Source organism: Solitalea koreensis (genome assembly GCF_900182575.1).
GTDB lineage: Bacteria > Bacteroidota > Bacteroidia > Sphingobacteriales > Sphingobacteriaceae > Solitalea > Solitalea koreensis.
In genome coordinates this window covers 1-57671 of sequence record NZ_FXSZ01000008.1, presented here as the reverse complement: position 1 = coordinate 57671, position 57671 = coordinate 1, and the positions used below count along the sequence as shown (strand labels likewise).

50 protein-coding genes and 4 tRNA genes (1 of these 54 running past the window's edge) are annotated in these 57671 nt (G+C 38.0%); 27 read left to right on the top strand and 27 right to left on the bottom strand.

The genetic code is table 11. The features are described 5' to 3' along the window. The 3 genes from FN756_RS14500 to FN756_RS11975 all read right to left on the bottom strand — a co-directional run. The coding region annotated (locus FN756_RS14500) for an Ig-like domain-containing protein (RefSeq protein ID WP_185955272.1) crosses the window boundary (this coding region is incomplete at its 3' end): on the bottom strand, positions 1-1949 show 1949 of its 8709 nt. Its footprint begins 6760 nt before the window's first position. Between the two features lie 481 nt (positions 1950-2430). After that, a complete protein-coding gene (locus FN756_RS11980; protein WP_185955271.1) occupies positions 2431-4713 on the bottom strand; it encodes a gliding motility-associated C-terminal domain-containing protein in 2283 nt (760 codons plus the stop codon). A gap of 333 nt (positions 4714-5046) precedes the next feature. Continuing rightward, positions 5047-5970: a PorP/SprF family type IX secretion system membrane protein gene (locus tag FN756_RS11975; protein ID WP_142604349.1), complete on the bottom strand. Its 924-nt coding sequence runs from the start codon at positions 5968-5970 to the stop codon at positions 5047-5049. A 760-nt stretch (positions 5971-6730) separates the two neighbouring features. Between FN756_RS11975 and FN756_RS11970 the strand changes: the two genes are divergently transcribed. Continuing rightward, a complete protein-coding gene (locus FN756_RS11970) occupies positions 6731-10072 on the top strand; it encodes a TM0106 family RecB-like putative nuclease (protein ID WP_142604348.1) in 3342 nt (1113 codons plus the stop codon). A 374-nt stretch (positions 10073-10446) separates the two neighbouring features. Here FN756_RS11970 and FN756_RS11965 read toward each other — a convergent pair whose 3' ends face one another. After that, complete coding sequence (locus FN756_RS11965; RefSeq protein WP_142604347.1) at positions 10447-12855, bottom strand: CDC50/LEM3 family protein; 2409 nt, start codon at positions 12853-12855, stop codon at positions 10447-10449. A 93-nt stretch (positions 12856-12948) separates the two neighbouring features. On the opposite strand from FN756_RS11965, the gene FN756_RS14790 reads away from it, so the two are divergent. Beyond that, complete coding sequence (locus tag FN756_RS14790; RefSeq protein ID WP_142604406.1) at positions 12949-13314, top strand: AAA domain-containing protein; 366 nt, start codon at positions 12949-12951, stop codon at positions 13312-13314. Positions 13315-14500: 1186 nt separating this feature from the next. Here the strand turns inward: FN756_RS14790 and FN756_RS11950 are convergent. From FN756_RS11950 to FN756_RS11935, 4 genes are all read right to left on the bottom strand, one after another. Continuing rightward, a complete protein-coding gene (locus FN756_RS11950) occupies positions 14501-14980 on the bottom strand; it encodes a hypothetical protein (RefSeq protein WP_142604345.1) in 480 nt (159 codons plus the stop codon). Between the two features lie 200 nt (positions 14981-15180). Beyond that, entirely contained in the window at positions 15181-15612 is a 432-nt protein-coding gene (locus FN756_RS11945) for a hypothetical protein (RefSeq protein WP_142604344.1), read from the bottom strand. A gap of 113 nt (positions 15613-15725) precedes the next feature. Continuing rightward, positions 15726-15929 carry a hypothetical protein gene (locus tag FN756_RS11940; protein WP_142604343.1) on the bottom strand — a complete coding sequence of 68 codons (204 nt, stop codon included), beginning with the start codon at positions 15927-15929 and terminating at the stop codon, positions 15726-15728. A 289-nt stretch (positions 15930-16218) separates the two neighbouring features. Next, positions 16219-16292, bottom strand: a tRNA-Ile gene (locus FN756_RS11935). A gap of 78 nt (positions 16293-16370) precedes the next feature. Here FN756_RS11935 and FN756_RS11930 point away from each other — a divergent pair. Beyond that, positions 16371-16994: an HAD family hydrolase gene (locus FN756_RS11930; RefSeq protein ID WP_142604342.1), complete on the top strand. Its 624-nt coding sequence runs from the start codon at positions 16371-16373 to the stop codon at positions 16992-16994. Positions 16995-17156: 162 nt separating this feature from the next. Here the strand turns inward: FN756_RS11930 and FN756_RS11925 are convergent, their stop codons facing one another. The 4 genes from FN756_RS11925 to FN756_RS11910 form a co-directional block, all read right to left on the bottom strand. After that, positions 17157-19070, bottom strand: coding sequence for an AMP-dependent synthetase/ligase (locus FN756_RS11925; RefSeq protein WP_142604341.1), 1914 nt, complete (start codon positions 19068-19070; stop codon positions 17157-17159). A 111-nt stretch (positions 19071-19181) separates the two neighbouring features. Beyond that, positions 19182-19508 (bottom strand): HesB/IscA family protein, encoded by a 327-nt coding sequence (locus FN756_RS11920; RefSeq protein ID WP_142604340.1) that lies wholly within the window; start codon positions 19506-19508, stop codon positions 19182-19184. A gap of 89 nt (positions 19509-19597) precedes the next feature. Further along, positions 19598-20011, bottom strand: coding sequence for a Fe-S cluster assembly scaffold IscU (gene iscU / locus FN756_RS11915; protein ID WP_142604339.1), 414 nt, complete (start codon positions 20009-20011; stop codon positions 19598-19600). An 87-nt stretch (positions 20012-20098) separates the two neighbouring features. Next, entirely contained in the window at positions 20099-21313 is a 1215-nt protein-coding gene (locus FN756_RS11910) for an IscS subfamily cysteine desulfurase (protein ID WP_449441402.1), read from the bottom strand. A gap of 281 nt (positions 21314-21594) precedes the next feature. Between FN756_RS11910 and mce the strand changes: the two genes are divergently transcribed. From mce to FN756_RS11855, 11 genes are all read left to right on the top strand, one after another. Continuing rightward, a complete protein-coding gene (mce, locus tag FN756_RS11905) occupies positions 21595-21999 on the top strand; it encodes a methylmalonyl-CoA epimerase (protein ID WP_185955270.1) in 405 nt (134 codons plus the stop codon). A 163-nt stretch (positions 22000-22162) separates the two neighbouring features. Next, positions 22163-22624 carry a GNAT family N-acetyltransferase gene (locus tag FN756_RS11900; protein WP_246085471.1) on the top strand — a complete coding sequence of 154 codons (462 nt, stop codon included), beginning with the start codon at positions 22163-22165 and terminating at the stop codon, positions 22622-22624. Positions 22625-22697: 73 nt separating this feature from the next. Further along, on the top strand, positions 22698-22946 hold the full coding sequence (locus FN756_RS11895) for a type B 50S ribosomal protein L31 (RefSeq protein WP_142604338.1): 249 nt from the start codon (positions 22698-22700) through the stop codon (positions 22944-22946). A gap of 66 nt (positions 22947-23012) precedes the next feature. Next, the gene (locus tag FN756_RS11890; RefSeq protein WP_142604337.1) at positions 23013-24194 is read left to right on the top strand and encodes a putative sugar nucleotidyl transferase; all 1182 of its coding nucleotides are present in this window, start codon (positions 23013-23015) and stop codon (positions 24192-24194) included. A gap of 4 nt (positions 24195-24198) precedes the next feature. After that, positions 24199-24975 carry a triose-phosphate isomerase gene (gene tpiA / locus FN756_RS11885; RefSeq protein ID WP_142604336.1) on the top strand — a complete coding sequence of 259 codons (777 nt, stop codon included), beginning with the start codon at positions 24199-24201 and terminating at the stop codon, positions 24973-24975. Between the two features lie 57 nt (positions 24976-25032). Continuing rightward, positions 25033-25869, top strand: a complete 837-nt coding sequence (prmA, locus tag FN756_RS11880) for a 50S ribosomal protein L11 methyltransferase (protein WP_142604335.1) — start codon at positions 25033-25035, stop codon at positions 25867-25869. A 30-nt stretch (positions 25870-25899) separates the two neighbouring features. Continuing rightward, the gene (locus tag FN756_RS11875; RefSeq protein ID WP_142604334.1) at positions 25900-27306 is read left to right on the top strand and encodes a UDP-N-acetylmuramate--L-alanine ligase; all 1407 of its coding nucleotides are present in this window, start codon (positions 25900-25902) and stop codon (positions 27304-27306) included. Positions 27307-27510: 204 nt separating this feature from the next. Then, positions 27511-30012, top strand: a complete 2502-nt coding sequence (locus FN756_RS11870) for an FtsK/SpoIIIE family DNA translocase (protein WP_142604333.1) — start codon at positions 27511-27513, stop codon at positions 30010-30012. Positions 30013-30078: 66 nt separating this feature from the next. Continuing rightward, positions 30079-30732, top strand: a complete 654-nt coding sequence (locus FN756_RS11865) for a LolA family protein (protein WP_142604332.1) — start codon at positions 30079-30081, stop codon at positions 30730-30732. Positions 30733-30881: 149 nt separating this feature from the next. Continuing rightward, positions 30882-31154 carry a hypothetical protein gene (locus FN756_RS11860; protein ID WP_142604331.1) on the top strand — a complete coding sequence of 91 codons (273 nt, stop codon included), beginning with the start codon at positions 30882-30884 and terminating at the stop codon, positions 31152-31154. Positions 31155-31275: 121 nt separating this feature from the next. Continuing rightward, positions 31276-32037, top strand: coding sequence for an MBL fold metallo-hydrolase (locus FN756_RS11855; RefSeq protein WP_142604330.1), 762 nt, complete (start codon positions 31276-31278; stop codon positions 32035-32037). Positions 32038-32199: 162 nt separating this feature from the next. Here FN756_RS11855 and FN756_RS11850 read toward each other — a convergent pair whose 3' ends face one another. Next, entirely contained in the window at positions 32200-32496 is a 297-nt protein-coding gene (locus FN756_RS11850) for a Dabb family protein (RefSeq protein WP_142604329.1), read from the bottom strand. Positions 32497-32833: 337 nt separating this feature from the next. Here FN756_RS11850 and FN756_RS11845 point away from each other — a divergent pair, with 337 nt between their 5' ends. Together FN756_RS11845 and FN756_RS11840 are read left to right on the top strand one after the other, a co-directional pair. Next, the gene (locus FN756_RS11845; protein ID WP_142604328.1) at positions 32834-34723 is read left to right on the top strand and encodes a glycoside hydrolase family 97 protein; all 1890 of its coding nucleotides are present in this window, start codon (positions 32834-32836) and stop codon (positions 34721-34723) included. Positions 34724-35023: 300 nt separating this feature from the next. After that, positions 35024-36064: a methyltransferase gene (locus FN756_RS11840; protein WP_142604327.1), complete on the top strand. Its 1041-nt coding sequence runs from the start codon at positions 35024-35026 to the stop codon at positions 36062-36064. 101 nt (positions 36065-36165) lie between these two features. On the opposite strand, the gene FN756_RS11835 is transcribed toward FN756_RS11840, so the two are convergent. Continuing rightward, positions 36166-36546, bottom strand: coding sequence for a VOC family protein (locus tag FN756_RS11835; RefSeq protein ID WP_142604326.1), 381 nt, complete (start codon positions 36544-36546; stop codon positions 36166-36168). Between the two features lie 300 nt (positions 36547-36846). On the opposite strand from FN756_RS11835, the gene FN756_RS11830 reads away from it, so the two are divergent. Beyond that, positions 36847-37899 carry a hypothetical protein gene (locus FN756_RS11830; RefSeq protein ID WP_142604325.1) on the top strand — a complete coding sequence of 351 codons (1053 nt, stop codon included), beginning with the start codon at positions 36847-36849 and terminating at the stop codon, positions 37897-37899. Positions 37900-37982: 83 nt separating this feature from the next. Here FN756_RS11830 and FN756_RS11825 read toward each other — a convergent pair. The 4 genes from FN756_RS11825 to FN756_RS11810 form a co-directional block, all read right to left on the bottom strand. Further along, positions 37983-38064 (bottom strand) — tRNA-Leu (locus FN756_RS11825). Positions 38065-38135: 71 nt separating this feature from the next. Beyond that, positions 38136-38217 (bottom strand) — tRNA-Leu (locus FN756_RS11820). A 32-nt stretch (positions 38218-38249) separates the two neighbouring features. Continuing rightward, a tRNA-Leu gene (locus FN756_RS11815) sits at positions 38250-38332 on the bottom strand. A 163-nt stretch (positions 38333-38495) separates the two neighbouring features. Then, on the bottom strand, positions 38496-39050 hold the full coding sequence (locus tag FN756_RS11810; protein ID WP_142604324.1) for a glutathione peroxidase: 555 nt from the start codon (positions 39048-39050) through the stop codon (positions 38496-38498). A gap of 88 nt (positions 39051-39138) precedes the next feature. Here FN756_RS11810 and FN756_RS11805 point away from each other — a divergent pair, with 88 nt between their 5' ends. Both FN756_RS11805 and FN756_RS11800 read left to right on the top strand, forming a co-directional pair. Next, complete coding sequence (locus FN756_RS11805; RefSeq protein ID WP_142604323.1) at positions 39139-39585, top strand: DUF2147 domain-containing protein; 447 nt, start codon at positions 39139-39141, stop codon at positions 39583-39585. Between the two features lie 97 nt (positions 39586-39682). After that, positions 39683-40603, top strand: a complete 921-nt coding sequence (locus FN756_RS11800; protein ID WP_142604322.1) for a hypothetical protein — start codon at positions 39683-39685, stop codon at positions 40601-40603. An 11-nt stretch (positions 40604-40614) separates the two neighbouring features. Here FN756_RS11800 and FN756_RS11795 read toward each other — a convergent pair whose 3' ends face one another. From FN756_RS11795 to FN756_RS11785, 3 genes are all read right to left on the bottom strand, one after another. Next, positions 40615-41100: a methylated-DNA--[protein]-cysteine S-methyltransferase gene (locus tag FN756_RS11795; protein WP_142604321.1), complete on the bottom strand. Its 486-nt coding sequence runs from the start codon at positions 41098-41100 to the stop codon at positions 40615-40617. A gap of 65 nt (positions 41101-41165) precedes the next feature. Further along, positions 41166-41630 carry a GNAT family N-acetyltransferase gene (locus FN756_RS11790; protein ID WP_142604320.1) on the bottom strand — a complete coding sequence of 155 codons (465 nt, stop codon included), beginning with the start codon at positions 41628-41630 and terminating at the stop codon, positions 41166-41168. 4 nt (positions 41631-41634) lie between these two features. After that, on the bottom strand, positions 41635-42528 hold the full coding sequence (locus tag FN756_RS11785; protein ID WP_142604319.1) for a DMT family transporter: 894 nt from the start codon (positions 42526-42528) through the stop codon (positions 41635-41637). 199 nt (positions 42529-42727) lie between these two features. On the opposite strand from FN756_RS11785, the gene FN756_RS11780 reads away from it, so the two are divergent. Then, positions 42728-42961: a (4Fe-4S)-binding protein gene (locus FN756_RS11780; protein WP_142604318.1), complete on the top strand. Its 234-nt coding sequence runs from the start codon at positions 42728-42730 to the stop codon at positions 42959-42961. Positions 42962-43094: 133 nt separating this feature from the next. Then, positions 43095-43544 (top strand): protein-disulfide reductase DsbD domain-containing protein, encoded by a 450-nt coding sequence (locus FN756_RS11775; RefSeq protein WP_142604317.1) that lies wholly within the window; start codon positions 43095-43097, stop codon positions 43542-43544. Positions 43545-43605: 61 nt separating this feature from the next. Here the strand turns inward: FN756_RS11775 and FN756_RS11770 are convergent, their stop codons facing one another. The 6 genes from FN756_RS11770 to FN756_RS11745 form a co-directional block, all read right to left on the bottom strand. Then, complete coding sequence (locus FN756_RS11770) at positions 43606-44724, bottom strand: ABC transporter permease (RefSeq protein ID WP_142604316.1); 1119 nt, start codon at positions 44722-44724, stop codon at positions 43606-43608. A 94-nt stretch (positions 44725-44818) separates the two neighbouring features. Then, positions 44819-45925, bottom strand: coding sequence for an ABC transporter permease (locus tag FN756_RS11765; protein WP_142604315.1), 1107 nt, complete (start codon positions 45923-45925; stop codon positions 44819-44821). Positions 45926-45994: 69 nt separating this feature from the next. Beyond that, entirely contained in the window at positions 45995-46735 is a 741-nt protein-coding gene (locus FN756_RS11760; protein WP_142604314.1) for an ABC transporter ATP-binding protein, read from the bottom strand. Between the two features lies 1 nt (position 46736). Next, the gene (locus FN756_RS11755; RefSeq protein ID WP_142604313.1) at positions 46737-47654 is read right to left on the bottom strand and encodes an ABC transporter ATP-binding protein; all 918 of its coding nucleotides are present in this window, start codon (positions 47652-47654) and stop codon (positions 46737-46739) included. Between the two features lie 116 nt (positions 47655-47770). Continuing rightward, on the bottom strand, positions 47771-48661 hold the full coding sequence (locus FN756_RS11750; protein ID WP_142604312.1) for an HlyD family secretion protein: 891 nt from the start codon (positions 48659-48661) through the stop codon (positions 47771-47773). Between the two features lie 36 nt (positions 48662-48697). Then, complete coding sequence (locus FN756_RS11745; RefSeq protein ID WP_142604311.1) at positions 48698-49315, bottom strand: TetR/AcrR family transcriptional regulator; 618 nt, start codon at positions 49313-49315, stop codon at positions 48698-48700. A gap of 259 nt (positions 49316-49574) precedes the next feature. On the opposite strand from FN756_RS11745, the gene FN756_RS11740 reads away from it, so the two are divergent. The 6 genes from FN756_RS11740 to FN756_RS11715 form a co-directional block, all read left to right on the top strand. After that, positions 49575-51119 carry an arylsulfatase gene (locus FN756_RS11740; protein WP_142604310.1) on the top strand — a complete coding sequence of 515 codons (1545 nt, stop codon included), beginning with the start codon at positions 49575-49577 and terminating at the stop codon, positions 51117-51119. 53 nt (positions 51120-51172) lie between these two features. Beyond that, entirely contained in the window at positions 51173-52198 is a 1026-nt protein-coding gene (locus FN756_RS11735; RefSeq protein WP_142604309.1) for an HAD family hydrolase, read from the top strand. 243 nt (positions 52199-52441) lie between these two features. Further along, positions 52442-53647, top strand: coding sequence for a DcaP family trimeric outer membrane transporter (locus FN756_RS11730; RefSeq protein WP_142604308.1), 1206 nt, complete (start codon positions 52442-52444; stop codon positions 53645-53647). Positions 53648-53826: 179 nt separating this feature from the next. Further along, on the top strand, positions 53827-55170 hold the full coding sequence (locus FN756_RS11725; RefSeq protein WP_142604307.1) for an anaerobic C4-dicarboxylate transporter: 1344 nt from the start codon (positions 53827-53829) through the stop codon (positions 55168-55170). A gap of 29 nt (positions 55171-55199) precedes the next feature. Then, the gene (locus FN756_RS11720) at positions 55200-55991 is read left to right on the top strand and encodes a DUF2490 domain-containing protein (protein WP_142604306.1); all 792 of its coding nucleotides are present in this window, start codon (positions 55200-55202) and stop codon (positions 55989-55991) included. 742 nt (positions 55992-56733) lie between these two features. Further along, positions 56734-57671: hypothetical protein (locus FN756_RS11715; protein ID WP_185955269.1), on the top strand; the 938-nt coding region annotated here is incomplete at its 3' end.

The following is a 57671-nucleotide window of genomic DNA, read 5'->3' as shown; positions in this document are numbered from 1 at the left end:
GAACCACTTACACTTAAACTAACGCTAGCCCCTGAATAGCCGCAAAATGCCGTAGGTCCCGATTGCAAAATTTGTGGTTGAGGTATCGGATAGGAAATAACATCAAAATATTTCTCTGTATAACCGGTACAGCCATTAAAGTTTTCAATCCACAACTGATATTTTCCTGGCTGAGTAATCGTTTGCTGAATTGTATCTTGATAAATTTTTTTGTTACCACTGATAATATAAGGCCACTGTCCATCACGATAAATAACACCGTTTCTATACCAGGCAAAATAACCGGGATCAACGCCCGCACCTGTTTTTGTGAAAGTTATGGTTGAACTACTACCTTCACACAATGGGATTCCTCCTACATAAGTATAATCTCCTTTAATTGGTTGCCCGCCGGTAACTTTAATTGCAGAGGATGTGCCGATACATCCATTTGCATCTTTAACCACAACTTTATAGTAACTTTGATCACCTCCTGAAATTTGTAGCGTTGGGTCTGTACCTATTAATTGCGTTTGGGAGCTTTGATTTCCAACATACCACCAATACTGAACATACGGAACGGTTGTTTTATAAGTAGCAACATCTCCCTGACAAATAGAAGAAGGGCCTTGTATAACAGGAGCTGGTGGATCATTAATAATTACCGGTACATTGGCCGAAGTTGACGAACAGTTATAATCATTAAATGCTTCAACTGTATAATTGCCCGATTGAGAAGAATTGCTTGCTGTAAATGCATAGGTTGCTCCTGTTGCACCTGATATTGCAACTCCGTTTTTATACCATTTGTATGATAAGGAAGTGGTAGGGTTAGCTGAAAGTGTAATTGTAGCACCAATACAATAATTGCCCCCTCCATTTGCTGTTACTGAGGGAGCTGGTAATACGGTAAGTGGAATAGCCGGCGATTCAACGCGACAGCTAGGGTTGTACACATTTCCTCCTCCACTACCTACCAGTACACGATATAAGCCTGTTTGAGCCGTTGAAACATTCGGGAAGGTGATGTTATTACTTGTTTGTAAACTTAAATCCGACCATGTTGTTCCATTGTCAGTGCTTTTTTGCCATAAATAGTCAGGGTTAGTGTAGCCAGCTCCAACTGTTGCACTAAACGTAAAGCTTGTTCCCTGACACAATTGCTTACCCGTAGCAGGATTCATGGAAATGCTCGGACCGCACATCCGAAACGTAATATCATCAATAGCAAAATCGTTACCGCAGCCTCCTGCATTGTTATTGATCATTTTAAGCACTACGCTAGTGGTTCCAACAGGAACAGTAAACAAAAATCCCTTCTGTGTCCAAATTGGATTAGGGTTCGATGCAGGAATATCTCCTGAATTATAAGAGCCCAGCAGTGCATTAGTAGTTTTATCTCTAATTTCAAATAAGATGTTTGGCTTTTTCCCAGTCCCGCCACAGGCAGTTGTTTTTAGAATATTGCTGAACCATGCGGCAAACTCATATGTTGTACCTGAACATAATCCGGTGACTTCTTGTTGATAGAATATACCTGGTGCAAAATCTGCATTTACCACATACATAAAACCATCAGGCTTTCCATCAAGGTAATAGGTATGATCATGATCATAGGTATGCCATGGTCCTGAAGGGTGACTGATCGTAGTGTTTAGACGACGTAAAATGCCATAAGAGCCATCTTCTAAATCTGCAGAACCGGTAGCTGGTAATATGCTAGGATACCAATAGGAATAATTAGTAAGACCCGAAGCCAGCGCCGGGCCATAGTCTTTACTCAGATCCGTTGCATATCCAAAATTTATACCTGCTCCGGGAATAGCCGGTCCCAGGGTGCCATTGCAGGCAACTTGAGCGTAGCTAGATGTAAAGTTGGTAATGTTTAAACCAAGAATTAATAAAGAGAAAAGCAGAAAATGTTTCTTGCAGACTTTTAACGACTTTAATAAGTAGAGGTTATTTTCCATGCAATATTGGTTTGGTGGTGGTTTAGTTTAGTTTTGGTTGGTTTGATAAAAAATACAAATCACACAGCTTTTGATCGCTGAAGAAATGATTGAATTACAAAGAATTTAGTTATAAGAAATGATGTGATTTATCTCAAACTTAACATATGTAACCAGAAAGTTATACTGATAATTATGTGTAAAAGTTTCAGCTTGAAACTTTAAAATACCTAACAATTTGTAAGAAAGCAAGGAGTTTTTTTTGAAAAAATTCTTAAAATCAAATGAAAATCTGCGAAGTTGTTGCCTTATGGCTGGTTTTGGCTTATTTATGATTTAAAAGATATTAACATTCTTATGTGTTTAATTTATTTTTTATTAAATAATTTTATTTATCTATTTTTCTCAAACCATAAAAATAAAGCCAAGAAAATGGTTTGTGAACAGAAATATTTTGTTTGCAACTAACTCAGTTTAGATAGCTGGAAGGAATGCCATTGTATTAGTATATAATGGTCACAGGGCCAACGAGAGGGTTGGGGATACGTGGATTGTTTGGTTTGATAACATAATAATAAGTGGCAGGAGGAAGAGGGTGGTTGCTATTACGAGCTCCATCCCAAGGAATGCCATAGCCTTTCGAATAAAAAACTTTTTCTCCGTATCTGTTATAAATGTAAACTTGAGAGTCGGGATAGTTTTCAATTCCGCTTATTTGCCAAGTGTCATTTACTCCATCGTTATTGGGAGAGAATGCATTGGGTACTTCTAAATCGGTATACACTCTAACGAGTACACTATCAACAGCTGTACATCCGTTTTCACTGTTAACGTATAATTTATATAAAGTATTTTTAGTAGGAGTGACAATTGGGGTTAATGAATTGGGATTACTGAGACTGGTGTCAGCTGCCCAGGTAAAATCAAGAATATCACCACTTACTTTTGCGTTAAGTTGAGCAGTTTCACCTAAGTCAATGTCTATTTCATCTCCTGCGTCGACAAATGGAGCCGGGTTAACATTAATAATAAAATCGATTAGTTGACTACAATTCCCATTTATACTAGTGTTAATTATTTCAATGTTATGAGGGCCACTTCCAGCAGTTGCCGGATTAAACAAACTATCAATTAGACCATCTCCCTTAAAAGTGTATTTTCCACTTGGGCGCTGCCCGATTAAATTGATAATGTTAACCACAGGTTCATTTGAACACATGGTATAAACCGGTTGAGTTATAACTTTAGGTAAATCTTCAATTAATAAATTATAAATAAGTTCATCAAAAGCTTCACAACCAGTTAATCCATTTCGGGTTGCGATTGCTTTAATTATATATGTTCCTGGTTGGGTATAAATTACAGTATTATTTGTTGCTAGATTGACGTAATTATAAATATAGGGTGGAGCAGTGGAAGAAGTTACTGGATTGTCAACCGTAAATGTTTGCCCATTGCCAAAATCCCATACAAGATGACTAGTAGCATATGGTAAGCTTATTGTAAAAAATATAGGTGTATTTACACATGTCCCGGTAATATTGGACGCAATGGATGTATTAGCTATTATTTTTTTATCAACCTCTTCGATGTTTGATCCGGCAGAATATCCGTAGGATTCGATATCTCCAAAGCCATAAGCAATAGCATTAAACCCTGAATCTGCAGAAAGGGTGTAACTTCCTGCCGCTAACTTTTCTTGTAAATATACATACCCTGTATTACCAACTGGGATAAAAGCAGATTTAGGCGCAGCCCCGTTAATTCGGAAGCTGTTTTTGAATTGATCTTTAATTAAAACGTTAATGTAGTTCCCCACTATTTGATAGTGGGTTGTTAAATACATGGTAATCATTCTTATATTTTGCTCGACAGGAGTAAGCAAGATCATTTCAGGGTCACCTGTAATACCATCGCAAACCTGGGTAATTGAATATTGGGCAACTGAAATTGGGTTGTTTGATGTTATATGTAGTGCTATTCCGGATGAGGAAGTTGAGTATGTTTGGCCTGCATTAAGATTTATAATTGTTCCATTGATGTTGATTATGGTATTATTTTCTGATGCTACTATTTTAAAATCATCTCTCTTTCTGGTAGCAAAAGGTATAGTAATATATTCGCGCCCCCAGGTGCTTACCGGATAGTGCTGCTGATAAAGGTTATCACCGGTATCTGCTTGAATACAACCCAATGGCGACCATGTAGTTCCTCCGAAAACAGCAATCCGTTTGCATCCAGTGCTGTCGTTTCCAGTTGATGCAACATGACTGCCTGATAAATCGGTTTTTGATTGGACTTGATACACTTCTCCTTTATTTAAAAGAACAGTAAAAGGAACGCCCGCTGGATTACCATTTACGGTGAGGGCTGATGGGGTTATTTCAACCTGAGTAGCATCTTCAGTGGCAATCACCATGAATTGAGAGTAAGAATATGTTTCTGTGGCACTAGGTTGGGCACTCAGTACATAATAGTCTTTACCCAAGGTATTAGTTGGTAAAACCAATGTTGCACCTGAAATTACGTATGCATAAATATGAGCAAATACAACTATTGGATCTTTAGAAACGATATGGATACCCTTGTTTAGTGCCGCTTGAATATTATCAACATAAGCTCCGGTTGGTATCGTTAGTTCAGTAACAGTATTAGCAGTTACGTTGAAATTTTGAGATGAACCGATTCCATTGACAAACACAGTACCAGATGTACTTACATCAGAAGTTATATACAATGCCATCTGAGCCCCTCTGGTTCCTCCAACACCTTCAATGTGGCTCATAAATCCTACCCAAAAGTCAGTGCCTTTGTTACTGTTTTGCCCCCCTGCAATTGATGATAGGCAGCAAAAGATGGTGCACAGTAAAATCCAGTTAGTAAAGGGTAGATGTAGAGAGCGCATTCATTAATAATTAAGGTGTAAGAAGTCAATGATGTTACATAAGCTATCTGTTAATTTATTAGTACAAATAAAATGCCTGATATTCAGTTTGTTAGTATTAATTTGGTTTTAAAACTACCAGGATAGAAAGATTTTTTGCCAGTTGTTTTAAATAAAAAATCCTCGGAAAAACTAATTTTCGAGGATTTTTTGTATGATTTTATGATCAAGCTATTACCAAACGTTTTGTGGACAGCGGACTTTGTAATGATTATTGAGTTGCAAACCTAGAATTACTTCATGGCTACCACTTGTATAATTAGTAAGTTCATTTACAGCGTAATCATATGCATAAGCTACATTAATTAAAGAGCTAATGTTTACTCCAACTAAAGCAGAAAAACTATCTGCTTTACGGTAAGATATGCCTGCCCAAACAGTTTCCTTAAACATCATTTTAAAGTTAAAATCCATTGAAACAGGAGCTGGGCTTATGTGTTTCACCATTACAGAGGGCGTTGCTACAAAATCATATCCAATAGGGAATCGATACCCTCCAGTTAAAAAATAGTGCGTACGAAATTTATTTAATCCTGATGGATTTCCATTGCCAAAATCAAGAGAGGCTGGTATCAACTGTAAAGCTGATCCTCCAACATAAAATTTATCAGAGTACAGCCAAACACCAGCAGTCAGATCCGGAAGAAATTGTGTGGCGCTTGCAATAGCCGGATCATTTGGATTAACTACGATTAATTGTGAACCATCAATATTATATTGTGTGAACCCTCCGGCTACTCCAAAAGAAATTTTCATGTTCCCGGAAATAGGTAAATGATATGCATAATCTGCATTAACAGATAAACGACTCGTTGGGCCGGTTTTATCGGATACTACTTGAGCTCCCACTCCATGATGGCGCTCATCAACGTCTCCAATCGGTGTATGAAAGGAAAGATATCCTGTTTTGGGTGCTGCATCTAAACCTACCCATTGATTACGGTAGCTAAGCTTCACGTCACTGAAGTTTTCAATGCCGGCAATAGCAGGATTTAAGATAAAATTGTTTTGCATGTACAAAGTATATTGAGGTCTTTGCTGTGCATATACAACTATCGAGGAGCCTACAAATAGTAAAGCGAGTAGATACTTTTTCATTAAATGTTGGTCAGGTTAATAGTAATTCAGGCGTATTACCTAAGTGAATTATTCATACTTGTACGAAACGCATGCCAGTTTGGTTGCAGTAAGAAATCATTCATGTAATTATATTTAAAAGCAATAGTAAAAAAAAGTGCTAAAAATGTTTTAGATATGAAATATTCAAAAAGAAAACTGCTTATTAATAATAATGTACTTAGATAAATATCCTATAACCTTAATCGACTTGGAAAGCTCAAACTTGTACCAAAAGTTTTATGAGTCGTCAATTCTAATCAACCGAGCTAAGTTTTAAGATCGTTTTCGAAGTGTAATCAATGAAATGTGTCAGTAGTGGTTTATTCAGAAACAAGAATTGTAACTTCAAATGATTTTATAAGGCGTAGTTAGGTACTCTTTTATTTTAATGGAAAAGGTGTAAGAGAGTCCTGCAGAAAAGTATCGGCTAAAAATTACGTCCTAATAAGGCTTCAACTTTTGCTGAAAGAAACACATTTTTAAGACAGTTGGAGATAATAAAGCCTAGGTGAATGTGTAATCTTTCCCTTAGCTAGCTTGGTTTGAGTTTTAACGCCCTGAATAATAATTAATTGAACAGGGGGCATATGCACTACGTGAACAATAAATTATAATGAACAATATGTTTATATCCTGATATTAAAGGCACAATATTCATATCAGAATTTCCATTTTAATAGTATTTTGTAAATACATTATAAAATTGGATGCCATACTAATTGTACCCTAAATATTCACTATGCATCTCAGCAATAATACTATTCATTTTTCTGCTTCTGATATTTCCAGTCATATTGGCTGCGCACATCTTACTCTACTCAAGTTAATGGTAGCAAAGGGTGAGTTGAAGAAACCCTTTTTTGAATCGCCCTCGCTCAATGTATTGAGGAAGAAAGGGGAGGAGTTTGAACGCTCATTCCTCGATGAGCTGAAGGCTCAGGGGAAAATTGTAGTGGAGATCGATCGCGATGATAATAATGCGGCAACTACCCTAAAGGCAATGAAAGATGGTGCGGATTATATCTACCAGGCCAGGCTCAAACATGGGATATGGGAAGGTTGGGCAGATTTCCTAATTAAAACAGATCATAAAAGCAATTTAGGTGAATGGAGCTATGAGGTGATGGATACCAAACTTGCTAAGGAAACCAAAGCTGGTTCCCTGTTGCAAATCTGTCTTTATTCATACATCGTGGGTGAACTGCAGGGATTCCAGCCGGAGTACATGCGTATCAAAACTCCCGCACAGTCTGAGTCTTATCGCGTGAATGATTATATGGCCTATTTCAGATTGGTGCAAAGCCGGCTGCAACAAGCGGTTGCAGAGGAAACTGATGTGTATCCTGAACCTGTTGCACATTGCGATGTTTGCGACTGGTGGGAACGCTGCAACAGGAAACGCAGAGATGATGACCATCTTAGCTTTATTGCCGGCATGGGGAGTTCACAGATCCGTGAAGTGCGCAAATGGAACGTGCGTACCTTGGAATCAATGGCTGCCCTTCCGGTGCCGCTTGCAATAAAACCTTCCAAAGGATCACTGGAAACATATGAACGACTGCGTGAACAAGCCAGGATACAATACGAATCGCGCGAACAGTGCAGGCCCATTCACGAATTTCTTGAACTGAAACCTGATTTTGGCCTCTATAAATTACCGGAACCAAGCGATGGCGATGTGTTTTTTGATTTTGAAGGGGATCCTTTTGTAGGTACTACGGGAAGGGAATATTTATTCGGATGGGTCTACCAGGGAAAGTATCATTACCTGTGGGCTACTACTGATACAGAAGAGAAGAAGGCCTTTGAAGATTTTGTGGATCAAATGATGGCAGTTCGTACACAATATCAAGATATGCACATTTATCATTTTGCGCCTTATGAACCGGCAGCACTTAAAAGACTGATGGGTAAGTATGCAACGCGTGAGCATGAGATTGATACCCTGCTTAGGGCCGGTGTTTTTATCGACTTACATGCTGTTACAAAACAGGCTATCCGTGCCAGTGTGGAATCCTACTCTTTAAAAGAAATGGAGAAGTTTCATCAGTTCAGTCGTAAGCGCGACCTCCGAATGGTGGGCAAAGAGAAAATGATTTATGAATGTCTGCTTGAAGTGGGGGCTGTACAGGATGCACCTCAGGAGACTGTTGATGTGGTGAGGGATTACAATGAGGACGACTGCAGATCTACCGAAAGCTTGCGCAACTGGCTCGAACAACAAAGATCAATTTTTACCTGTAACGGCGCAGATATACCCCGCCCAGTTCTAAAGGATGGTGAAGCGGAAGAAAATGTAACTAATCACCAGGAGCGAATCCAGCCTCTTTACGAAGCGCTCATGAACGGGATTCCTTTTGAACGTAAGGACCGAAATGATGAGCAGTCCAGGTGGTTATTAGCCAATATGCTCGACTGGTACCGGAGGGAACAGAAATCATTCTGGTGGGAATATTTCAGGCTTAAGGAACTGCCCAATGAGGAGCTGTTGGATGAAAAAGTTGCTATCGCCTTCCTGTCTTATACGGGTGAAAGAAGTACTGTGAAAAAAAGTGTGGTTGATAAATACAGTTTTCCGGTGCAGGAAACAGATATAAAAGTTGGCGATAAGCTGAAGTCGAGAGGTGACGATGTGGGTAAAGTAGATCGTATCGACATTAATAATGGAATGATATGGATCAAACGTGGGTTGGCAAAAGCAGAACTTCATCCTGATGCCGTATTTACTCTTGATATGATAAATAGTGACGAAAAAGAAGAGGCTATCATCAGACTCGCCGAATGGGTTATCAACAATGGTATCGTAGGAAAAGGAAGATATAAAGCAGGAAGGGATCTTTTGCTTCGTGCCCATCCGTCCGTTTGTGGTGAATTTTATAAAACAGATGATCCACAGGGTACTGCGGTGAACTGGGTTAAAGTTTTGGATGAAGGCATACTTCCGGTGCAGGGGCCTCCTGGTTCGGGAAAGAGCCATACGGCAGCAAACATGATCCTTGAACTTTTGAGGATGGGAAAGAAGGTTGGCATCACGGCCTTAAGCCATAAAGTGATTCATGGTTTGATGGATAAAGTGCAAAAGACAGCAGAAAGCAGAAATGAGAGGATTGCAATGGTTCAGAAAGTGCGGGAAGAGACGGGCAGTTCTCGGTGGACTGAAACAACAGACAATAGCGAAGTACTAAACCTTCTGCAAAATAACAAGGTACAAATTGCAGGGGGCACACCGTTCATGTGGTCTCGTGAAGATTTTTTTGAATCTGTGGATGTGATGTTTGTCGACGAAGCCGGTCAGCTTTCACTGATCGATACGTTAGCGCTTTCACAATCGGCTAAGAATTTAGTCCTTCTTGGCGATCCTCAACAACTGAAACAACCGCAAAAGGGGAGTCATCCTGAAGGAACAGAACTTTCAGCGCTGGAGCATATTCTACAAGATCAGAAGACCGTTCATGAAGAGCAGGGTGTTTTTCTTGATAAGACCTGGCGCCTTCATTCAGCCATTTGTGGTTTTAATTCAGAACTTTTTTACGAGGGTAGGCTCCAAACAAAACCTGAAAATGATAACCAACATCTCGAAGGAAAAACAAGATTTGAAGGTGCGGGTATTTTTTATGAAGCTGTAGAACATGAAGGCAATAAGAATTCTTCGGTAGAAGAAGTGGCGAGAATAAAGGCCATCATTAAAGTACTCACAGAGGATGAGGTGATGTGGAATGATAAAGAAAATAAACGCAATAAACTGACTGTTAACGATATTCTTGTCATTGCCCCCTACAATGCCCAGGTGCATGATTTAACGGAAGCCATCCCTGGTGTTCGTGTTGGAACGGTTGACAAGTTTCAAGGACAGGAGGCGCCTGTTGTTATATTTTCTATGGCCACCTCGTCGCCCGAAGATGCCCCCCGCGGCATGGAATTTCTGTACAGCCTCGAAAGGTTAAATGTGGCGGTGTCAAGGGCTAAGGCCGTTTTTATTCTGGTGGCCAGTCCGAAACTTTTCGAACCCGACTGCATGAGTCCGCAGCAAATGAAACTCGCCAATGCCCTGTGCCGATTAAGGGAGATGGCGGTTAGGTGATATCACTGTAAGTCAACGGCCGGAAAATGAGGGAGAGCATGCTGAAGAAGCAGTTAAACTTATCGTTCTTATTTACTTGAATAAACCGATGGTTATTAATTTGCAAAGTGCCAATATGGATAGCTATCGTCCATTTGATCAACAAAAACAGCACGCCAACGAAAATTAATACAGTTTTATAGGGCGCAATATTAATATTTTCTGCCTTTATAAAATTATAATGCTTACCATGGGGTGTACGCAAACTGTATATTTAAAAGATAGTGGGTAAATTTGAGGGACAAAGCTTATTCATTCTAAGATCCTTATCCCTTTTGATCGTTGATTTCATGGGCAGAAGACTAAAGAAGTCCCCCCTCGTTAACGGTTAAAAATTAGGAACCCAGAGCCACTTTTACCTTATCCTCTCTGTAAAAGAAATGTCCCTGAGTGGAAATTCCTTCTATTCTTACTTCCATTTCCTGAATTTCTTTAGGCAGAAAAAATTTGAATTCTGTGATACCGGTTGAATCTGTCGCAATATTAGGTTTCCAATACAAGCTGGCGTACTTGGCATGAAAATCATCACCCGGTCTGGCAGCATATTTCGGAGCATAATAAGCCACGGGTAATGAGTATCCGTTTGCCAGTATATTTTTAACGTTTGCTGGACCATTTTGGTTATCCCAGTCCGCACGAACCATACGTGTTTTAATCCTGATAACACCACTGCCTCCATCTCGCCCCAACATAAGATTGTTTCCCTTATTGATCGCAATCGCTTCGATATCATTCAAATTATACATACTCAAAATCGATAAGTCATTAAATTTCATCCCGTCAATAATCAACGCCGGATTGCCATTACCTCCGGATGAATTTGACATATCTATTTTGATACCATTAGCGTCATTGGACATCGATACATTAAACTCCCAATTAAGTAAGTCCGCAATAGTGTTGTATTGAGTATGATTATCCTTTGTTATTACATAGTATTGGTCCATTATGCCGGAGTACATGTCATTCTTAAAAGGGTTCTGGTCTTGCCTTGTACCCTTAACTACCACTTCATTCAATTGTAACATGCCGGGAAGTAAGTTTCTAAGCACTTCTTCTGCATTGAATTTTTCTTTTGCGAAATAGTTTAAATCAGTTGAATTTTCAAGATTGGGGTAGGCAATATTTGCCTCAATGAACCGATTCCATCCTTTACCTTTCTTATTGGAAGCCGTGATAATTACACGGCTTGAATCCAAAAGGTAAAGATTAGGGAACAAAAAATTACCTTTTGAATCAACCTTTGCAGAATTAAGCTGAAAAGGTTGTGAGATAAATAGAGTTAACTGAGTGGTTGTATCCACCTTTCCATTCAGGAAATTCTTTACTGAACCTTTCATTTCAAACCCATTTTCAAAAAAAAGCGGGGTTTTCGGTCCGGATACATTTAAGATTTCGCTCCAGTTATATTTTCTCCACCCTTGCGTTAACAAAAGGTTATCAAGATCAGATAGATGTTGAAAATCATCATTTTCAAAATAGTATTTAGGATTCTCCACCACACCCCTTACTTCCGACTTCAACAATAACTGTGAATAGATATCATTTTCAAATTTATTTGCAATGGTACCGGAAGGTAAAACTGACATGCTTAAACTAGCTGTCAGGGGTTTTCCATTGATATCACTGGCTGCAACTTTAACCAGTACTGAATCACCCTGACGCTCGTGACTTAATTTTACATCCCCAATAATTTCTTTTTTGTGATTGAAAAAAAGACGCTCTGATACTGGCTTATGATTTTCGTCAAAAAGCGTGATGGTATTAATACCTGCCGGCAAATCTGATTTTTGCAGATTAACAATGACAGGCTCGTCGCTAAAAAGAAAATGCCATAATTTGTGAATGGTACCATTTGAATGAATCATGCAAAAAAACTTCTTGCCTTTTAAATCAGATAGAGTTTCGGCGTTCGTTTTGACAACAAAGATTAATCTATCTTTAACAAAAGTGTTTGCCGATAGTGTAATCCCTTTCTTCAGTGTTTCCGGCAATCCATATTGTTTCGTACTGCCGTCTGGAAATTTTATTTCTGCCGTTAGTTTTTCTGTGGTTTGAAGATTAAGATTCAAAGCTGAAAATCCTAAATGATTGGTTTGGAAATCACCAAGGATTTCGCCTTTTGAATCCTTAATTGTTCCCGAAACTGCCTTTCCCTTACCGTTTGGGTCTACTATTTTTACTGCAAGTCGGTTGTCCAATTCAGTAATGAGATTGCCACCTTCCGGAAAAAACTGCACATCCCAATCTCTAGTTGGCGACGAATCAGGCTTGATAATTGCCTCTTTTGCGCCATAAATCCGTATTGAAGAGGTAAAAATTCGTTCTTTTTCAAAATTACGCATCCAGTTGGTGTATACTTTCAGCGTGTAAGTTCCACTGGCTAGTGTATCGGCCAAATGCAGGTCTCCGGCCGCTAAACCGGAAGTAAGCCGCCATACTTTCCTTACAACCAATTTACCGTTAGGTCCGTACAAATCGGTATAGAGATTGGTTGACTTGACATTAAGAAGTTTGCCCGATGAAGCATTGGTAACGTATGTTTTCATCCAAATATCCTCGCCGGCAAGATATAATGATTTATTAATGTGGGTATAAACGTTTTCTCTTATCGGTTCAAAATACTTCGAATAAGAACTGACAACCTTTTGCTTAAAGGATTCAAGAACAGGGTCATCATCAATGATGAATGAGCATAAAAACACCGATCCAATTATTGATAATAGTAAATACTTGAATTTCATGTAAAATGTTTTGGGTTAATATTATTAAGACAAAATAATATTATTTATTATCAATCTTGTTTAGTGCGAATAAAATGATGAAGTAGGTGTGGAATAGATAAAGAAAATAAACGCAATAAACTGACTGTTAACGATATTCTTGTCATTGCCCCCTACAATGCCCAGGTGCATGATTTAACGGAAGCCATCCCTGGTGTTCGTGTTGGAACGGTTGACAAGTTTCAAGGACAGGAGGCGCCTGTTGTTATATTTTCTATGGCCACCTCGTCGCCCGAAGATGCCCCCCGCGGCATGGAATTTCTGTACAGCCTCGAAAGGTTAAATGTGGCGGTGTCAAGGGCTAAGGCCGTTTTTATTCTGGTGGCCAGTCCGAAACTTTTCGAACCCGACTGCATGAGTCCGCAGCAAATGAAACTCGCCAATGCCCTATGCCGATTAAGGGAGATGGCGGTTAGGTGATATCACTGTAAGTCAACGGCCGGAAAATGAGGGAGAGCATGCTGAAGAAGCAGTTAAACTTATCGTTCTTATTTACTTGAATAAACCAATGGTTATTAATTTGCAAAGTGTCAATATGGATAGCTATCGTCCATTTGATCAACAAAAACAGCACGCCAACGAAAATAAGAATGGATAATACAGTTTTATCGGGTGCAATATTAATATTTTCTGCCTTTATAAAATTATAATGCTTACCATGGGGTGTACGCAAACTGTATATTCAAAAGAAGCAACGGTGTACAATTTGTCGGTTTCAATTTTAACGATAGCGTTGTTTTGTGATGCTGAACTCAAATAGAGGGTTAACAATGTTTTGAGTCAATAATGGTAGACTGGCCGTTAGTAGGATAACGAATAAGATAAACTTTTTTTTTTCATGATTAAATGTTTTCAGTTTTGATGTTATGATTGAATAGAAGAACTAAGATTATTATTTCATGCAACGACTTATTGGTGATAGTTTGAGTAAAATTACTATCCGAAACTGCTTTTACCTTTTAAAATGTATAGATAGAATTACCACCACTTTATTTTTATTGGCTCTCTTGTTAAAGCAAAATAGATTACATAGAACCAACTGAAAATTGCATGTAAAACTGCTAATAAAATAGATTTATTCCTGTCCCAAGAAAGGACTACGGCAACAACACTCCCTAATCCAATTCCATTATGAATTACATTTTGTTTGATTTCGGAATTATATGGATGACAATAGCATTGATTTGAAATTAAAAGTGCAAGTATTAGGAAGATGAATGTTTTTTTCATTTTTGTTTAGGCTTAGGTTGATTTGCAAGATATTAAATTGGATTTGATTTAAAAGTTTGGGAAAAATTTTTTCACTGGTATTGTCTTTCTAAAATGGCTACAAACGAGTCGCTAAACGCAACCACAACTAGTAGACCCACCAGACCCACTAGACTTGCTAGCTTCATAAGGATCATCAGATCCCGAAGGTTCGCATGAGGATAATGAAATAAATAATAAAAGGCACTAAATCTCAAAAATATACCCCTTTAAAAGTTAGTGTCTGAAATAGCTTAACACAGTTCATCCTATGTTTGTAAATGCTTAAATTCTATACTATAGTGATCGTTTATTTAAAGGTGATTGGTTTTGAAAAACTTATTTTTATTTATTTTCTTTAAAACAAATCATCCTTTACCAGCTTGGCACCATTAAGCTCAGCTATTTTGGTAAGAGCCTTGACGAACTTTTTTACATTCTCTTCGCTTACCTCAGGTATCAAAAAATAATATCCATTTTCACCTTCCGCCTCATAGAGATACCTATTTCCTTGAAAATCCATAGAACCGGCATCATCTTTTTTAAACTTAAATAGTTTTCCAGAAAGAACTATCCGCCAATATTGTTTCCCTTCGTCGTTAGTACGTCTTGTGTAGGCAATGCCGGTTACTTTACCCCACCATATTCTTTCTATTTTATATTTATTTGAGGTAATAGTAATTAGGGCATCGTTTGTTGCTATTCTCTCCCACTCGTTTACGTCCGATTTATAGGCGCCGTATTTAGCATTAATATAAGCTACAGTTTCTTCTGCTGTTTGTGCTTTTAACCCTGTTGCGCCCAGGCAGAGCGTAAGTAATAATAAAATTCGTTTCATATTATTGATGGTATTTTAAATGAATTAATAGTGTTCTGATCAAATAGTTCAATGATGATCGTTTATTTAAAGGTGATTGGTTTTGAAAAACTTATTTTTATTTATTTTACTTAAAACAAATCATCCTTTACCAGTTTGGCGCCTTCCAAGAATAAGGGTAAGTAATAAAAATCTTTTTCATAATATTAATTATTCTGTATTTATAGGCTGTTGCAGCTAAAGCCAAAGTTGGTATATGTTACCTCATAGCCCTTTTCCTTTTGCTCAGCTACCCACTGGGTCATACGTTGCTGTGCCTGTTCGTAAGTTTGCAGCAAAGTTGAAGTGCTGTACTGCTTTTTGTCAATAATTTTAAAGTTGTTATTCTCTCCATAAGGGAATGCGTCATTATGGTAGGCTTTCAAGTGATTACTGAAGGCTCTTCGGGCATTATCAAAGTAATCAATAGCCTTGTACTTGTTGCAGTCGTCGTAGCCGGGAAAGTAAATGATTTTACTGGTGTAGCCTCTCCCGTCTTTCCACACTCCGTCAATAACAATAAAAGCATAATAGCCATCCTCAGCAGGTTTAGCTTTAAAAGCCATCATTGGTAAAATAGTAACAATAATAAGTGTGAATAATAGTTTTTTCATAACTGTTTAAGTTTATTAAATATAATTAAATTATTGAAAGTGAAAGGATTGATGTTGATTTTGCCCGAAATTAACTAAAAAATTTTACTACTCAAAAATCTCATTGTTAATCCTCAATCGGATGAATTTGGTATCCCGTAGACAATCTTGAATTCTTCCAAGAACCCTATCAAGCCTTCATCCCAATGTTCCTTGAAAATAGCGTAAGCATCTTTAGAGGAATGAACGGTTTTCATATCTACTGCCTTTACTTTTGGGTGATACCATAAAGAGATTTCGGAAACCATTAAAAGATAGTTAACCTGTGGGTTTTTCATGTGAAAGTGATTAATTAGGATTAGTGAATGAGTTGAATAATTGCACTGACAGAACGAGCTCGCCGTTGCGAATTTTAAATGGATGAAGCGTTAGCGGAGTCTATTTAATGAATTACTGATGCGTGTCAGTTGAGTTAAAAAGTGCTAATTTGACGAAATTTTGTGCTATTAGGAAAGGATTGTGTATTTTAATCGGTAACAGTTGTTATTGCCTTAAAAACCGCCTTTAAACCCATTTCAGTCCATAAAAAAAGCCCAATCTTTTAACAGATTGAGCTTTTAATTTAAGTGGGCCCTCGGGGGCTCGAACCCCGGACCAAAAGATTATGAGTCTCCTACTCTAACCAACTGAGCTAAGGGCCCTGATTTGTTTTCCAAATCGAGCCGCAAATATGTAAAATTGCATTCAATTACACAATAAAAAACATTAAATAATATAAAATGACTGCAATTAAAAACATTATTTTCGACTATGGGAACGTTATTTTTAAGATAGATTTTAAGCTGGCGAGTCAGGCATTCAAGGACTTAGGGTTAAGTAATATTGATGAATTATATGGGCATAAATTGCAGGAAAAATTTTTTGATCAGCTTGAAAAAGGAGAGATAAATGCTCGTCAATTTACCACTGAATTAAAAAAACACTTACCCGAAGGTGTCAGTGAACAGCAAATTATTGATGCCTGGAATGCTTTATTGATTGGCATACCCGTTGGAAATCTTGAATTACTCTTACAGATCAAATCAAAGTACAGAAGTTTTTTGCTGAGCAATAATAATGAAATCCATTACGATTGGATTATTGATTATTTGAATAAGGTTTGGAAGATTGACTCAATGGCCTCTTATTTTGAGAAAGATTATTATTCGCACTTAATGGGAATGCGAAAACCAGACGCTGAAATATTTGAATCAGTTCTTCGCTCTCATCAGTTAAATCCTTCCGAAACATTATTTATTGATGATAGTCCGCAGCATTTAGAAACGGCTAAAAAAATAGGTTTACAAACCAGATTAGTACAACCTGGTGAGTCACTCAAGGAAGTCTTGGAGCCGTACCTGTAAATTAATATAAAACCAACAAAACCCGCATGAGCAATAAGCTCACAAACGACCATTAAAGTAAAACTAGCGGGTTCTTGATGGCCTATTAAAAACAAAACACTTTCAGAAAAAAGCATCTGTTGATTCATTTCAACAGATGCTCTCATTGATCATTTTCAAAGATTATTCGGCCTCAACCATTTCTTCGTACAGTTCATCAATTTCTTCAGCATACTTCGCCTCAATTACCCTGCGCTTGGTCTTGAGGGTAGGAGTGATTTCACCTGATTCGATCGTAAACGGATGACGTTTTATACAGAAGTTTTTAATACGTTCGAATTTTGCCAGCTCATTCGACAGTTGGCGTACATCATCTTTGATCCATTTTACGATTCGTTCTTCTTCAATAAAATGATCCGGTTCATTAAAGAAATCCTCATCTAGATCAAAATTGTCACGCAATTCATCATGAGAAGGGACAATGATCGCCGTTATGTAATCACGCTTATCGCCGATTAGGAAAATTTGCTCAATTTTAGGACTTTTTAAATAGGTGTTTTCAATAAGCGTAGGGTATATGTTTTTTCCGTAAGAGTTAATCAGTATATTTTTAATACGATCTGTAATCTTCAAATTACCATTGCTGAATTTGCCAACATCACCTGTATGAAACCAACCATTTTCATCGATCACAATTTCGGTTTCCTTCGGATTATTCCAATAGCCTTTCATTACACAATGGCCCCGAACAATTATTTCTCCTTCTTCCGATTCAAAATTAGGGTCGAAGCTTTCGTGGGTTTGTTCAGTAATAATTTTTTTAGTGTCAGTATTTTGAATAGCAACCGTTATTCCGGGAATAATACGCCCAACCGTACCAATTACCTGACGATGGTATTCGGTAACCGACATAACTGGTGAGGTTTCTGTCAAACCATAGCCCTCTAATATTTTAATACCTATGTTGCCAAAGAATTCTCCTACAGCAATAGGTAAAGCAGCCCCGCCAGATAATAAAAACTTTAGCTTTCCGCCTGTTTTCTCTTTAATCTTACTAAATACGAGTTTGTCTGCTATTAAAGCTTGCGCAGATAGTAGCGGCCCTAATGATTTGCCTGCTTCACGTTGAAAACGAGCTTTCTTGCCAATTTCAAATGCCCATAAAAATATTTTTGATTTGAAACCGCCGGCATTGGTGCCACTTTTCATAGCTTTCTCGCAAATTCGTTCCAATAATCGAGGTACAACCGACATCACAGTAGGCTGAACTTCTATCATGTTTTTACCAAGCAATTCAAGGCTTTGCGAAAAGGCCATTGTACTACCAACTGCACAGCAAACGTGATAGGTTGCCGTACGTTCGAAAACATGAGAAAGGGGAAGAAAAGAAAGAAATACATCATCCGGATTAATTACCGGAATTTGTTCAAGGCAGGCTTTTACATTATTTACAAAATTATGGTGCGTAAGCATTGCCCCTTTCGGAGTTCCTGTTGTACCGGAGGTATAGATTAATGAAGCTACATCTTCAGGCTGAACCATTTCACGGGCCTCATTTATTTTGTCTTGGAAAGAAGGTAAAAGCATTGCTCCCTCTTTCTGAATGTCATTAAAGGTGAGGATTTTTTTTGAGCCGGAATAATGCGCTGAAATTTTATGATGATCATTAAAAATAGGGATGATAAACTGTAAACTTGGACAGTGATCAGCTATTTTTAAAACCTTACGTAATAAAAAAGGATTGCCAACTAAAATTGATTTGATTCCGGCATCGTTAATGATATGTTCTATCTCAGTTTCAGAAAGTGTAGGGTAGATGGAAACATTGATCGCTCCAATTTGCTGTAGTCCCTGATCATAATAAATATACTCCGGACAGTTTTCAATAATTAGTCCTAAGCGATCACCTTTTATTATTCCATTTGCAAAAAACCAAGCTGAAAAAGCATCAGCATTGGCTAGTGTTTGTTGGAATGAAATAGGCTTATAGATGCCATTCTTTTTTTCCATTAAGAATGGTGAATCGGGCGATTTTATATGCTGAACCACATTTCTTAATAACTGTGGAATAGTGGTTCTTTCAGAAAGTTGTATCATACGTTTATAGATAGCGCTAAAGCGGATGGCAATTTGCTAAAAAAATATTAGGATAAAAATAAAGGCCTTCTTGTTTTAAAGAAGACCTTTATTGTAAAATATAATATGTTTTTATACTGAAAAACTTTCTCCGCAACCGCAAGTCCTGCTGGCATTAGGATTAATAAAATTAAATCCTTTTCCATTTAAACCGTCACTAAAATCCAGTTCAGTTCCTGCTAAGTATAAAAAGCTCTTCATATCGAGAACGATTTTCATTCCCTTATCTTCAAACTCCTGATCGCCCGGTTTTAATTCGTTATCAAAATCCATTTTGTATGAAAGACCTGAGCAACCACCGCCTTGCACACCCACTCGCAAAAAGTAAGAATTGTCAAGATTGGCATCGTGCATCAATTCATCAATCTTGCTTTTTGCTTTGTCTGTTATAGTTACCATTTTATTGAGATTATAGATTCAAGAGACAAGAGCCAAGAAAAATGACTTTCATGAGTCTTTAATCTTATATCCTGATTCTTTACTCTAAATTAATGATGTGATTTCTCCAATGCGATTGGTTCCATACCGTTTTTAACGCGGTAATCGTTAATTGCCGATTTAATGGCATCTTCTGCTAAAACCGAACAGTGAATTTTTACCGGAGGTAAAGAAAGTTCTTCAACAATATCCATGTTGTCAATTTTCAATGCCTCGTCAATAGATTTACCTTTCAACCATTCAGTTGCCAATGAAGAAGAAGCAATGGCCGAACCACAACCAAACGTTTTAAATTTAGCATCGGTGATCATGTGATTTTCATCCACTTCGATCTGTAAACGCATTACGTCGCCACACTCAGGAGCTCCTACTAAACCTGTACCAACAGAGTTCTTGCTTTTGTCCAAGGTGCCTACATTACGTGGATGCGAATAATGATCAATAACTTTATCTGAATATGACATTTATTTAAAGTTTAAGTTATAAGTTTTTAGTTATAAGTTCTTTTTAATCTGGAATGAATACTTAGTATTCAAGACTCAAGACTCTTCTTAGTGTTCTGCCCACTCAATAGAATCAAGGTCAATGCCTTCTTTAAACATTTCCCACAATGGACTTAGTTCACGTAAGTGCGTTACCGCCTTTTTAGTAACCTCAATTGCGTAGTCAATTTCTTCTTCTGTTGTAAAACGACCCAAGCCGAAACGGATAGAAGAGTGAGCAAGGTCATCATTTAAACCAAGGCTTTTTAGTACGTATGATGGTTCCAATGAGGCCGAAGTACATGCTGAACCTGATGATACTGCTAAATCTTTCATCGCCATCATCAAGCCTTCTCCTTCTACATATTTAAATGAAATGTTAGCTACATGAGGCAAACGATGTTCAGTATTGCCGTTCACGTAAGTTTCTTCCATTTCGGTTACCGCTTTTTCAAGTTTATCACGTAATGCCGACAAACGTTTTGCATCCTCCGCCATGTCCTGCATTGCAACCTCACATGCTTTACCAAAGCCAACAATACCTGGAACGTTTAATGTTCCTGAACGCATGCCGCGCTCGTGGCCACCACCGTCAATTTGTGCCGTAACTTTTACACGTGGGTTTTTACGACGAACGTATAATGCACCACAGCCTTTAGGTCCGTATAATTTATGTCCGGTGAATGATAATAAGTCAATACCGTCAGCAATAACATCCACAGGAATTTTTCCTACGGCTTGAGTTGCATCTGTATGGAATAAAGCTCCATGTTTATGTGCAATTGCAGCTATTTCTTTTACAGGTTGAATAACACCGATTTCATTGTTAGCATACATAATCGACACTAAAATGGTCTTATCGGTCATCGCGTTTTCAAGTTCTTGTAAATCAACAAGACCATCGGCCTTTACATTTAAGAAAGTTACCTTACCACCCATTTTCTCGATGTGATGAGCTGAGTCAAGCACACATTTATGTTCAGTAACTAAGGTAATAATGTGATTGCCTTTTTGTTGGTACATTTCAAACACACCTTTTAATGCAAGGTTATTTGATTCTGTAGCGCCGGAAGTAAAGATGATTTCTTTTTCAGTTGCTCCAATAATTTTAGCTACTTGCTCACGAGCGTAATCAACAGCTTCTTCAGCTACCCATCCAAAAGGGTGATTACGACTTGCCGCATTACCAAATTTCTGTGTGAAATAAGGTAACATTGCCTCAAGAACACGCGGATCCATAGGTGTTGTAGCGTTATTATCAAGATATATCGGTAAATTCAACATAATTTGTAAATTGTCTAAATAAAGTATGCAAAAGTAACACAAATTTTCTTAATTGAGGTTTTGCCCAGCCTCTTGTTTTAATCATTTTTACAAAAAACTTACTTTTTGATGTATTTAAGCTGTTTGTTCACCAATGATTAATCCCGATGCTATAGCGCCTTTGTTAACTTAATACCTCTAGACGAACTCTAACTCGCTATTGGTTTTAGCCTTTCAACGATAATCCATAAGTTTGCTGTTGATAAATCAGTAACAAGAATTTAGTAAAGAAAGTTTTAAGAATGCTGAAGATTGACCATTTAGGTATTGCTGTAAAAGACCTTAATAATTCCTCCAAATTGTTCGAACAATTGCTGGGTAAACCAAGTTATAAAACTGAAACAGTTGAGTCAGAACGCGTAACTACTGAGTTTTTTGAAATAGGAGAGAGCAAAGTAGAATTGTTGGTAGCTGATAATGATGACAGTCCGATTGCAAAATTCATCGATAAAAAAGGTGAAGGAATTCATCACATTGCTTTTGAGGTGGAGAGTATTGAAAAAGAAATTGAACGTTTAAAAAGTGAAGGTTTTCAATTTATTAATGAACAGCCTAAGCGTGGAGCAGATAATAAAATGATTTGTTTTTTGCACCCAAAATCAAGCAATGGGGTTTTGATTGAATTGTGTCAGAGTATTATTAAATAACAGTTGCACTGGCAATACAGTGCGATCTATGTAGAATAAAGCATAGATAGTGCAGGGTTAATGCGTTGATAATGCATTAAACTATTTTTGCCACCTTGCGTAATAACGAATAATAATTAACCTGTTACCCGCAATCATACAAATAGCCCAATCGCATTAACTTATGAACACCGATCAGATTCTTTGGAAGCTAAAAGCATTTAACGAATTAACAGTTCATGAGTATCATGATATTGTTCATCTTCGGCAAGATGTATTTATTGTTGAACAAAATTGTGTTTTCCTGGATTGTGATGGCAAAGACTTGCTCTGTTCGCATTTAATGGGTTGGGTAGATGGCAGGTTAGCTGCCTATACTCGAATTGTACCTCCGGGTGTAATGTTTGAAACAGCTTCCATTGGTCGTGTCGTTACCAGTCGTGAGTTTCGTCGTTTTGGGTTTGGTAAAGAATTAATGCGTAAATCAATTGAAGTAGCTGCGGAGATGGGATACACCGATTTGATCATTGGAGCTCAATATTACTTGTTAAGGTTTTATCAAGGTTTTGGTTTTAAAGAGTTTGATGAAATTTACTTAGAAGATGGAATTGAACATGTTCATATGCGACTTTCTGAATTTAATTAAACAAAAATAAAATTACTGTTGCGAGTTTTAAAATTACAGCCTATATTTGCGCTCCATTAAAATTATTGCAAAGATGAAAGCTGATATCCATCCAAAAAATTATAGATTAGTTGTATTTAAAGATATGTCATGTGACTACTCTTTCTTAACTAAATCAACTATTGAAACAAAAGATACTGTCGTTTATGAAGATGGCAACGAATATCCTTTAGTAAAATTGGAGATTTCTTACAAATCACACCCGTTTTACACTGGTAAGATGAAACTGGTAGATACTGCTGGTCGTATCGATAAATTCAAAAACCGTTACGCTAAGAAATAGTTCTCAGCTAATAAAATATTTTGAGGTCCGTCAATCAACATTGGCGGACTTTTTTATTTTTGTTGAATGCTCAACCTGATTCTCTTCGACGACATAGCCTGGCAACAACTTCGTCCCTTAACCTTTACTCGTCCTGTTTCTCATATTCGCATTGGAATTCTAACCATTAAAGAAAAGTGGGAGCGACATCTTTCGGGAGAGGTTTCTTGTTTAACGCAACCTTATTTATCGGCTAAATTCAAACTTAAAACGGATGAATCCAATTTATTGATTAATTCATCAATTGTTCCTACTGAGCCATTTGTTTCAAAAGTCTTGAGTCTTACGGCCAATCAGGCATTGGTTTCCGGTACGAAATTGCTAGCCATTCGTTTGGATGAAGACCAACTGAAAACTTTTAATCCTGAGCAAATTCCCCTAAATGCCGAACCATATAGGGATGAACTAATACTCATTCAGCAGCCTTCCGATATTTTTACTTTCAACCATCAAGCATTGCGTTCTGATTTTGAATTATTAACCAAGAATCGAATTTCGGAGAAGTTAAATGATACCAATACAGTTCTTGGTAATCAGCTTTTTGTTGAAGAGGGAATAGAAGTGAATTGCGCAATCATTAACACCACAACAGGCCCGGTTTATATTGGAAAAAATGTACAGATCATGGAAGGCGCCATGATTCGAGGTCCGTTTGCTGCTTGCGAAGGTTCAGTTGTGAAAATGGGAACGAAAATATACGGATCGACAACGCTTGGGCCCAATACGGTAGTAGGTGGAGAAGTGAAAAACTCAGTTATCTTCGGAAATTCAAATAAAGGCCATGAGGGTTATTTGGGAGATTCAGTAATCGCAGAGTGGTGTAATTTAGGAGCCGATACCAATAATTCTAACCTGAAAAATAATTTCGGAGAAGTGAAAGTTTGGGATTATTCTTTAGCCGATTTTAAGCCATCAGGACTACAGAAAATAGGTTTGATTATGGGCGACCATTCCAAATGTGCAATAAACACCTCCTTTAATACAGGTACAGTGGTGGGCGTGGGATGTAATATTGCCGGATCCGGATTGCTGCCGAAATTTATTCCGGACTTTTTATGGTTCACCACTGAAAACAGGATTGATTATAGATTGGAGAAAGCATTTCATGATTTTGATAGCATGATGAATAGTAAAAAGTCTATGCTCAATGCCGAAGAAAAACGTATACTTGAAGAAGTTTTTAACCTAACAAATACAAACAGAAAATAGTAATATGAGACAGAAAATCGTAGCCGGCAACTGGAAGATGAACAATGACCTTCAAGAGTCACTTAAATTGTTCACTGAAGTACAAAATATGGTTGCTGACGAGGTGAATAATGATGCAACCGTGATTATTGCGAGCCCTTTTATTAGTATTTATTCACTTGATCAGCTAAAAACCGGCTCTGCAGTGGATGGCAAAATTAAACTTGCCGCTCAAAACTGTGCTTGGGAAGAATCAGGTGCATTCACCGGTGAAATTTCTGCTAAAATGATCCGTTCGGCAGGTGCTGATTACGTAATTTTGGGACATTCTGAACGTCGTCAATATTTCAAAGAAAGCAACCAAATGCTAGCAAAGAAAGTTGATATTGCCTTAAGCAATGAATTGATTCCAATTTTTTGTATTGGGGAAACTTTAGAAGAAAGAGAAACAAATACGCACTTTGAGGTTATAAAAAACCAGCTTAAAGAAGGACTGTTTCATTTGATAAAAACCGTTTTGAAGACAGTTGTTATTGCTTATGAACCGGTTTGGGCAATCGGCACCGGACTAACAGCTACTCCTCAGCAGGCTCAGGAAATTCATTCTTTTATCAGATCAATAATTGCTGAAGGTTATGATGAAGAAACTGCAGAAGAAGTAAGCATTTTATACGGAGGAAGCTGTAATCCTAAAAATGCACATGATTTATTTTCTCAACCTGATATTGATGGTGGGCTTATTGGTGGTGCATCATTGAAGTCGCGTGATTTTACAGATATTATTAAAGCATATAATGCATAATTAGTTATTGAATGGACCAAAAGATGATGGTGGTTGTATTTCATTAATTATTGACCGATGAATTATTTAGAATTAGTTTTCACTATAGTTGACCCTGAAGAATATATCCGTGATATTTTAATTGCTGATTTAGGCGAAATTGGTTTTGACACCTTTGAGGAAACCGATTTAGGGTTTAAAGCATACATTCCGGCAGAGTCGTTCGATGAACCGCTCATGCAGCAACGTCTTTCGGTGTATGATGGTCAATTTACCTTCTCTTATTTTGTAAATCTTATCCCGGCTAAAAACTGGAATGAGGTATGGGAAAGTAATTTTGAACCTGTTGCAGTTGCAAACAAGTTATACATCCGGGCTACTTTTCATGATCCCAAACCGGAGTTTCCATTGGAGATCGTTATTGATCCGAAAATGGCCTTTGGTACCGGCCATCATGAAACCACTTTTTTAATGTCAGAATATCTTTTACAAACTGAAGTTGAAGGAAAGAAGATTCTTGATATGGGTTGTGGTTCGGGTATTCTTGCAATTCTAGCTGCTAAATTAGGTGCTAGTGAATTGTTGGCCGTTGATATTGATAAGGTTTGTGTGAGCAGTACAACTGAAAATGCTCAAATAAACGATATCGATAATATCAGGGCTGCTCAAGGTGATATTCATGAGGTTGATGATACGGGTTTCGATATTATTCTTGCCAATATTAATCGTAATATTTTACTGGCCCATATGGCTCATTATGCAGAAATGCTGAATGAATCCGGTGAATTGTTTCTGAGCGGATTTTATTTAGAGCCTGATTTGGCCATGATTCAGGAAGAAGCCGCTAAATACGATTTGAAATACATTAGTCATTACCAGAAAAATAAATGGGTGGCAGCAAAGTTTGTTAAATAGTCAATAGAATAACAAATCAATCAACTCTTAATGCGCGTTCATTTTATCTCAATAGGAGGAAGTGCTATGCATAACCTCGCCATTGCTTTACATAAAAAAGGTTATCACGTTACTGGTTCAGATGATGAAGTGTTTGAACCTTCAAAAACCAGGTTGGCTAAACATGGCTTATTGCCTGAATCTATTGGTTGGGATGCCCAAAGAATCAATGCCGATTTAGATGCCGTTATTTTAGGAATGCATGCTCGTGCTGATAACCCTGAATTAATACGCGCACAAGAACTGGGCTTAAAAATCTACTCTTATCCTGAATACATATACGAACAATCAAAAGACAAAACGCGTGTAGTAATTGGCGGTAGTCATGGGAAAACAAGCATTACAGCTATGATTCTTCATGTATTGCAGGCATGTAAAGTTGATTGTGATTATTTAGTGGGAGCGCAGCTTGCCGGTTTCGATACCATGGTGAAAGTTACAGCAGAAGCTCCTGTTATGATTATCGAAGGAGATGAATATTTATCCTCGCCAATTGATCGCAGGCCCAAGTTTCATCTCTATCAGGCAAACATTGCTTTGTTAAGCGGCATCGCCTGGGATCATATCAACGTTTTTCCCACGTTTGAGAATTACCTTGAACAATTCAAGCTTTTTCTAGACACCATTCAGGAAGGCGGTTCACTGGTATACTGTGAAAAAGATGCTGAACTGAAGAAATTGGTGGAGTCTTATAATTTATCTTCCAAATCCTCTGCTTTAAGTAAATCTCAAAAATCAAGGTTCACATTATTGCCTTATGATTTACCTGAGCATATAATTGACAACGGAATTACCAAATTGATTACTCCATTCGGGGAGGTTTCGCTCTCCATTTTTGGAGAACATAACCTAATGAATTTAACCGGCGCGCGTTTAGTTTGTAAACAGTTAGGTGTTGCTGATGAAGACTTTTACAATGCGATATCTTCTTTTAAAGGTGCTTCAAAACGATTGGAGTTGGTCGATAAAAATGAATTGGTAACGGTTTACAAAGATTTTGCACATTCACCTTCTAAATTAAAAGCTACAACTGCTGCTGTTAAAGCTCAATTTCCCAATCGGAAGTTAATTGCATGTATGGAACTGCATACTTTTAGCAGTTTGAATAAGACATTTTTGAATGAATATGATGGTTCTATGGCCATAGCCGATGAAGCCTTGGTTTATTTTAACCATCATACCTTGGAACATAAAAAACTGGATCCGATTACTGAAGAACAGGTAAAAGCGGCATTTAATTCTCCCAATGTGCAGGTGTTTACCAATTCAGCCAAACTACAAGCGTACTTGTTGTCGAAGAATTGGAAGAATACCAATCTCTTGCTCATGAGTTCAGGAAATTTCGACGGAGTCGATTTTAGTGAACTGGCTCAGGAAGTTATAGAACGTTCGAAATAGACATAATTTGCAGTCAGATGTTGGGATTTCCTATATCTGACTGCTATTTCAGGCTCTCGCCTAAAGCCCATATCACCTTTAATCAGGAATAGAAACAGTGTTCCTCGATTCTTAAAAAACACCTCCTAATTTCTGCTTTTTCAGAATCCGAATCAGTCTTCACACTATCGACTCTTTTTTTATATTTGAAGATATTTTATTCGAATGCAAGACCGTAGTAACCGACTGAGAAACGATACGTTAGATATACAGGAAGAGAAAATTACCAAAAAAAACAAACCTGTTGAGAAGAAAAAAGTCGAAGAAGCTTCTGCTAAAACGGGCGGCTTCAAGCTTCCTGTGTTCAATGATCCACGATTGATTAAGATCATAGGATTGTCATTGTTGATTATTTCCATCTATTTTTTGGTTGCTTTTACCTCGTATGTACTAACCTGGGAAGAAGATCAAAGTGTTGTTCGTGATTTAACATGGGGTAAAATCTTCTTTGCACAAGAGCATCCTGTTGAAAATTGGATGGGTTTATGGGGAGCCATGATCGCTCATCAGTTTATTTACAAATGGTTTGGTGTGGCCTCATTCATTTTTATTTTTGGCTTTTTTGTATTGGGATATCGCTTATTGTTTAAAGTGTCCCTAGTGCCTATCGGTAAAGCGGTAGCATATTCATTTTTCTTTCTGGTGTTGACGTCGGTCCTGTTAGGATTTTTTAATAGCTTTTTTAACCCTGTTCCTCATTTTCTTGAAGGTGTTGTTGGTTTCCAAACCAATGTTTGGCTAAGTGCTACGATCGGGAAAACTGGAACGCTCGGATTACTCTCGTTTGCATCACTTGTTGCAGTTATTGTAGCTTTCAATCCTGATTTTTCTCCTAAACCCAAAGTAGAAAAAGAAAAGGAAATGGAAATTGTGCCGGCTTCAAACAAAATTAACCCGGAAGAGGAGCTGGTTTCTGAACCAATTGAATTTGGTGTAACCTTGGTTAGAGAGCTAGAGCCCTTACCTCACATCGAACCAACAGAGATAGAGTTAGATAGCAAGTTTGAAATAGATTTCGATGATACTTATGTGCCGGTAACTTTAAATCCAGCTCCTGAGCTGGAGCCGGTTACACCTGTTGCCGAGGCCGTTTTAAGTATTGAACCTACGGAAGATGAAAAATTAGCTGAAACCCTGGTAAGAGATCATGGCGAATATGATCCTACACTTGATCTTTCTAATTATAAATTTCCTCACCTTGATTTACTGGATAATCATGGAAGCAATAAGATCCATGTGAACCAAGAGGAGCTGGAAGTAAATAAAAATAAAATCGTTAGTACGCTTGGTCACTATGGTATTGATATTGAAAAGATCAAAGCGACAATTGGTCCAACGGTAACCTTATATGAAATTATACCGGCCCCTGGCGTTCGTATTTCCAAAATCAAAAATCTGGAGGATGACATCGCCTTGAGTTTGGCCGCTTTGGGTATTCGTATTATTGCGCCAATTCCTGGAAAGGGAACCATTGGTATTGAAGTTCCTAATCAGAATCCTGAATTAGTATCGATGCGCTCCATACTGGCAACAGAGAAATTCAATAACAACGGCATGGATTTGCCGGTTGCTTTGGGTAAAACAATTTCTAATGAGGTTTACATAGCCGACTTATCCAAAATGCCTCACTTGCTCATGGCTGGAGCTACTGGTCAGGGTAAATCCGTGGGGATTAACGCACTGATTGCTTCCTTGCTTTACAAAAAACATCCGTCGCAACTTAAATTCGTATTCGTCGACCCTAAAAAGGTGGAGTTAACGCTGTTTAAGAAGATTGAGCGTCATTTTCTGGCCAAATTACCGGGTGAGGGCGATGCTATTATTACGGATACTAAAAAGGTAGTTTATACCTTGAATTCTCTATGTATCGAGATGGATAATCGCTACGATTTGTTAAAACATGCGCAGGTACGTAACATCAAAGAATACAATCAGAAATTTATTTCACGCAGGTTAAACCCGAACGAAGGTCACCGTTACCTGCCATACATTGTTTTGGTAATTGATGAGTTTGCCGACCTGATTATGACAGCAGGTAAGGAGGTGGAAACCCCTATTGCACGTTTGGCTCAGTTGGCGCGTGCTATTGGAATCCACTTGGTAATTGCCACTCAACGCCCTTCAGTAAACGTAATTACTGGTATTATCAAGGCCAACTTCCCGGCGCGTTTGGCTTTCAGGGTTACGGCTAAAATCGACTCTAGAACTATTTTGGATGCGGGTGGTGCCGATCAATTAATTGGTAGAGGAGATATGTTGTTTTCAACCGGTGCCGATCTGATTCGTTTGCAATGTGCATTCCTTGATACACCTGAAGTAGAAAAAATTACTGATTACATCGGTTCGCAACGCGGTTATCCAAGTGCTTATGAGTTACCTGAATATGTTGGCGAAGATGGTGAAGGTGCTGTAAAAGACTTTGATGCTAGCGAAAGAGATGCACTTTTTGAAGAGGCAGCTCGTTTGGTCGTTATCCATCAGCAGGGTTCTACATCGCTTATTCAACGTAAGCTGAAATTGGGGTATAACCGTGCCGGACGAATTATTGACCAATTAGAGGCCGCGGGTATTGTTGGTCCGTTTGAAGGCAGTAAAGCGCGCGAAGTGCGCTATCCTGATGAGTATTCATTAGAGCAATATTTAGAAAGTCTTAATTCCAAGCAATAAAAATCCTTATTTTTGCGGCTGAAAAACGAATTAGCTTTTTTATTCGTTAATTTATAAATCAAGAAAATGAAAAAAATACTTTTAGCAACAGGAATTACATTGTTAACGTCTGTTGCGGTTTTTGCTCAATCTCCAGCAGAGAAACAGGCTAAAGATATTTTGAATGGAGTGAGTGCAAAGTATCGTTCTTACGCCGCAATTAAAACCGATTTTGCATATACGCTCGAAAATCCAGAAGAAAAGATCAGCGAAACTCAAAACGGAACGCTGTATATAAAACAGAAGTCGAATAAATACAAAGTGCTATTGGCAGGAACCGAAATCTTCAGTGACGGTAAATTGTCATATACGTATTTAAAAGATTCAAAAGAGATCCAAATCAATAACATTGAAAAGAACGGAGAAGGATTAAATCCAGTTGATATTTTCACCATCTACGAAAAAGGCTATAAGTACATTTTAAAAGGAGAAAGTAAGGTTGGCGGAGTAGCTGTGCAAATGATTGATTTGGTTCCAATCGGGACAAAGCAGTTTTTCAAAATCGAGCTAATGGTCGATAAAAAAATGCAACAACTAAAACAGATTAAAATCTACGATAAAAACGGGAATCGTTATACTTACAAAGTGAAAGTTTTCGTACCGAATCCTAAAGTAGATGATGCTTTCTTCGCATTTGATAAGAAAAAATTCCCTGGAGTTGAAGTAGTCGATCTTCGATAACCTATATTAGTTAATGGTTATCAGAAATATGAAACTGTATTAACGTTTAACTATCGGCCTTGAGATCCCAAATTCTATTTAGTATTTGGGATTTTTTATATTAGGTCTTTGAGACCATTATCAACAATAACGAATAACAAAAAATACGCATGCTTACTATTACAAATCATACTTTAGAGAAATTGGAAACGCTGCTGCGCGACTTGGAATACAAGGTGCGTTATGAAAAAGGTAATTTTAAGTCGGGAGCGTGTTTATTGCAAGAAACCAAAGTAGTGGTGGTAAATAAATTCATTACGCTGGAACAAAAAATTAATGCTTTAGCTGAAATTATTAAACAAGTGCCGGCGGATGAATCATTGCTCGATGATAAACAGAAAGCATTTTATTTGAATCTGAAACAAATGGAACTGGAGTTGTAGTTGGTTAATAACCATCTATTATTGATTTTAGTCCTGAGTCTTGATTTTTATGTCTTGTGTCTTAGCCTTGGTTCTTTTGTCATTAATCTTTTACCTCAATAACCTGTAATCCCCCAAAAAAATGAAAATCACCTTTTTAGGCACCGGAACTTCACAGGGCGTACCAGTAATTGCTTGCGACTGTAATGTGTGTACATCTGCCGATGCCCGTGATAAGCGTTTGCGTTCTTCTATTTGGGTTGAAGACAAACATGCATCTATAGTGATTGACTCTGGTCCTGATTTTCGTTATCAAATGCTGCGAGCAAAGGTTAAAAAGTTAGATGCCATTGTTTTTACACACGAACATAAAGATCATGTTGCAGGTCTGGATGATGTACGCGCATTCAATTTTAAGCATGGTCGCGAAATAGATATTTATGCTACCGACCGCGTGCAGGAAGCCATTATTCGGGAGTTTGCCTATATTTTCGCCACCATTAAATACCCCGGCATTCCTAAGGTTAATCTGATTGAAATTCAAAATAAGCCCTTTCATGTTCATGGAATCAAGTTTGTTCCGATTGAAGTGTTGCATTATAAATTACCTGTTTTGGGATATCGTATTGGTGATTTTACCTACATTACGGATGCAAAAACAATTGCACCCAATGAACTGAAAAAGGTAAAAGGTTCAAAGATAGTTGTATTGAATGCTTTACAATTGCATACTCATGTATCGCATTTTACATTGGAAGAAGCCATCGCCATGGCTCAGGAAATTGGTGCCGAAACCACTTATTTTACGCATATCAGCCATCGTTTGGGCAAGCATGCTGATATAGAAAAAGAACTGCCGGCTGGAATTAAATTAGCTTATGACGGCCTGGTTCTCGATATTTAGTTAAAAGGTTTGTAGTCTAACCACCCTTTACACTTTCAACTTTGCTCTTTTAGCTTTCTTTTTCTGCACTTCAGCGCCTCTGCGAGCATTTGATTTTTTCATGCAGAGGTGCTGAATTCGCAGCGTTTTAAATGTCACCGGATGATATTAAATCAACACAATTTATTGAGCATCGTAAATCACTACTTTCTCAAATAAGCCTCTGAATTCATCCAAAAAGGCTTTATGAATTGGATGCACCTGGTATACATCGTGACCAGCAAGGTCATCAAATAGGATAAGCAACGAAAATGTATACGAAGTATCAACCACCGCTCTTTCAATAGGGGCTGGTGTGCCAATGTACATTGATTTTATGGTTTCTACCTTTTGTAAAGATTCAAGACCTGCGCGGAAAGCAGTTTTTTGTTCAGCTGTAGTGGCCTCTTTTAGCCAAAATAATACGTGATGAGTAAGCATGAATTCTATAGTATAATTTTAATGAGCCAAAGATAGAAAGAGAATTTTAAGAGGGGAACTGGTGTTTGTTTTTAAGAATTTATTTTATGTTGTCACGCTGACGACCTAAAAATAGGTTGACAGATATTTCTTAAATAAATGCTTATAAATTAAACTTTTCTGGAGATTTTTTTATTGCATCATCCTCGTTCATCTGGATTTGTAATGTTTGTAATTCAAAATTTATTTTGAATTGTATTATGCTTATAAGAATTTAGAATTTGAATTATTTGCGAAAGATGATTTTTAGCTCATTAATTACCGTGGCGAATCAAAAAATGAATAACAATTTGAAAATATGAAAAAAACGACCCAAGCAATTATTACATTCATCCTTTTAATCATAGCAATAAATGCAACTTTTGCTGCAAATAAAATTGAAATAGTAAGCCCAGACAAAAAGGTTTCTGTTTTGGTTTTTACTACAACTGAAGGTCGACTAGCCTACTCAATTAAATCTGATCGTGTTCAGGTGTTAGAAACATCTCCTTTAGGGCTGGTAGTTGATAATATTGATTTAGGGAATGGTGCAAAAATTGTATCAAAGCCCACTCTTCGTAAAATAAATGAAAGTTATTCGATTTTCGGAAGTCATCCGATGGCATTTAATCACGCTAATGAAGCTGAAATACCTGTCGAAACAGCAGGGAAGTCCTATAAGCTTATTGTGCGTGTCTATAACGACGGGGTTGGTATTCGTTATACTTTACCTGCTGGCTCCGCTCACATTAATAGCGAAAACACTTCATGGAATCTCCCAAAAAGCACAAGTAAGGTGGTATGGGCCGATTATGTTAAAAGTTATGAGGAACTTAGCCATGCAACAGCATTAGAAAAAGTCCCACAAAATGAAGCTTTGGCCGGGCCTGTTACCTTTGAAGTTAATGGGCATTTTCTTTCTATTTCCGAAGCCGATTGTGAAAGCTTTTCCGATATGGCTTTTGTACGAAATGGCAATATGCTGAAAGCAAATTTTCCATCTGCCAATGATGGATGGGATGTCGAGCGAAGAATTGATGACAGACCTTCTGTTTTGGCAGGTACTTATTTAGGGTATAAAGTGTCTCCTTGGCGTACAACAATTATTGCAAAAAAATTAACAGATTTAGTTAATTCTGATTTATTAAAGAACCTATGCCCTGCTCCCGCCAAAGGAATGGATTTTTCCTGGGTACAACCAGGTCGTTGTATGTGGCAATGGTGGAGTGTTGGCAAACCTGTTTTTGAAGATCAGAAAAACTGGTATGATGCAGCAGTAAAATTGAAATGGGAATACTATCTTATTGATGACGGATGGCGTGACTGGAGTAAACCTGGTAAAGATCAGTGGCAACTGTTGGAAGAAACCATTGCCTACGGAAAAAGTGTTGGTGTTAAAACACTGGTATGGGTTGACTCTAAAGAAATGCGGGATGCAATAAAACGTAGAACCTATTTAGAAAAGATTAAAGCTGTTGGAGCAGCTGGAATCAAAATTGACTTTGTACCAAATCCAACATCTGATATCATGAAGTGGTATATGGCTAGTATGCAAGATTGTGCCGAGCTGAAGTTGCTATTGAACTTTCATGGAAGCGCAAAACCTACAGGATTAACACGCACTTATCCCAATGATATTACACGAGAGGCGGTTCGTGGTAACGAATATCACATGACAAAATACAAAAGGGTGGCCCCTCCAGAGCAAGATGTAACCCTGCCGTTTACCCGTTTACTTGCCGGTGCGGCAGATATTACCCCGGTTATGTTAGATCCTGAACAACTAACCACCAGAAAATTTACATGGGCTCACGAATTTTCACAGGCAATAGTAAATCTTTCGCCCATTGTACATTTTGCCGACCAGTATAAATTTTATCTCGAAAGCCCAATGTTTGATCTGTTTCAGGAGATACCAACATTTTGGGATGAAACTAAAGTATTATCGTGCACCGAGATTGGAGAGGTAGTTGCCTATGCGCGCCGCAAAGGCGATACCTGGTGGGTTGGCGTAATGAATGGAGCTACTGAAAGAGAAATTAAAATACCTTTGGATTTTCTTAAAAAACAGGCTAAAGCAACCTTGATTTACGACGATAAAAATAGCAATACTAGCGTAGACCGTCGCGAAGAAATATTATCTCCTAATGACGTATTAACTATTAAATTAACACCTGTGGGAGGTTTTGTTGCACGCTTAAAAAGTTAGGTGAAAAACCACGATTAATAACAACAACAGAACCGTTGCTTTTTTGTTGAGGGTTATTTTATGAGTACTACACACATCAAAGTTGGCCAAATAGTGGAATTGCCTGAGATTAAAAAAAATGTAATAAAAAATGATGCTAACTCCGCTTTACGGAATTTATTTATTCCACCCTTACACCAGTCTTCCTTTTCGGAATACTAGTGTGAAATAATCTAACATGTCTTCAGACTTGCATTATCTTTAATTGCAGCTTGTTATTTTTTTTTGCTAGATTAATTAAACTGATAATCAAAAATAAAAATGGAAAACAATCAGCCTCAGGCAACTCCGGAAAGCATCATGCAAATAGGTACAGGTTTTTGGGCTTCCAAAATTCTGTTAGCAGCAGTGAAATTTGAACTGTTTACCACATTGTCCGAAAAGAAATCGATGTCAGCTGTCGAGATCAAAGCACATTTGGGCTTGAAATGTACCGACCGTAATGTGTATGATTTTCTGGATGCGCTAACCACATTCGGGTTTCTGAATCGAGAAGGTTTATTAGCAACTGCCAGGTATTCCAATAGTAGCAATACCGATTTTTTTCTGGACAAGAAAAAGCCAACTTATATAGGTGGCTTGCTTGAAATGCTGAATAACCGTTTGTACCAGTTTTGGGGAAATTTGGAAGAGGGGTTACTCACCGGGCTTCCTCAAAACGAAGTTAAAAGCGGTGAAAATCCTTTTGATGCACTTTATGCTGATCAAGACCGATTAAAAGAATTCATTCAGGCAATGAGTGGCATTCAAATGGGGAATTTCATGGCATTTTCTCAAAAGTTCGATTTTTCAAAATTGAAAACATTGGTAGATATTGGCGGTTCCGCTGGTTTGCTTTCGCTTTTGGTGGCGAAACATCAGCCGCATATGCACTGTGTTACTTTTGATCTGCCGGCGGTAGAACCTATCGCCAACGCCACTATACAGCACTATCAGTTGCAGGACCGTGTAAAAACTGCTATTGGCGATTTTTTTAAAGACGAATTTCCCTATGCCGACATTGTAGTAATGGGAAATATACTCCATGATTGGGATGAGGAAACAAAATTGATGTTGATGAAAAAAGCATACGATGCCTTGCCGGATGGTGGTGCATTTGTAGTGATTGAAAGTATTATTGACGATGAAAGAAATAAGAATGCTTTTGGTATGATGATGAGCCTTAATATGCTTGTTGAAACAGGGAAGGGATTTGATTACACCTTTGCAGATTTTAATAATTGGGCAAAAACAGTTGGTTTCAAGTCGACATCCATCATGCCACTTACAGGTCCGTCAAGTGCGGTAATAGCCTATAAATAAGTAATAAGGTCTCGATTAATCGCGAAGACTGTAAATGTTATTATAAGTAAAAAGGCCTCAGTTTAATCACTGGGGCCTTACCATTTGCAGTAAACTGAAATCTACTTATTAGAGTGTAATGCTATTCGATTACCTTCGGTATCCATGAAAAATGCCATGTGTCCAATTTCGGGTCCGATTTCAGTTTTAGGCATTACCACTTTGCCTCCGGCAGCTTCAATTTTTCCAAGGGGTACGGCTAAGTCGGGATTTGCATTCAGATAAACTACAACCCCATCAGCGCTCGGTTTGTGCATATCTCCTTTTACCAAAGCTCCTCCTACTTTTCCATTCATGCCATCTGCCGGGAACATGGCCATTTGCATACCCATCATGTCCATGGTTTCAAGCTGAATTCCAAAGATGGTTTCATAGAATTTTTTGGCTCTCTCCATATCGCTTACCGATATTTCAAACCAATTAAGAGCATTTGTGCCGTCCATAGTTTTTTGTTTTAGAAGATGAATACAATTGATTTTAGTTGGTTTAATTTAATCAATGTTGAGTGATTTATAGTTTTGATTTTCAATCAGTTTTGTAACAATGTTGTCGTGTTTGGTAATTGCTGAAGGCGGCTACATTATAGGTAAATATGGCCAACTGCTTATCCCGGGTAAATTTCTAGCTAGACTTTTATAAGGAAAGGACTGGTTTTAAAATATGCTGTCCATTTCATTTTAAGAGTAAATTTTAATTTAATATCATATAACTATCTTCATGTATTAATTAATTACTATCTATTTATGAAAAGAATTTTCGGTTTAGTTTTTAGCGCTTTTCTGTTTATCGCTTGTGGTAGAGATGAAGGAATTAACGCAGAAATTTCTACTCAAACAGTTTCCTTCGATACCGAACAAAATTCATCTTTAATGTTTCAAGATGACGAATCGGAGGAAGCGATGACTGCAGAATCCAGAATTTACAGTATTGCACAGGTTATACGAATAAAACCATTGGATGAAAAAAACATTGAAGTGGCCAATTTCGCACCATTCGATATCGAAAATGCCACCATATTAGCCACAATTGAAGGTAGCACACAGGTAAAACTATTTAAAATTAAAAAAATAAGAGCCCATGCTAAGCAAACCATGAAGTACCCATTTGTGAATGGAACTATTCTTTTTTTAGATACAAAGGATAAAATAGTGAATCTCTCTCTGTATAAAACAACTGGTGTAGATCCTGATAAAATATCATTTGATTTTACAGGAGATAACGAAACCATACTCAAACTCAAAAAACTCAACAAACTTAAATGGACGATAAAATATCATGATTTTGACCCTAATAATGACCCAAATGATAATTGGGAACAGGATTTAACTGCTAAAGACATTCGTCGTTTTTCCGGACTTATGCTTAATCTGGGAATCGTCCTCGTTTCTGATGATTTTAAACAAGAGTTTTTAAAGGAACAAATTATAGGTAATGATGGAACTAAGGTTTTAACAATGGCTGAAAAAGAGAAAGTGTATAATGACATTCTCAGCCATGAACGTTTTAATTGTGGTAAATGCACTAACGCATCCGGTTTAGGTGGTGGTTATACGTTAGGATATGCAGAACATGTTTTACATGATTATATAACTATAGATGCAAGTTTTATTACCGCGCATGAAATAGGCCATTGTGTTGATTTTAATCATAATTCAAATATGACCTATCCAAAAACAATAAATGGTGTTGAAACAGGATTTTGTTCTGTAATGGCAAGAATCTCTCAAAAATTTTTCGACAAAGGTTTGTTTGTTGTAACATCCAAAAACTATTACAAACCTACCGATTTTCAATAAAATCAAGCGTATTAGTAATTGGAAGGAAAAAATATAGAGGCTTAAAAAAAATCCTCCGCTAATGCGGAGGATTCGGGATAAAGTGCGGAAGAAGGGACTCGAACCCCCACGCCGTGAAGCGCCAGATCCTAAGTCTGGTGCGGCTACCAATTACGCCACTTCCGCTTTTAGGATTGCAAATAGAAATTTGCAATCAATTTGCTTAAGTCAAAGCAAGACAACTTTAATTAATCTTGTGCCCAGGGGGGGACTCGAACCCCCAAGGGTATTCCCAACGGCTTCTGAGACCGCAACGTTTACCAATTTCGCCACCTGGGCTTTTATTCCATTGGAATAAAAATTGTGGAATGTGCGCGGGATGAGATTCGAACTCACACGCCCGTTGGGCGCCACCCCCTCAAGATGGTGCGTCTACCAATTTCGCCACCCGCGCTCGTGTTGGGGCTGCAAATATAAACGCAAATTCCAAATAAGGAAAAGAAAATTATTAATTCTGAAAGACGCGAGCGTAAGGTATTGTTAATCAGTGTGCTATTGAAAAAAAAGATGGAGAATGAAAAAAACATTTTCCATCTTAAATCGTTCCGTTTCTATCTTTAAAGCATAGAAAGTATTTCTTCACTCATCGGTTTCACTTTCGAAGGGTAGAATTTCACCAATTCGCCTTTTTCATTGATGAGGTATTTGCAGAAATTCCAGGTAGGTTCCTGGTCGTTCCAACCGTTTTTACTTTTGTCGGTTAACCACTTATAAACCTCGTTTTTGTCATCGCCTTTAACGGATGACTTTTCAAACAACTGAAAAGTTACGCCGTAGTTTTTCTGACAAAAACCGGAGATTTCTTTATTAGTGCCGGGTTCTTGTCCTCCGAAATTATTCGCAGGGAAGCCTAGTACAACCACTTTGTTGCCATATTCCTTATTCAATTTCTCCAGATCGGCATATTGAGGAGTATAACCGCATTCAGAAGCAGTGTTCACAATCAGAAGTTTTTTGCCTTTGAACGATTTAAAGTTGATCACTTTACCCTCAATAGAGGTAAACTTAAGGTCATAAAAACTGGCAGTTGCCTGAATATGTCCCGGGTTTGATACCGTAGAGCCCATACAACCTGAAAAAAGAAAAGTCATTAAAATGAGGAGTGTTTCCATTGTTCGCTTTTATTTGATTGAACAAAATTACAAAAACAGTCTGCTTTTATTTTAGTTTTGTACCTTGGGTGAAAAAAACATTTTACACATGAAGAGAATAGCTTTAATTCTGTTTGTATTTTTGACTTATTCATTGTCGACCTTTGCACAAACAAGCGCAGATGCTATTGTAGGTGTTTGGTTTAATAAAGACAAAGACGCTAAGATTCAGATTTATAAGAAAGGGAATGAGTTTTTTGGTAAGATAGTTTGGTTGTTGCATCCAAAGGATGACGAGGGTCAGGATAAAAGAGATAAAGAGAATCCGGATGATCAGCTGAAAAAGCGTCAGATTTTTGGATTTGAAATCTTACATGATTTCAAATATAATGCTGACGATAAGCAATGGGATAGTGGGAAAATCTACGATCCTAAAAGCGGAAAAACCTATAGTTGTAAAATTTCAATTAAAGATAAAGGCAGCATTAATGTGCGGGGTTTTGTAGGTATTTCATTGATTGGCCGTACAGACGTTTGGACTAGAGCTACTATTTAAAAAACATTTAACAGGGGGTTAAGGGCATCATATTTGACAGGATAGGTATTAAATGTTGAAAAAGAGTTATTTTAAAATCGCATCATTAATTGTATTCATGATAGTGAATACAGTTTCATTAAAGGCTTTTGCACAGCAAAACAAAGCTGTACAACCCGTTGTGAAGGCCAAGCCGGCCACCACAACTGTTAAACCTGTGGCTAAAACTTCCAAGGCTACAGTGTCAAAATCTTCAGGTTTGCTTGATTCCATTACTGCGTCTAAGTATTCAAAAACAGGATTGCCGCAGAAAAAATCATCTGACTCCTTATCTAAAACGGATTCCGATTTAAAAAAATCAAGTAAGGCAACAACTCCAACCGGCGCTAAAGCTGCTGCTTCTGATTCCTTGGTGGCGCGTACTGAAGGGGGCGGTCCTACAACCGTTAAAAGTGCTCAAAGCGTAACCGGTAAATCGGTATCGGCAAAAAAAGGAACGGGGAAAATCGACCCTAAATTTGTTACGAAAAAGGATGAAAAACCTAAAGCAACTCCTAAGCTTCCCACCAACATCATTACTAAAAATGCTGTAGGGGTGTTAAAGTTGGGAACTGATATTGACACTATTAAAAAGCTTTATCCCAAAGAGCGTGTGTATCGTGTTTATATTTACGATCAGAATACCAAGTATTTGCAATATCAAGTAATGGCAAGTGATAAAGTTACGCCTTTCTTAAACATTACCCAGGATTGTGTAACTGATTCAGTTTGTTTGATTAAACAAATAATGGTGAAGCATCCTTATTTTAAAACAGACCGGGATATCAAGGTAGGGAATACTTTGGATGATTTATTTCTTGCTTACGGCTACCTGGGCTCGAGATGGGAAGAAGAAAATCTTATTGTGAGCAATGAAGAAGGATTAGATTTTATTATGGATACTTCGCAAATTCCTAAGCGCTGGTACAAGAAAATGAACCTGGATCGTTTACCATTACCTACCAAAATTATTGGTATTCAAATTTCAATCGTAGAATAAGCCTTTATGCTTTAGAAAAGAGATCGTTGGCCTTTGCCTGAAATTTTATTTTCGTGCTGCAGTAACCATTTCTTGCGCCATAATCCTGCAGAGAAACCGGTAAGGCTACCATCATTTCCGACTACCCGATGGCAGGGTACAATTACGATTATATTGTTTTTACCATTGGCGGCGCCAACTGCACGTATTGCCAATCGATTATTTAAGCGCTCGGATAGCTGTAAGTAAGAAATGGTTTCTCCATAGGGAATCTTTGTGAGCTGGTCCCAAACGGATAGCTGAAAGGTTGTTCCTGATTGTGAAATCGGAAGCTCAAAGTTTAGTCGATTTCCTGTAAAATATTCATCCAATTGTACAAGAGCGAGCTTAACTACAGCTGAATTGCCTGAATTTTCTCCAGCTTCTTCTCTAAAAAGAGTACTATGAATGTACTCATCGTCTCCCGAAATTTGAATGATACCAATAGGCGAATGATAATATGCTTGAGTAAGATTCATTAGTTAGTTTCTGAAAACTACTATATTATTACTATTTTTTTGAAAGATTTTATCTTGAAGTTCAATTATACTTCAATTTCCATTTTAATATCGCAACGTTCATACTTGCCGGGTTCAACCGGTACTTCAATAAAGCCCAGTTTACGATATAAACTGATAGCGGGTACAAGTTTTCTGTTTGAATAAAGTATAACTTTTCGGGCTTTCAGGTCTCTGGCTTTCTGTAAAATGGCTTCCCCCAATTTTAAGCCTATTTTAAAGCCTTGATAATTTTCATCAACCGCCATTTTTGTCATCTCCAATGAATGTTCGTCGATACGTTTTAATGCAACCGTACCAACTATTTTGCCATCGTATTGAGCCATGATAATAAGGCCGCCATGATCATAAATGTGTTCTTTGGGATGTTCAAGTACAGCCTTGTCGATGGGTTCTAAATGAAAATATTTAACAATCCATGATTTGTTCAACGCTTCGAAATGCGGTTGGTGCTCAGGTTGATAATCGATTATTTTAACACGCGACTCCATGGTTTTAAGTCCTTTGAAGTTTGTTGCCTCTGTTTACAAGATAAACGCCACCAATAATTATGATGGCCGCAATGCCAATGGATTCATTTAATTTTTCATTGAGAATAAGCCAGCCCAGTATTAATGCCACAATAGGATTGATGTATGCATATAAAGAAACTATCGTTGCCGGAAGTTTTGATAAGGCATAGCTGAAACAACCGAAAGCAAGTAATGAACCGAAAATGATCAAATAAGCCAAGGCTGATATTCCTTTTAAATCAAATTTAAGCATACTGTAATCATCAACAAAGGGGCTGATGAATGCAAGAACCAATCCTCCTGATAATATTTGAATGCCTGAAGCCAAAAAAGGATGCATACGTTTGCTGAAGTTGTTCTTGGCAATGATGGTTCCAAGTGACCAGCAAAAACTGGCTATGACAATGATAATAATACCCCAAAGATAATGAGGGTCTTTAAGTTCTGCCAGATGATCACGGAATACAATTGTTAGTCCCAGAAAGCCAAGAATACTTCCAGTTATAATTTGCCAGTTTACTTTTTCTTTCCCAGTGGAAGCTAAATTAATGAGAATGACCCAAATCGGAACCATGGAACAGATCAAGGTAGCCAAACCACTTCCTACGTATTTTACTGCATAAGCCACCACGCCATTTGCAAAAACAATCATAAATAACCCTATCAGTATTTGCGTTTTTACATCAGTCCATTTGGGGATGTATTTGTTGCGTAAATAAAATGTAGAACAAAAAATGATGCCCGCAATGATATGCCGCATTGCTGCGAACATAAAAGAAGGGATAGAATGAATGCCTATGCGTGTAGCTAAAAAAGTTGTGCCCCAAATAAAGCAAACAATAGCCAGCGCACAATAGGCCTTTGCATTGGTACTCATGAACGATATTATGTGTGGAATTTTAAAGGGGGCAAAGGTAGGTATTATATTGAAAGATAGAGGATGGGATGTGTAAAATGGATGATAAAAGAAAAGGATATATGAAAAATAATATTGAAACAGTACTTTTATATATTCATACGATTTATTGAAGTGGATGGAAAGTTAAAGTTGTATAAGTTTTTAAACAGAATTTATAATGGATAGAGAGAAGGTTCATAAAGAATATACAAATGGGGAGGTGACAGTTGTTTGGCAATCAGGCAAGTGTGTTCATTCTGCAATTTGTTTTCATGGCTTGCCGAGTGTTTTCGACCCCCGGAAAAAGCCTTGGGTCACACCCGAAGGAGCTGATACAAAAACTATAGTGGAACAAGTGAAAAGATGTCCATCAGGAGCGCTTTCGTATTATATGAATGCCAAAAGCACCTAAAAAAAAGGAACTAAACAATAAAAAGTAAACTATTTACGTTTTGTTGCCGATCTCAACTAACAAAGCTTATGGTGACGATACTCATAAAAGATTGAGATTGAAGAAAGATTATGTATAATACAATGCAAAGCACATGAAAAAGTTAGCACTAATTACCACTATTGTCTTTTTGTCATTTGTAGCAAAAAGTCAAATCTTACAACCTGTAAAATGGAGTTATTCTGCAAAGAAAACAGGCAAATCTGAAGCGATAGTTTATGTGAAAGCCACCATCGAAAAAGGTTGGCATTTATACTCACAGAATCTGAAAAGCGACGACGGTCCGATAAAAACAACATTTACCTTTCCTCCTTCAAAAGACTATTCATTAGTAGGGAAAACCCTTGAGCCACAAGCGATCAATCGTTATGAGGAAACTTTTAAAATGAATGTTGCTTTTTTTGAAAACAGCGTTGTTTTTCAACAAAAAGTTAAACTTAACTCAAACACAGCCGTTGTTAAGGGCAAAGTAGAATTCATGACCTGTAATGATAAACAATGCTTGCCTCCTGATGAAATCGAGTTCAGTGTGCCTGTCAAGTAATACTGACCAAAAGTTAGTTTCAAAGCCCGGTAAGCAGATGATGCAGCCGGGCTTTTGTTTTTTACGCTCTCTTCCTGTAATTCAAAATCGCCCATGTATTAAATACGATAGCGAACCCTAATATGGCTATTAAGTGTGGTTTTACGTCGTTAAATTCACTCCCTTTTAATACTACCATTCGCATCACCTGAATAAAATAACTCAGTGGATTAAACTTGGCAATCCATTGCGCCCAGTTCGGCATACTTTCAACAGGAGTATAAAGCCCACTCATAAGATTGAAGATCATTACAAAGAAAAAGGTGATCGACATGGCTTGTTGTTGGGTATCGGAATAGGTGGAGATGAGTAATCCCAAGCCCAGAACGGCCAGCAGATAAACGGCTAAAAATCCGTAGAGTAAGCTTATGTTTCCAATTGGAATAATATGGTAAACAAAGCGTGCTATTAATAAACCAAGTGTAAATACCACCATGCCGATTACCCAAAACGGAATGAGTTTCCCAAGGATAAAATGATGTTTTTTGATCGGCGTTACGTTAATCTGCTCAATGGTTCCTATTTCTTTTTCTTTAACAATATTGAGCGAACACATCATGCCTCCAATCATGGTAACAAGCATCACTAAAATTCCAGGTACCATAAATATTTGGTAATTCATTAATGGGTTATACCAATTAGATGAAGCGATTTCTATTAAGGGAGCTGTATTGAACCTGCTTGGTTGTACCCATTGCAAACGAATCTCATTGTTATAGTTGTTAATGATATTGGCCAAATATCCGCCGCCAAGCAATGCTTTTGTGCCATTGATGGCGTTTACCGCTACAAAGAGTTTCTGTTCGTTTTCACGCACTAAATTACGCTCAAAATGTGCAGGGATTTCCAGTATGATATCTGCTTTGTCTTCTTCTATTTGATGATAAGCCTCTTTAAAAGAACTATTATAACTTGTTAGTTTGAAGTAGCCCGAAGAAGTGATTTTGGAAATCATCTTTTGCGAATAGGCCGAATGATCATTGTCGACCACGGCAAGCGAAATATTTTTTACCTCATAATTGGCCGCTAGAGGAAGTATTAATAATTGTATACAAGGAGATATAAGAATAGAACGCAGCAAGGTTTTATTACGGAATATCTGCCGAAATTCTTTTTGAAGTAAAAATTTTATAGTGCGCATGTTAAGATGATTACACCTATGAGGTATAGATTACACTGATTTGCGTTTAGTTTCTTTTGTCTTTTTCACTTGCTTTTTTGCTTTCCACTGCTCATCATTCTAATCTGATTTTAAACTTCTTCAAACTAATAATGAGTAGAAAAACAGTCATACCCACAAGAATGAGTGTTTCTTTCCAGATCGCGCCGAAACCGGACCCTTTTATCATGATGTCCTTTACGATGATGTAAAACCATTTGGACGGAACAACATTTGAAATGATCTGCAAAGGCAATGGCATGTTCTCAATCGGAAACATAAAACCGCTGAGTAGCAATGTAGGTAACATGGTTGCCATGAGTGATCCAAACATAGCCGATTGTTGCGATTGGGAAACGATAGAAATTAATAGCCCGATCGCCAGCGAAGTAATGATGAATAGTAAACTTACCGCATAAAGTAACAGGATACTCCCTTTTATGGGCAGATGTAGAAAAATCCAACTGAGTAAAAGGATGGATGTAACGTTTACTAGTGATATGATCAGGTACGGAACAAATTTCGACAGAATAACCATTAACGGCTTGAATGGTGAAACCAACAAAATTTCCATGGTTCCCAATTCTTTTTCTTTTACGATTGAAATGGCGGTCATCATTACGCAAACCAGCATCATGATCATGGCCATCATCCCCGGAATAAAAGTGTGCTCACCTTTCAATTGCGGGTTGTATAACATTCTTATTTCAGGCACAATGCGATAGGGCAGAACAACATTTTTAACCATTTGTTGTTGGTAATCTCCAATAATTGATGATATATAATTTGTTAAGGTAACCGCTGTATTCAGATCGGAAGCATCGGCAATGACCTGTATTTGAGCTTTGTTGGTGTGTAATAAGTTCTTGTTGAAGTTCTCTGGAAAAATAACTGCCATTTTGATTTTACCTTCTTTAAAGGCTGCTTCAATTTGATCATGGCTCATCAATGATTTTTCAATATCGAAGTACCTGCTTGCATCAATTTTGTCGATGATTTGTTTGCTGACGATGTCTTTTGAATAATCAGCAACTACAATTTTGGCATTTTTAATTTCAGTAGTTAACGCGAAGCCAAAAAGCACGATCTGAGCAATTGGAAGCCCGAAGAGCATGAGCAAGGTTTTCCGGTCACGAAAAACATGATAAAACTCTTTTCTAACGAATATGAATAGTTGTTTCATTAATATAATATTGAGTATTGAGTAGAGAGATAGCTTGGCTTGTTATTCCATCATACTCTCATTCAATTTTTATTCATTCCTCTTTGCTCCGCGGGCCAATTGATAAAACACATCGTCCATCGAGTTTGCCGAAAACTGTTTCTTCAAGTTGGAAGGAGTATCTAAAGCCTCAATCCGACCATCAACCATTATCGAAATACGGTTACAGTACTCGGCTTCATCCATGTAATGTGTGGTTACAAATACAGTTAAACCTTTGTCAGATGCATCGTAAATTAAATCCCAGAACTGACGGCGGGTAACCGGGTCAACACCACCGGTTGGTTCATCCAGAAAAACGATTTTAGGTTGATGTATTACAGCCACCGAAAAGGAAAGTTTTTGTTTCCAGCCCAAAGGAAGTTCGCTTACCAGTTTTTTGGCTTCGTTTTGCAAGCCTAATTGGTCCAGTAAATTATTGCTTTTGGCTTTAATTTCTTTATCGGATAAGCCATATATGCCGGCGTAAAAGCGTATGTTTTCTATCACCGTAAGATCTTCGTAGAGAGAAAACTTTTGACTCATGTAACCGATATTCTGTTTAATTTTTTCGGTTTGTTTATAGATGTCGAAGCCGGCGATTGTCGCTTTTCCCGAAGATGGAAGCGATAATCCGCAAAGCATACGCATCGCTGTAGTTTTACCCGCTCCATTCGCTCCCAAAAAGCCGAATATTTCTCCCGGATATACCTCAAAAGTAAGCTCATCGGCCGCAGTAAAACTACCAAAGCGTTTAGTCAGTAATTCAGTTTTTATAACCGGTTGTTGCATGTTATTGCTTTAATAATTGGATGAAACAATCTTCAATTGAAGGTTCTATTGTTTTTAACTCCAAATTAGTATGTCCATTATGTTTTAAATAACTTAATAGTGCGTTGGTATGATCAATGTGATCTTTTTTAAAAGTGATATGCAAATATTCACCGAATGCAAAACAGCTTTCTGTGAACTCGTAATTTCGAAGCTCAATAAGCAATTTGTGCATTGAGGAAGACCGGATCGCATATAATTTACCATCGTATGCTTTGGTAATGTTTGCTGGTGTGTCAATCGATAAAATTTTACCCGATTGCATTAGGGCAATTCTGTCGCACAGATTAGCTTCGTCCATATAAGGGGTTGAAACCAAAATGGTAATGCCTTGCTCTTTTAAGCGTTTAAGCATCTGCCAAAACTCCTTTCGAGAAACCGTATCGACACCGGTTGTAGGCTCGTCTAAAAACAATACCGATGGTTTATGTATTAAAGCACAACTTAGGGCCAGCTTTTGTTTCATCCCACCTGAAAGTTTGCCTGCTCTACGCGTTTTGAAAGGCTCTATTTGAACATAAATGTCTTTAATAAGCTCGTAGTTTTCATGAATGGTAGTGCCAAAAATGGAGGCAAAAAAATTCAGGTTTTCTTCAACCGTTAAATCCTGATAAAGAGAGAACTTTCCGGGCATATAACCCACTTTCTTGCGAATGGTTTTGAAATCTTTTACGATGTCCAATCCATCAACTGTAGCAGTTCCGCTATCGGCAAGGAGCAAAGTGGTGAGCAGTCGGAAAATGGTGCTTTTGCCTGCGCCATCCGGTCCGATTAAACCAAACAGTTCCCCTTTTTCTACCTCAAACGACAGATTATCTACGGCGAGTACTGTCCCTTTATTGTAGGTCTTGGTAATGTTATTTAATGTAACAGCTTTCATTTAATTGATTTCGGGTTACGCGTTTTTGAATTACGGCATTATATAGCTTCATTTAATTTACTTTAACCCGTAACTGGCAACCAACAACTCGTAATTATATTTTATTTACCACGCATTTAAAATTGCACTTCACCGTACATTCCTATTTTTAATGAGCCATCATTTTTTACCCTGATTTTAGTTGCATAAACCAAATTTGCTCGTTCTTCTTTAGTTTGAATGGTTTTAGGCGTGAATTCAGCTTTATCGCTTATCCAGGTAATGATTCCTTCATGTTCCTGGTATTTATCTGCGCCGTCGTCAACCATAACTCTTACTTTCTGATTCAATTTAATTTGAGACAGTTGAGTTCCGGTAATGTAAGCACGTAAAAACAAAGAGGATATATCGGCAATTTTATAAAGCGGCTTGCCCGGAGTGGCCATTTCATTGGGCTCCACATATTTTGTAAGCACAGTTCCTGTAATTGGATTTATAATTCTCGATTTTGCCAATTGATCATTTATTTGTTCAATTTGAATTTTAAGCGGATTAGTTTGTTGAGAAATACTTTCAGTAGTAATGTTCAATGACGATTTTTGTGCGGCTATTTGTTTTTTCAACACGTCGACCTGAGCGTTGATATCATCAACCTGTTTCTGAGTCGTTGCATCCGCTTTTAATAAGTTGCTAAAGCGTTGTTGATCTCTCTCAGCTGCTTTCAGTTGTGCTTCAAGGGAAGCAAGCTGTGCTGAAATATTTGGTTTTTGGCTTAAAGTAGATTCGATTTGCGACTCCAGTTGTTTTTTCTTCAGATACAGCTGTAAACTATCAATATAGCCAACAACTTGCCCGGCTTGTAATGTTTGACCTTCTTCAACATTGAATTGTTGAATTGTTCCTGCTACCTCCGCGGAAATAATAGTTTCTTCTGTTTCAAAAGCACCTGACGCGTCGAAGTCGTTTTGTTTTTTCTGACAAGATGCTACGACTAACGCGCTAAGAGCTATGATAAAAGCTGATTTCATTGTATATAAATTTGTTAATACGCTACTTGATATGGTTTAGTTAGTTGGTTTCAACATGGTTTTAATCCACATTGGAATTAATTTTTTGCGTTCTTCCATCAACGCCAGGAATTGTTTTTGATCCAAACCCGATCGCGCTTGAATAATCGGTTTTCCAATAAAAGGGAATACTGTTAAGCCGACAAAATTGAGGAGTAAGTGTATTGGACTGATAGAAGAATTAATTTCTCCTTTTTCCATTGCAGCTTTAAATTGTTTTAGGAAATAAGAATTGGTTATAATGGAGTTGGCTTCTAATTTTTCTAAAAGCAAGTCGGGTTTTTCTCTTACTACATTAAAAATGAATGAGGGCAGATTAGGTTGTTCAGCCAGCATATCAATGTAGGTTGAAGTTAATTCTTCAAACTTAGTCTCAATTGAAGTATCCTCTTTGTTTAATATGCCAAAGATTCCTTTGATGAAGTTTTGGATATTTTCAACCATAATCATTTCAAACAACTTCTCCTTACTTCTGAAGTAATAATTCAGCAAAGCCAGGTTAATGCCTGCTTCCGTTGCAATATCTCTGGTTTTTACAGCCGCATATCCTTTTTGAGTAAATAGTTTGCGCGCTGCCTCCTTGATTTTCTCTTCTGCGGAAATGTCAGTGGTCATAGGAATTTTTTACTCATTAAATTATTCCGATTGAAATTTTGCACAAAGATAAGACTTCGATTTTTGTTTTAGTCAAACAATTTAATCATTTGATTAATATAGTTTTTGCTTGAATAAAATGTAAGTTGTTGTTAATGAAGTTGATATGTTTTTTTATTAATTTTAGTATACAGGTAAATCATATAACAGCTACTAATGAAAAATCGGATTTTCACTAAGTAGTTGCTGTTTTTTCTGGATTTTACAAAAATCTATAACAATGAAAAGTTCAAAACTCTTATTGGTAGCAGCTACTACTTTATTTTGTTTGACAAGCAGGGCCCAGCAAAAACCAAATATCGTCGTTATCTGGGGTGATGATATCGGCTACTGGAATATTAGCGCCTACAACCTGGGCATGATGGGCTATAAGACACCAAATATTGATCGCATCGCCAAAGAAGGGGCTCTCTTTACCGACTGGTATGGTCAGCAGAGTTGCACAGCCGGTCGTGCGTGCTTTATCACCGGTCAATCGGGCTTCCGCACCGGGCTGCTTAAGGTTGGCTTGCCTGGAGCCAAGGAGGGATTGCAAGCCCGTGACGTCACGCTCGCCGAGCTACTTAAGGGGCAGGGATACATGACTGCCCAATTCGGCAAGAACCACCTGGGTGACGCCGATGCAACATTACCGACCATGCATGGTTTTGACGAATTTTACGGCTCGTTGTATCACCTCAATGCCGAACAGGAACCAGAGAATCCGGATTACTTTAAAGACCCGGAGATGAAAAAGAAATATGGCACTCGCGGTGTGATACACTCATGGGCGAATCCCGATGGGACACAGAAGATCGAACTTACCGGTCCGCTCAACACTGAGCGCATGAAGACTGTGGATGAAGAATTTACCAAAGCCACGCTCGACTACCTAGATAAGCGCAAAGCTGATGGCAAGCCCTTCTTCCTCTGGTGGAACTCCACCCGTATGCACATCTTCACGCATCTGAAGAAAGAATCCGAGGGCAAGACAGGCTTGGGTGTTGAGGCCGACGGCATGGTTGAGCACGACGCAATGGTCGGCCAAATCCTTGACAAACTCAAGGAACTTGGCATGGATGAGAATACAATCGTTATGTATGCGACTGACAATGGAGCGGAGGAGTTTTCTTGGCCTGATGGCGGTACAACACCTTTCCGAGGAGAGAAGAATACAAACTGGGAAGGTGGCTACCGCGTGCCATGCGCCATTCGCTGGCCCGGTGTCATTAAACCGGGTAGCATTGACAACAACATTTACTCTCACGAAGATATGATACCAACATTGTTGGCCGCCGTTGGGGTGGCTGATGTGAAGGAGCAACTCCTGAAAGGCATGAAGGTTGATAACAAGACGTTCAAGGTGCACCTCGATGGCTATAATCTTTTGCCCTTCTGGACCGGAAAGACGGACAAATCGCCTCGTCACGAGTTCTTCTATTGGAACGATGACGGCTCGCTGGTGGCGCTGCGTTACGACAATTGGAAGATCGTCTTTCGGGAGCAGCGTTCTGAAGGCTTCGATGTCTGGCAAGATCCCTTTGTGACACTTCGCCTACCCAAGATCTATAACCTGCGCAGTGATCCTTTCGAAAAGGCTGATCTCGTCTCAATCAATTATTCAAAATGGCGAATTGACCGGCTCTTCCTGCTGGTACCGGCGCAGGAATATGTAGCCAAATACATCGCGACTTTCAAGGAGTTTCCGCCGAGCCAGAAAGCGGGCAGCTTCTCGCTCGATCAAGTGCTGATTAAGCTAACTGAAGCTCAAACCAGTGGGCAGTAAGTTCACGGGGGAAACGTTGGTTCGCTATCCTTTTCTTTTTCATACAGAAAGCAATGAAGTTTAGTTTTGGACTGTTAACTCTATTCATCTTAACTACTTCCTGTAATGCTCCAACGGATAAAGTAGGTAAAGCTTCAGTGAATGATAGTGTAAAAAATAGCAATGCACTCCAGTCTTGGAATGATGGGAAAACAAAACAATCCATTATCAGCTACGTTGACGACGTTACCAATAAACAAAGCAAAAACTTTATTTCCGTTGCTGACCGCATTGTTGTATTTGATAATGACGGTACATTGTGGTCTGAAAAGCCTGTTTATTTTCAACTCTTTTTTGCTATAGATCGGGTAAAATCGATGGCTGCTGATCACCCTGAATGGAAAGATAAGCAACCTTTTAAAGCAGTTTTAGAGAACGATATGCAAACTCTTATAAAACAAGGCGAAAAAGGAGTGTTTGAATTAGTAATGGCAACCCATACAGGAATTACCACGGATGAATTTGAAAAGATAGTAAAGGATTGGATGGCATCAGCTCAGCATCCGATAAAAAAGAGGCCTTATACCGATTTGGTATTCCAGCCCATGCTGGAGCTCCTCGATTATTTAAGGGCCCACGACTTTAAAATATTCATTGTTTCGGGCGGTGGTATTGAATTTATGAGGCCTTGGTCAGAAAAGGTTTATGGAATTTCCGAAAACCAAGTTATTGGAAGCAGCATTCAAACAGAATACGATTACAATGAGGGGAAGCCTGTATTAAAACGGTTGGCCAAGATAGATTTTATTGATGACAAAGTTGGGAAACCTGTTGGTATTAATAGATACATAGGCCGTAAACCCGTTTTTGCTGTCGGTAATTCTGATGGTGATTTGCAGATGTTGCAGTGGACCGCTTCGAATAAGCTAAAAAACTTGGAGATATACATTCATCATACTGATTCTATAAGAGAATGGGCCTACGATCGAAAATCATCAGTAGGTAAACTCGATAAAGGCCTTGATGAGGCCAAAGCAAATGGATGGATTTTGGTGGACATGAAGAACGACTGGAAGGTTATTTATCCTTTTGAAAAGTAACAAAGGGCATATAAGGATTGGAAATTTTGATTCTGGAAAACAGAGGAGAGGCATTTGGTGTGAGGAGAGAACCTTTTACAGAGCTCCGAGGAATCTGTTGAACCTGGGTACAGCCTGAACAACTATCGTTTTTATGTAGAATGATAACACTTTGATCTATTCATTACTTCAATATTTTTCATTTGATTATTATATTTTTAATAGTTAACTTATTGATTATTAGTTTATTGAGATTTATAGACTATGAAAAAACATCTACTCTTACTAGTTTTTCTAATCAATACCATCTCTTCATTTGCACAAGATGATTCGAGCAAAGTAAAGTTTGAGATTTACGGATTTGCGATGACCGATATGGGTTATGATTTTAAGCAAATTAATCCTAATTACTTTGATGTTTTACGGGTTACAAGGCTTCCGTCTTATAAGGACCAGTTTGCCCCGGATGGAAAAGTGTTTTTTAGTGTTCGACAAACGCGCTTCGGTGTGAGGGGGAGCACGTCAACACCTGTCGGTGAGCTGAAAACTCAATTTGAATTTAACATGTTTGGGGCAGGTGTTGATGAAGGGCAAACTACACTACGCCTTAGGCATGCATACGGTGAATTGGGCAGATGGTTAGTTGGGCAAACCAATTCTCCATTTGTAGACATTGATGTATATCCAAACATTGTTGAGTTCTGGGGACCTACAGGAATGGTAATATTCCGTAACATACAGTTAAGGTTTGCTCCTCTTCAGGGGGCCAATGAAGTGTTCATTGCTTTGGAACGTCCTGGTGCCAGTGGCGATCAGGGGATTTATGAAGACCGTATCGAATTGGATAGTATCAGAAGTCATCTTACTCTTCCTGATTTTTCAGCGCATTACAAGAGAACCGGCAATTGGGGGCATGTTCAGTTGGCCGGTATGTTACGGTCAATTAAATGGAAAGACATACATACCACTGGCGGATATGATAACAGTGGCAGTGTGGTGGGTTGGGGAGTAAATTTCAGTACTGTGCTCAACTTGGGTATAAATGATCTTTTTAGAGGATCATTTGCTTATGGAGAAGGCGTGGAGAACTATATGAATGACGCTCCCGTTGATGTTGGTGTTATAAGTAATCCCGGAAATACAACCAAGCCATTTGACGGTGAGGCTTTACCTGTTACGGGTATTGTAGCGTTTTTTGAGCATAAATGGAATGATAAGTTTAGCACTAGCATCGGTTATTCAAGTACTCATATAGAGAATTCTGTGGGGGGATCGCCTGATGCCTACAAGAACGGGCAATATGCGATTGCAAACGTTGTAAGTACTCCTTTTAAAAATATGCTGGTTGCTGCTGAATTACAATGGGGCAAACGCGAAAACTTCAGCGATGGTTTTAGCTCTGAAGATGTAAAACTACAATTCTCATTTAAGTACAATTTTTCGCATACCTTTTATGTTGGCAAAAAATAAAAATCTTGAATATGAGGTATTAAATGAGTTTTAGAAGGTAGAATTAGCGTTGATGAACTCAATCCTCAAAAAGTTAAGCCTGTTGCTAATGCTCGGAATAACACTTACACAGGATAAGGAACAATGGCAGGACTATTTTTTCAAGAATTGACATATTATTCAAAATCAATTTTTCTGTTATGATCTGGCTTCAACTGCTTGTATTACTTGTAATGATTCTGATCGGTTCGAGGCTGAAGGGAATAGCACTTGGATTGATGGGCGTAGTCGGCGTATTTATTTATGTAACATTTTTCGGAATGCGTCCGGCTGACCCGCCGGGCGATATCATGTTAATTATCATTTGTGTGGTAACTCTTTCAGCCACACTTGAAGCTGCAGGAGGGCTGGATTATCTCGTTAGCGTTGCAGAGAAGATTATTCGCCGCCACCCAAGCCGAATCACGATCATAGCTCCGATTGTGTCATTTGTGCTTTGTCTTTTTGCGGGAACATCGCATGTGATTTATTCATTGTTGCCCATTATTGCTGACGTGTCCGTAAAAAACCACATTCGTCCTGAGCGACCATTAAGTGCATCTGTGATTGCTTGTCATGCAGCGCTTACCGGAAGTCCGATGGCTGCATGTACCGCCGCCTTTGGGGCAATTCTTGCCTATCCTGGTGCAGCGGCAAACATCATGTTTGTTTGCATTCCTTCCTGTTTCATTGGTTCACTGGCAGCTGCGTTTGTAATGATGAAATATGGAAAGGATCTGGATAAGGATCCTGAATTTCTTGAAAAGATGAAAGATCCTGAATTCGCTGCAACCATCAACGAGCTTTCAAAAGAAGTAACCCTCAACGAAGCACAAGCAAAGAAAGCAAAACAGGCAGTGATCATTTTTGGCGTAACAATTTTATTGATCGTGTTGAGTGGCACATTTCCTCAAATAATACCCGATACAGCAGCAGGTAGCGTCAATTTTCATGTAAATGCCGATGGAACCTTGAAAATGGTTACGGTAATAGAAACGATTGCATTATCTGCCGCTGCCCTTATGCTAATTGTTACCAGAACAAATGCTGCAAAAATTACAAAAGCAAGTTTGTTCAACTCCATGTCGAGTGCATTGGTTTCTGTGTTTGGTGTTGTATGGATGGCCGCAACATTCATGGATGCAAACAAGCAAATTATTGCTGATTCGTTAGGTAAGATCACTGCAGCATATCCGTGGTCATTTACTGTTGCAATTTTTGTAATGGGAGTTTTGATGTTCAGCCAGGGGGCAACTACAAAAGCCATGATGCCGCTTGGCTTGGCGCTGGGTTTGCCAGCAGCTTCATTAATTGCGATGTTTCCTGCAGTAAACAGTTTCTTTTTGATTCCTGGTTATCCTACGCTTCTTGCTGCCATCAACATGGATAAAACAGGAACAACAAAAGTTGGAAGCTTCGTTGTCAATCATAGTTTTCTCTTACCTGGGCTTGTCGCAACGATTGTTTCCATCGGAGTTGGTTTTCTCTTAAGTAGTCTTATTTAAGGATAAATCTATAATACAGGTATAATCGTATGGTTCGTTTTACAGCATTCAGAATTAAGTGCCATGGTGTTATTTTGATGCTGTGTTTGCCTGTTTTAGTATTTGCACAAAGTGCAAGTGAAAAAGAAATAAATCATCAATCTCAAGTTTGGGTAAGTATAAATAATACCTTTCGTATCAATGAACATTGGGGCGCCTTAGCTGATTTTCATATCCGTAGGAATGATTTTTTAGCTGACCCTAGTTTTTATTTCATTCGAGGGGCTGCCAATTATTGGATCAAAGATAACATAACTGCTGCGCTCGGTTACGGGCATATGTGGTTAGCTCCAACGCAGGAAGACTGGCATACATTTGCGAATGAAAACCGGATTTACCAGCAGTTTCAGGTGAATTCTAAATTTGGCAGATCTTTTATACTTCAGAGGCTAAGAAATGAGCAAAGATGGCAACAGAAAATTGTGGATGATCAACGAACAGACGATTATAAGTTTACTGACCGGGTTCGTTATCTGTTTAGCTATACTTACACGATCTTTCAAAATAAATATTTACCATCATTGGTAGTGGCTGATGAAATATTGATTCAATTCGGAAAAGAAGTTGTTTACAATGCCTTTGAACAGAACCGAATTTTTTTCGGAGTTAAGCAAAATATTAGGTCCAGTCTGAGTTTTGATTTTGGATATATGAATGTTTACCAACAGAAATCTTCCGGTTATCAATACGATATGAATCACACCTTGCGGTTGTTTTTTTATTACAATGCCGGTTGGCGTAGAGTGAATAAACAACCTTTTATTGAGTCTGGGGGAGAGTAGTATATGCTTAAACTCAATTCGGGAATTAAGTATGGAATGATTCCCGAAACGTCTATTTTAAAAGCGAATGTTCAAGATTTGGCAGCTCAATAAAATCAATAAGAACTCTCCCAAAATCAATCCTGAATTTCCCCTCCTTAAGCTGGGTTACAACTAGTGAAAAGATAAGACTAGTGTGTGGCGCACATCTCTTCTCCATTTAATCTTAATACAATTTTTTTTTTAAGCTCAAAAAAGATTGGTGATGAAGGTTGTTAAACTGCTTTTTTTGCTAAATAAGCATGTACGCTGGTTTTAAATCGAGAATAATGAAAGGTGTAAGATATTCATTACAGATAGATTTGTAAAATTCGGAACGATGTTATTTAACCTACAAATAAATACGGGTTTACTTTTATTTAAAAAAATAAATATTTCAAATTCGTGTAACATTTTGATTGTCAGCTCGTAATAAGCTTCGTAAAACTTAGTTGTTCAAAACTTGATATTGACAAGTAAAGATTTTTAAATAGGATAAAAATTAAAAACTTAATTGGGAGAAAATGCGAGGATGCAAAAGATAGAAAAGTAATTTTATTGAGCTGTCAATATTTAATATTCTCAGTCTGAGAATAATTCCACCCAAAATTTCATGAGAATTAAAAATCAGTTCTGAAAAGAGCTGGGGTGCTAATGGCTTGCTATTTACATTAACTAAAAGATAAAAAAAATTATTATTTATTAAATTCATGAATTTACAATAATGAAGACGAATACAGGAATTTCAAAATTGGCTAAACAAAATCACAAAAAAGCATTATCATTAGCTTTTGCCGCAATCATTGCAGGGGCTGGCATGATTACCTCTTGTAAAAAAGAAGATTCAATGCCTACACCTTCAACAGCTGTTCAGGAAGTAAATACAACATCAGCACTGGAAGTAACTTCCACAACTACAGCTGCCACTACTTCAAGTACTTCCGATTTTAGAATCGATCTTGGATCTACTGCTAGTGCTGGCAACTACAATAAAGCAAGTATTGGCGTATCATCACCGGTAGCACTTAAAGATTTTGTTACCGGAGCAACCACAGGTGTTAAAATTGCCACTACTGCAGCGTTCAAAGGTGCTTACAACAACTCTACTACTTATCCTTCAGCGCTGGGTATTCCTCAAGCTGTAGCTTCAGATTTGTATTACAATGGATCAGGTGCTACTTCAGCGTTGGAACTTTCTGGCCTAAACACTGCAACAGCGTATAATTTGAGCTTCTTTTCATCAAGAATGGATTACAATGGTTCGTTAGAAACCCAATTCAAAGTAATTGGTGCTACTACTCAAACTGTAGTGTTAGAAGCTGCAAACAATACTTCTAAAATTGTTACCGTTTCAGGTATTAAGCCAAATTCTTCTGGTAAAATCCTTATTCAGGTTTCAAAAGGCTCTAAAAACAGCAATTCATCTGGTAACTACTGGTTAAACTATCTAAGAGTGACAGGAACAACCACTACTTCTACAGATCCAGCACCAGCACCAGCACCAGCACCAGCACCAGCACCGGTTCCAGATCCAACTCCTGCACCAGCACCAGCTCCAGCTCCAGCACCAACTGCTAATTACACTGTTTCTAATTACACTGATCTTGTCGCTGCTCTTAGTAAAGCAACCTCGGGTCAAGTGGTATATATTACGGATAATGT

Bases quoted from the DNA above. Each gene is read 5' to 3' on its own strand.
- FN756_RS11980 (WP_185955271.1), bottom strand. From the start codon at position 4,713: ATGAGCCACATTGAAGGTGTTGGAGGAACCAGAGGGGCTCAGATGGCA.
- FN756_RS11975 (WP_142604349.1), bottom strand. From the start codon at position 5,970: ATGAAAAAGTATCTACTCGCTTTACTATTTGTAGGCTCCTCGATAGTT.
- FN756_RS11970 (WP_142604348.1), top strand. From the start codon at position 6,731: ATGCATCTCAGCAATAATACTATTCATTTTTCTGCTTCTGATATTTCC.
- FN756_RS11965 (WP_142604347.1), bottom strand. From the start codon at position 12,855: ATGAAATTCAAGTATTTACTATTATCAATAATTGGATCGGTGTTTTTA.
- FN756_RS11950 (WP_142604345.1), bottom strand. From the start codon at position 14,980: ATGAAACGAATTTTATTATTACTTACGCTCTGCCTGGGCGCAACAGGG.
- FN756_RS11945 (WP_142604344.1), bottom strand. From the start codon at position 15,612: ATGAAAAAACTATTATTCACACTTATTATTGTTACTATTTTACCAATG.
- FN756_RS11940 (WP_142604343.1), bottom strand. From the start codon at position 15,929: ATGAAAAACCCACAGGTTAACTATCTTTTAATGGTTTCCGAAATCTCT.
- FN756_RS11930 (WP_142604342.1), top strand. From the start codon at position 16,371: ATGACTGCAATTAAAAACATTATTTTCGACTATGGGAACGTTATTTTT.
- FN756_RS11925 (WP_142604341.1), bottom strand. From the start codon at position 19,070: ATGATACAACTTTCTGAAAGAACCACTATTCCACAGTTATTAAGAAAT.
- FN756_RS11920 (WP_142604340.1), bottom strand. From the start codon at position 19,508: ATGGTAACTATAACAGACAAAGCAAAAAGCAAGATTGATGAATTGATG.
- iscU (WP_142604339.1), bottom strand. From the start codon at position 20,011: ATGTCATATTCAGATAAAGTTATTGATCATTATTCGCATCCACGTAAT.
- FN756_RS11910 (WP_449441402.1), bottom strand. From the start codon at position 21,313: ATGTTGAATTTACCGATATATCTTGATAATAACGCTACAACACCTATG.
- mce (WP_185955270.1), top strand. From the start codon at position 21,595: ATGCTGAAGATTGACCATTTAGGTATTGCTGTAAAAGACCTTAATAAT.
- FN756_RS11900 (WP_246085471.1), top strand. From the start codon at position 22,163: ATGAACACCGATCAGATTCTTTGGAAGCTAAAAGCATTTAACGAATTA.
- FN756_RS11895 (WP_142604338.1), top strand. From the start codon at position 22,698: ATGAAAGCTGATATCCATCCAAAAAATTATAGATTAGTTGTATTTAAA.
- FN756_RS11890 (WP_142604337.1), top strand. From the start codon at position 23,013: ATGCTCAACCTGATTCTCTTCGACGACATAGCCTGGCAACAACTTCGT.
- tpiA (WP_142604336.1), top strand. From the start codon at position 24,199: ATGAGACAGAAAATCGTAGCCGGCAACTGGAAGATGAACAATGACCTT.
- prmA (WP_142604335.1), top strand. From the start codon at position 25,033: ATGAATTATTTAGAATTAGTTTTCACTATAGTTGACCCTGAAGAATAT.
- FN756_RS11875 (WP_142604334.1), top strand. From the start codon at position 25,900: ATGCGCGTTCATTTTATCTCAATAGGAGGAAGTGCTATGCATAACCTC.
- FN756_RS11870 (WP_142604333.1), top strand. From the start codon at position 27,511: ATGCAAGACCGTAGTAACCGACTGAGAAACGATACGTTAGATATACAG.
- FN756_RS11865 (WP_142604332.1), top strand. From the start codon at position 30,079: ATGAAAAAAATACTTTTAGCAACAGGAATTACATTGTTAACGTCTGTT.
- FN756_RS11860 (WP_142604331.1), top strand. From the start codon at position 30,882: ATGCTTACTATTACAAATCATACTTTAGAGAAATTGGAAACGCTGCTG.
- FN756_RS11855 (WP_142604330.1), top strand. From the start codon at position 31,276: ATGAAAATCACCTTTTTAGGCACCGGAACTTCACAGGGCGTACCAGTA.
- FN756_RS11850 (WP_142604329.1), bottom strand. From the start codon at position 32,496: ATGCTTACTCATCACGTATTATTTTGGCTAAAAGAGGCCACTACAGCT.
- FN756_RS11845 (WP_142604328.1), top strand. From the start codon at position 32,834: ATGAAAAAAACGACCCAAGCAATTATTACATTCATCCTTTTAATCATA.
- FN756_RS11840 (WP_142604327.1), top strand. From the start codon at position 35,024: ATGGAAAACAATCAGCCTCAGGCAACTCCGGAAAGCATCATGCAAATA.
- FN756_RS11835 (WP_142604326.1), bottom strand. From the start codon at position 36,546: ATGGACGGCACAAATGCTCTTAATTGGTTTGAAATATCGGTAAGCGAT.
- FN756_RS11830 (WP_142604325.1), top strand. From the start codon at position 36,847: ATGAAAAGAATTTTCGGTTTAGTTTTTAGCGCTTTTCTGTTTATCGCT.
- FN756_RS11810 (WP_142604324.1), bottom strand. From the start codon at position 39,050: ATGGAAACACTCCTCATTTTAATGACTTTTCTTTTTTCAGGTTGTATG.
- FN756_RS11805 (WP_142604323.1), top strand. From the start codon at position 39,139: ATGAAGAGAATAGCTTTAATTCTGTTTGTATTTTTGACTTATTCATTG.
- FN756_RS11800 (WP_142604322.1), top strand. From the start codon at position 39,683: ATGATAGTGAATACAGTTTCATTAAAGGCTTTTGCACAGCAAAACAAA.
- FN756_RS11795 (WP_142604321.1), bottom strand. From the start codon at position 41,100: ATGAATCTTACTCAAGCATATTATCATTCGCCTATTGGTATCATTCAA.
- FN756_RS11790 (WP_142604320.1), bottom strand. From the start codon at position 41,630: ATGGAGTCGCGTGTTAAAATAATCGATTATCAACCTGAGCACCAACCG.
- FN756_RS11785 (WP_142604319.1), bottom strand. From the start codon at position 42,528: ATGAGTACCAATGCAAAGGCCTATTGTGCGCTGGCTATTGTTTGCTTT.
- FN756_RS11780 (WP_142604318.1), top strand. From the start codon at position 42,728: ATGGATAGAGAGAAGGTTCATAAAGAATATACAAATGGGGAGGTGACA.
- FN756_RS11775 (WP_142604317.1), top strand. From the start codon at position 43,095: ATGAAAAAGTTAGCACTAATTACCACTATTGTCTTTTTGTCATTTGTA.
- FN756_RS11770 (WP_142604316.1), bottom strand. From the start codon at position 44,724: ATGCGCACTATAAAATTTTTACTTCAAAAAGAATTTCGGCAGATATTC.
- FN756_RS11765 (WP_142604315.1), bottom strand. From the start codon at position 45,925: ATGAAACAACTATTCATATTCGTTAGAAAAGAGTTTTATCATGTTTTT.
- FN756_RS11760 (WP_142604314.1), bottom strand. From the start codon at position 46,735: ATGCAACAACCGGTTATAAAAACTGAATTACTGACTAAACGCTTTGGT.
- FN756_RS11755 (WP_142604313.1), bottom strand. From the start codon at position 47,654: ATGAAAGCTGTTACATTAAATAACATTACCAAGACCTACAATAAAGGG.
- FN756_RS11750 (WP_142604312.1), bottom strand. From the start codon at position 48,661: ATGAAATCAGCTTTTATCATAGCTCTTAGCGCGTTAGTCGTAGCATCT.
- FN756_RS11745 (WP_142604311.1), bottom strand. From the start codon at position 49,315: ATGACCACTGACATTTCCGCAGAAGAGAAAATCAAGGAGGCAGCGCGC.
- FN756_RS11740 (WP_142604310.1), top strand. From the start codon at position 49,575: ATGAAAAGTTCAAAACTCTTATTGGTAGCAGCTACTACTTTATTTTGT.
- FN756_RS11735 (WP_142604309.1), top strand. From the start codon at position 51,173: ATGAAGTTTAGTTTTGGACTGTTAACTCTATTCATCTTAACTACTTCC.
- FN756_RS11730 (WP_142604308.1), top strand. From the start codon at position 52,442: ATGAAAAAACATCTACTCTTACTAGTTTTTCTAATCAATACCATCTCT.
- FN756_RS11725 (WP_142604307.1), top strand. From the start codon at position 53,827: ATGATCTGGCTTCAACTGCTTGTATTACTTGTAATGATTCTGATCGGT.
- FN756_RS11720 (WP_142604306.1), top strand. From the start codon at position 55,200: ATGGTTCGTTTTACAGCATTCAGAATTAAGTGCCATGGTGTTATTTTG.